The 56,116-nt window shown below is 65.6% G+C and carries 54 protein-coding genes and 1 tRNA gene (1 of these 55 cut by a window edge); 31 read left to right on the forward strand and 24 right to left on the reverse strand.

From position 1 onward, the window contains the following. Positions 1 to 282: 282 nt before the first annotated feature. On the reverse strand, positions 283 to 1,110 hold the full coding sequence (locus J2X57_RS10845; protein ID WP_036110601.1) for an outer membrane protein assembly factor BamD: 828 nt from the start codon (positions 1,108 to 1,110) through the stop codon (positions 283 to 285). Positions 1,111 to 1,179: 69 nt separating this feature from the next. Between J2X57_RS10845 and rluD the strand changes: the two genes are divergently transcribed. Together rluD and pgeF are read left to right on the forward strand one after the other, a co-directional pair. Next, a complete protein-coding gene (gene rluD, locus J2X57_RS10850) occupies positions 1,180 to 2,154 on the forward strand; it encodes a 23S rRNA pseudouridine(1911/1915/1917) synthase RluD (protein ID WP_036110604.1) in 975 nt (324 codons plus the stop codon). A 2-nt stretch (positions 2,155 to 2,156) separates the two neighbouring features. Then, a complete protein-coding gene (gene pgeF, locus J2X57_RS10855; RefSeq protein WP_309866913.1) occupies positions 2,157 to 2,891 on the forward strand; it encodes a peptidoglycan editing factor PgeF in 735 nt (244 codons plus the stop codon). 10 nt (positions 2,892 to 2,901) lie between these two features. Here the strand turns inward: pgeF and otsA are convergent, their stop codons facing one another. Both otsA and otsB read right to left on the reverse strand, forming a co-directional pair. Beyond that, positions 2,902 to 4,317 carry an alpha,alpha-trehalose-phosphate synthase (UDP-forming) gene (gene otsA / locus J2X57_RS10860; protein ID WP_079522658.1) on the reverse strand — a complete coding sequence of 472 codons (1,416 nt, stop codon included), beginning with the start codon at positions 4,315 to 4,317 and terminating at the stop codon, positions 2,902 to 2,904. Beyond that, positions 4,314 to 5,099: a trehalose-phosphatase gene (gene otsB, locus J2X57_RS10865; protein WP_051943327.1), complete on the reverse strand. Its 786-nt coding sequence runs from the start codon at positions 5,097 to 5,099 to the stop codon at positions 4,314 to 4,316. Before otsB ends, otsA begins: the two co-directional genes overlap by 4 nt. Before the next feature lie 165 nt (positions 5,100 to 5,264). Between otsB and clpB the strand changes: the two genes are divergently transcribed. Further along, complete coding sequence (gene clpB, locus J2X57_RS10870) at positions 5,265 to 7,847, forward strand: ATP-dependent chaperone ClpB (protein WP_197056493.1); 2,583 nt, start codon at positions 5,265 to 5,267, stop codon at positions 7,845 to 7,847. A 77-nt stretch (positions 7,848 to 7,924) separates the two neighbouring features. Here the strand turns inward: clpB and J2X57_RS10875 are convergent, their stop codons facing one another. Then, on the reverse strand, positions 7,925 to 10,351 hold the full coding sequence (locus J2X57_RS10875; RefSeq protein ID WP_081907639.1) for a TonB-dependent receptor: 2,427 nt from the start codon (positions 10,349 to 10,351) through the stop codon (positions 7,925 to 7,927). A 380-nt stretch (positions 10,352 to 10,731) separates the two neighbouring features. Here J2X57_RS10875 and J2X57_RS10880 point away from each other — a divergent pair, with 380 nt between their 5' ends. From J2X57_RS10880 to queC, 18 genes are all read left to right on the forward strand, one after another. Then, entirely contained in the window at positions 10,732 to 11,043 is a 312-nt protein-coding gene (locus J2X57_RS10880) for a zinc ribbon domain-containing protein (RefSeq protein WP_309866920.1), read from the forward strand. Positions 11,044 to 11,142: 99 nt separating this feature from the next. Beyond that, positions 11,143 to 11,706 (forward strand): DUF3011 domain-containing protein, encoded by a 564-nt coding sequence (locus J2X57_RS10885; RefSeq protein WP_254857321.1) that lies wholly within the window; start codon positions 11,143 to 11,145, stop codon positions 11,704 to 11,706. A 73-nt stretch (positions 11,707 to 11,779) separates the two neighbouring features. After that, complete coding sequence (aspS, locus tag J2X57_RS10890; protein ID WP_309866923.1) at positions 11,780 to 13,552, forward strand: aspartate--tRNA ligase; 1,773 nt, start codon at positions 11,780 to 11,782, stop codon at positions 13,550 to 13,552. Between the two features lie 20 nt (positions 13,553 to 13,572). Next, entirely contained in the window at positions 13,573 to 14,217 is a 645-nt protein-coding gene (locus J2X57_RS10895) for an alpha/beta fold hydrolase (protein ID WP_036110624.1), read from the forward strand. A gap of 50 nt (positions 14,218 to 14,267) precedes the next feature. Further along, the gene (locus tag J2X57_RS10900; RefSeq protein WP_036110626.1) at positions 14,268 to 15,017 is read left to right on the forward strand and encodes a YebC/PmpR family DNA-binding transcriptional regulator; all 750 of its coding nucleotides are present in this window, start codon (positions 14,268 to 14,270) and stop codon (positions 15,015 to 15,017) included. Between the two features lie 41 nt (positions 15,018 to 15,058). Continuing rightward, a complete protein-coding gene (ruvC, locus tag J2X57_RS10905) occupies positions 15,059 to 15,580 on the forward strand; it encodes a crossover junction endodeoxyribonuclease RuvC (RefSeq protein ID WP_036110629.1) in 522 nt (173 codons plus the stop codon). After that, entirely contained in the window at positions 15,577 to 16,176 is a 600-nt protein-coding gene (gene ruvA, locus J2X57_RS10910) for a Holliday junction branch migration protein RuvA (RefSeq protein ID WP_036110633.1), read from the forward strand. The genes ruvC and ruvA overlap by 4 nt, the downstream gene beginning before the upstream one ends. Positions 16,177 to 16,179: 3 nt before the next feature. After that, complete coding sequence (locus J2X57_RS10915) at positions 16,180 to 18,081, forward strand: potassium transporter Kup (RefSeq protein WP_079522652.1); 1,902 nt, start codon at positions 16,180 to 16,182, stop codon at positions 18,079 to 18,081. 22 nt (positions 18,082 to 18,103) lie between these two features. Next, on the forward strand, positions 18,104 to 19,144 hold the full coding sequence (gene ruvB / locus J2X57_RS10920) for a Holliday junction branch migration DNA helicase RuvB (RefSeq protein WP_036110638.1): 1,041 nt from the start codon (positions 18,104 to 18,106) through the stop codon (positions 19,142 to 19,144). Continuing rightward, entirely contained in the window at positions 19,141 to 19,545 is a 405-nt protein-coding gene (ybgC, locus tag J2X57_RS10925; protein WP_036110640.1) for a tol-pal system-associated acyl-CoA thioesterase, read from the forward strand. The genes ruvB and ybgC overlap by 4 nt, the downstream gene beginning before the upstream one ends. Positions 19,546 to 19,577: 32 nt before the next feature. Further along, positions 19,578 to 20,261, forward strand: a complete 684-nt coding sequence (tolQ, locus tag J2X57_RS10930; protein WP_036110643.1) for a protein TolQ — start codon at positions 19,578 to 19,580, stop codon at positions 20,259 to 20,261. Between the two features lie 12 nt (positions 20,262 to 20,273). Further along, entirely contained in the window at positions 20,274 to 20,726 is a 453-nt protein-coding gene (gene tolR / locus J2X57_RS10935) for a protein TolR (protein ID WP_043695681.1), read from the forward strand. Then, positions 20,713 to 21,654, forward strand: coding sequence for a cell envelope integrity protein TolA (locus tag J2X57_RS10940; protein ID WP_036110649.1), 942 nt, complete (start codon positions 20,713 to 20,715; stop codon positions 21,652 to 21,654). The genes tolR and J2X57_RS10940 overlap by 14 nt, the downstream gene beginning before the upstream one ends. A 110-nt stretch (positions 21,655 to 21,764) precedes the next feature. Next, positions 21,765 to 23,093, forward strand: a complete 1,329-nt coding sequence (gene tolB / locus J2X57_RS10945; protein WP_090352634.1) for a Tol-Pal system beta propeller repeat protein TolB — start codon at positions 21,765 to 21,767, stop codon at positions 23,091 to 23,093. 245 nt (positions 23,094 to 23,338) lie between these two features. Then, positions 23,339 to 23,848 carry a peptidoglycan-associated lipoprotein Pal gene (gene pal / locus J2X57_RS10950; protein WP_036110655.1) on the forward strand — a complete coding sequence of 170 codons (510 nt, stop codon included), beginning with the start codon at positions 23,339 to 23,341 and terminating at the stop codon, positions 23,846 to 23,848. A gap of 3 nt (positions 23,849 to 23,851) precedes the next feature. Then, positions 23,852 to 24,709, forward strand: a complete 858-nt coding sequence (gene ybgF, locus J2X57_RS10955) for a tol-pal system protein YbgF (RefSeq protein ID WP_197062424.1) — start codon at positions 23,852 to 23,854, stop codon at positions 24,707 to 24,709. A 4-nt stretch (positions 24,710 to 24,713) separates the two neighbouring features. After that, complete coding sequence (gene queE / locus J2X57_RS10960; protein ID WP_036110660.1) at positions 24,714 to 25,406, forward strand: 7-carboxy-7-deazaguanine synthase QueE; 693 nt, start codon at positions 24,714 to 24,716, stop codon at positions 25,404 to 25,406. Between the two features lie 23 nt (positions 25,407 to 25,429). After that, positions 25,430 to 26,113 (forward strand): 7-cyano-7-deazaguanine synthase QueC, encoded by a 684-nt coding sequence (gene queC / locus J2X57_RS10965; RefSeq protein WP_309866937.1) that lies wholly within the window; start codon positions 25,430 to 25,432, stop codon positions 26,111 to 26,113. A 21-nt stretch (positions 26,114 to 26,134) separates the two neighbouring features. Here queC and J2X57_RS10970 read toward each other — a convergent pair. From J2X57_RS10970 to J2X57_RS11010, 9 genes are all read right to left on the reverse strand, one after another. Then, positions 26,135 to 26,210: transfer RNA gene (locus tag J2X57_RS10970), tRNA-Lys, on the reverse strand. 66 nt (positions 26,211 to 26,276) lie between these two features. Continuing rightward, positions 26,277 to 27,221 (reverse strand): DedA family protein/thiosulfate sulfurtransferase GlpE, encoded by a 945-nt coding sequence (locus J2X57_RS10975; protein WP_197056491.1) that lies wholly within the window; start codon positions 27,219 to 27,221, stop codon positions 26,277 to 26,279. Between the two features lie 77 nt (positions 27,222 to 27,298). Then, positions 27,299 to 28,687 (reverse strand): HAMP domain-containing sensor histidine kinase, encoded by a 1,389-nt coding sequence (locus J2X57_RS10980; protein WP_309866943.1) that lies wholly within the window; start codon positions 28,685 to 28,687, stop codon positions 27,299 to 27,301. Positions 28,688 to 28,791: 104 nt separating this feature from the next. Further along, a complete protein-coding gene (phnD, locus tag J2X57_RS10985) occupies positions 28,792 to 29,781 on the reverse strand; it encodes a phosphate/phosphite/phosphonate ABC transporter substrate-binding protein (RefSeq protein WP_052191375.1) in 990 nt (329 codons plus the stop codon). 116 nt (positions 29,782 to 29,897) lie between these two features. Continuing rightward, positions 29,898 to 30,662, reverse strand: a complete 765-nt coding sequence (locus J2X57_RS10990) for a response regulator transcription factor (protein ID WP_309866946.1) — start codon at positions 30,660 to 30,662, stop codon at positions 29,898 to 29,900. Positions 30,663 to 30,749: 87 nt separating this feature from the next. After that, positions 30,750 to 32,660, reverse strand: coding sequence for a hybrid sensor histidine kinase/response regulator (locus tag J2X57_RS10995; RefSeq protein WP_036110672.1), 1,911 nt, complete (start codon positions 32,658 to 32,660; stop codon positions 30,750 to 30,752). 63 nt (positions 32,661 to 32,723) lie between these two features. Further along, a complete protein-coding gene (locus J2X57_RS11000; RefSeq protein ID WP_309866951.1) occupies positions 32,724 to 33,416 on the reverse strand; it encodes a VTT domain-containing protein in 693 nt (230 codons plus the stop codon). 16 nt (positions 33,417 to 33,432) lie between these two features. Continuing rightward, positions 33,433 to 33,990 carry a nucleoside deaminase gene (locus tag J2X57_RS11005; RefSeq protein ID WP_036117141.1) on the reverse strand — a complete coding sequence of 186 codons (558 nt, stop codon included), beginning with the start codon at positions 33,988 to 33,990 and terminating at the stop codon, positions 33,433 to 33,435. Next, positions 33,990 to 35,717, reverse strand: a complete 1,728-nt coding sequence (locus tag J2X57_RS11010) for a glutamine--tRNA ligase/YqeY domain fusion protein (protein WP_036110679.1) — start codon at positions 35,715 to 35,717, stop codon at positions 33,990 to 33,992. The genes J2X57_RS11005 and J2X57_RS11010 overlap by 1 nt, the downstream gene beginning before the upstream one ends. Before the next feature lie 100 nt (positions 35,718 to 35,817). Between J2X57_RS11010 and J2X57_RS11015 the strand changes: the two genes are divergently transcribed. Continuing rightward, positions 35,818 to 36,093 carry a DUF2007 domain-containing protein gene (locus tag J2X57_RS11015; protein ID WP_309866954.1) on the forward strand — a complete coding sequence of 92 codons (276 nt, stop codon included), beginning with the start codon at positions 35,818 to 35,820 and terminating at the stop codon, positions 36,091 to 36,093. A gap of 30 nt (positions 36,094 to 36,123) precedes the next feature. Then, positions 36,124 to 36,642, forward strand: a complete 519-nt coding sequence (locus tag J2X57_RS11020; RefSeq protein ID WP_079522641.1) for an adenine phosphoribosyltransferase — start codon at positions 36,124 to 36,126, stop codon at positions 36,640 to 36,642. A 9-nt stretch (positions 36,643 to 36,651) separates the two neighbouring features. Here J2X57_RS11020 and J2X57_RS11025 read toward each other — a convergent pair whose 3' ends face one another. Beyond that, on the reverse strand, positions 36,652 to 37,257 hold the full coding sequence (locus J2X57_RS11025) for a hypothetical protein (RefSeq protein WP_043695652.1): 606 nt from the start codon (positions 37,255 to 37,257) through the stop codon (positions 36,652 to 36,654). Between the two features lie 12 nt (positions 37,258 to 37,269). Continuing rightward, the gene (gene oxyR, locus J2X57_RS11030; protein ID WP_079522640.1) at positions 37,270 to 38,229 is read right to left on the reverse strand and encodes a DNA-binding transcriptional regulator OxyR; all 960 of its coding nucleotides are present in this window, start codon (positions 38,227 to 38,229) and stop codon (positions 37,270 to 37,272) included. 153 nt (positions 38,230 to 38,382) lie between these two features. Between oxyR and J2X57_RS11035 the strand changes: the two genes are divergently transcribed. The 3 genes from J2X57_RS11035 (at position 38,383) to J2X57_RS11045 (ending at position 42,598) form a co-directional block, all read left to right on the forward strand. Then, positions 38,383 to 38,931, forward strand: a complete 549-nt coding sequence (locus tag J2X57_RS11035; protein ID WP_036110690.1) for a peroxiredoxin — start codon at positions 38,383 to 38,385, stop codon at positions 38,929 to 38,931. 260 nt (positions 38,932 to 39,191) lie between these two features. Continuing rightward, a complete protein-coding gene (locus J2X57_RS11040; protein WP_043695646.1) occupies positions 39,192 to 39,734 on the forward strand; it encodes a carboxymuconolactone decarboxylase family protein in 543 nt (180 codons plus the stop codon). Between the two features lie 179 nt (positions 39,735 to 39,913). Next, positions 39,914 to 42,598 (forward strand): M1 family metallopeptidase, encoded by a 2,685-nt coding sequence (locus J2X57_RS11045; protein WP_309866962.1) that lies wholly within the window; start codon positions 39,914 to 39,916, stop codon positions 42,596 to 42,598. A gap of 70 nt (positions 42,599 to 42,668) precedes the next feature. Here J2X57_RS11045 and J2X57_RS11050 read toward each other — a convergent pair whose 3' ends face one another. Next, the gene (locus J2X57_RS11050) at positions 42,669 to 43,094 is read right to left on the reverse strand and encodes a DUF4879 domain-containing protein (protein WP_309866965.1); all 426 of its coding nucleotides are present in this window, start codon (positions 43,092 to 43,094) and stop codon (positions 42,669 to 42,671) included. A gap of 225 nt (positions 43,095 to 43,319) precedes the next feature. Between J2X57_RS11050 and J2X57_RS11055 the strand changes: the two genes are divergently transcribed. Both J2X57_RS11055 and J2X57_RS11060 read left to right on the forward strand, forming a co-directional pair. Beyond that, positions 43,320 to 43,682, forward strand: coding sequence for a hypothetical protein (locus J2X57_RS11055; RefSeq protein ID WP_309866968.1), 363 nt, complete (start codon positions 43,320 to 43,322; stop codon positions 43,680 to 43,682). A gap of 86 nt (positions 43,683 to 43,768) precedes the next feature. Further along, positions 43,769 to 44,800, forward strand: coding sequence for a LacI family DNA-binding transcriptional regulator (locus J2X57_RS11060; RefSeq protein ID WP_309866971.1), 1,032 nt, complete (start codon positions 43,769 to 43,771; stop codon positions 44,798 to 44,800). Between the two features lie 35 nt (positions 44,801 to 44,835). Here the strand turns inward: J2X57_RS11060 and J2X57_RS11065 are convergent, their stop codons facing one another. Beyond that, positions 44,836 to 45,954, reverse strand: coding sequence for a Gfo/Idh/MocA family oxidoreductase (locus J2X57_RS11065; protein ID WP_036110704.1), 1,119 nt, complete (start codon positions 45,952 to 45,954; stop codon positions 44,836 to 44,838). 141 nt (positions 45,955 to 46,095) lie between these two features. Here J2X57_RS11065 and J2X57_RS11070 point away from each other — a divergent pair, with 141 nt between their 5' ends. Then, a complete protein-coding gene (locus J2X57_RS11070) occupies positions 46,096 to 46,998 on the forward strand; it encodes a phytanoyl-CoA dioxygenase family protein (RefSeq protein ID WP_309866974.1) in 903 nt (300 codons plus the stop codon). Between the two features lie 65 nt (positions 46,999 to 47,063). Here J2X57_RS11070 and J2X57_RS11075 read toward each other — a convergent pair whose 3' ends face one another. After that, positions 47,064 to 47,960 (reverse strand): alpha/beta hydrolase, encoded by an 897-nt coding sequence (locus J2X57_RS11075; RefSeq protein ID WP_309866976.1) that lies wholly within the window; start codon positions 47,958 to 47,960, stop codon positions 47,064 to 47,066. A 126-nt stretch (positions 47,961 to 48,086) separates the two neighbouring features. Next, entirely contained in the window at positions 48,087 to 48,944 is an 858-nt protein-coding gene (locus tag J2X57_RS11080) for an alpha/beta hydrolase (RefSeq protein WP_309866979.1), read from the reverse strand. Positions 48,945 to 49,010: 66 nt separating this feature from the next. On the opposite strand from J2X57_RS11080, the gene prmC reads away from it, so the two are divergent. Further along, positions 49,011 to 49,835 carry a peptide chain release factor N(5)-glutamine methyltransferase gene (prmC, locus tag J2X57_RS11085; RefSeq protein ID WP_309866981.1) on the forward strand — a complete coding sequence of 275 codons (825 nt, stop codon included), beginning with the start codon at positions 49,011 to 49,013 and terminating at the stop codon, positions 49,833 to 49,835. Positions 49,836 to 49,847: 12 nt separating this feature from the next. Here the strand turns inward: prmC and dxs are convergent, their stop codons facing one another. Further along, on the reverse strand, positions 49,848 to 51,743 hold the full coding sequence (dxs, locus tag J2X57_RS11090) for a 1-deoxy-D-xylulose-5-phosphate synthase (RefSeq protein WP_036110713.1): 1,896 nt from the start codon (positions 51,741 to 51,743) through the stop codon (positions 49,848 to 49,850). Positions 51,744 to 51,819: 76 nt separating this feature from the next. Then, positions 51,820 to 52,422 (reverse strand): HNH endonuclease, encoded by a 603-nt coding sequence (locus tag J2X57_RS11095; protein WP_139382817.1) that lies wholly within the window; start codon positions 52,420 to 52,422, stop codon positions 51,820 to 51,822. A 268-nt stretch (positions 52,423 to 52,690) separates the two neighbouring features. Between J2X57_RS11095 and J2X57_RS11100 the strand changes: the two genes are divergently transcribed. Continuing rightward, positions 52,691 to 53,449 (forward strand): SapC family protein, encoded by a 759-nt coding sequence (locus J2X57_RS11100; protein WP_036110718.1) that lies wholly within the window; start codon positions 52,691 to 52,693, stop codon positions 53,447 to 53,449. Between the two features lie 63 nt (positions 53,450 to 53,512). Here J2X57_RS11100 and J2X57_RS11105 read toward each other — a convergent pair whose 3' ends face one another. The 3 genes from J2X57_RS11105 to J2X57_RS11115 form a co-directional block, all read right to left on the reverse strand. Next, positions 53,513 to 53,989 (reverse strand): GNAT family N-acetyltransferase, encoded by a 477-nt coding sequence (locus J2X57_RS11105; RefSeq protein ID WP_036110721.1) that lies wholly within the window; start codon positions 53,987 to 53,989, stop codon positions 53,513 to 53,515. A gap of 91 nt (positions 53,990 to 54,080) precedes the next feature. Continuing rightward, on the reverse strand, positions 54,081 to 55,856 hold the full coding sequence (locus J2X57_RS11110; RefSeq protein WP_308847201.1) for an acyl-CoA dehydrogenase C-terminal domain-containing protein: 1,776 nt from the start codon (positions 55,854 to 55,856) through the stop codon (positions 54,081 to 54,083). Positions 55,857 to 55,895: 39 nt separating this feature from the next. Next, positions 55,896 to 56,116: the 3' end of a hypothetical protein gene (locus J2X57_RS11115; protein ID WP_309866991.1), read on the reverse strand. It continues 337 nt past the right edge of the window; only the last 221 of its 558 coding nucleotides appear in the window; the start codon falls outside the window, past its right edge — the gene reads right to left on this strand; the stop codon is at positions 55,896 to 55,898.

Below are 56,116 nucleotides of genomic sequence, written 5' to 3' on the forward strand. Positions count from 1 at the left end.
GGGGCCGGTCAGGGATGACCGGCCGTTTTCGGGGAGGCAGGGACAGCCGACTCGAAAACCCCCAGTCGGAGCCCGACCCGGCCGAAGGCCATTGAGATACGGCCGCGGTAGCGGCCTTTCCCTGAGGGGTCGCCGCAGGCGTGGACGCGAGGGTGGCATCCGCCGGCTCTTACAGGCGACATCCAATGCCCCGGCAAGCTAAACGCGACGGCGAAGCCGAGCCCAGACAAACATGCCCGCAAAAAAAACCGGCTTTCGCCGGTTTTCTTCGTCATCCAGGGATCAATGGTGCCCCGAGAACGGGATCGCCTTGCGCCAGATCGACGGATGGTGCGGCCAGTTCGGGTCCGTGAGGTACGGGTGGTCCGGATAGTTCAGGGCCAGCACCTTGCGGCTCTGGTCCGCCAGCGGCTGACGGTCGAGACCGAGGTAGCTGCGGGTCAGGATGGCCAGGGCGTCGCCCGTTTCCGGCGACTGCTGGTAGTGCTCGATCACGTACTGGGCGCGATCCGCCGAAGCGATATAGGCCTTGGTGCGCAGGTAGTACTCGGCCACGTTGATCTCGAAGCGGGCCAGCTGATTGCGCAGGAAGATCATGCGCTGGCGGGCGTCGGTGGCGTAGGCGCTGTTCGGATAACGACGCGTCAGCTGGCTGAAATCGTCGAATGCGGTCAGGTTGAAACCCTGGTCGCGACGGGTCGAACCCGAGTTGTCACGCTGCAGGTAGCGCTCGATGATGCCGCCCGTGCGATCGAAATTGATCAGACCGCGCAGGTAATAGGCATAATCTGCATGCTTGTGGGTCGGAAACGTCTTGATGAAGCGGTTGATCGTCGAGTAAGCGTCATCCGGCTTGTTGTCTTTGTACTGCGCGTACGCCAGTTCGATTTGCGACTGTTCATTGATGTCACCCGACGGGAAGCGAGCGATCAGTCGCTGGTACGCTTTCTCGGCCGCGGCGTAATCGGAATGCTCCAACGAGTTGTGAGCATTGGCATACAGCCGGTCGACCGGCATCGTGTCGATCGTCTCCTTCTTACTGCGGAACATCGAGCAGGCGCTCATCGACAGGGCGAGGACGAGCAGAATGGTGATCTTGGTTGCACGCATTGAGAGAGTTCGGATGCTTAAGCGAATGGGCATGATAGCCGAAACCGGCCTTCGGCCGGGCGGGTCGGTATGACGACGGTCCGGCATGAAGCCACGGTACCGGTGACGGCCGCTGGACGGCGTTTCGACCAGTCCGTGGCCGAGATGTTCCCCGATTACTCCCGATCCCGCCTGACGGGCTGGATCAAGGACGGGAAACTGTTGCTGGACGGGGCCCGGGTGGCTCCGCGGCATCTCGTCCGGGGTGGGGAGCACGTGGTGCTGGAAGCGGAGCTGGAGGCGGAAGTCCACGCCCTGCCCGAGGATATCGCTCTGGACATCCGCTATGAGGACGACGACCTCCTGGTGCTGGACAAGCCTATGGGGCTGGTCGTCCATCCCGGGGCGGGCAATCCGGCGGGCACCCTGCTGAACGCGTTGCTGCATCACGCGCCGTCGCTCGCCGAGTTGCCACGCGGCGGTATCGTGCATCGCCTCGACAAGGACACGGCGGGTCTCATGGTGGTCGCCAAGTCCCTGGCGGCGCACACGGGCCTGGTCGCCATGCTTTCGCGCCACGACGTCCACCGGCAGTACGAAGCGGTGGTCCTTGGCACCATGGTCGCCGGCGGTACGGTGGATCAGCCGATCGGCCGTCACCAGCACGATCGCCTGAAGCAGGGGGTCCGCGACGTGGTGGACGGCGGCAAGGAAGCGATCACCCATTACCGGGTGCGCGAGCGGTTCCGCTCGCACAGCGTCCTCCAGTGCAACCTGGAGACGGGGCGTACCCATCAGATTCGCGTGCATATGGCGCATATCGGCCATCCGCTGGTCGGCGATCAGCTCTATGGCAACGGGCTGCGCCTGCCGCGCGGCGCCAGCCAGGAGCTGATCGACGCCCTGCGCGGCTTCCGTCGGCAGGCTCTGCATGCCGAGAAGCTGGCCTTCGACCACCCGATCAGCGGTGAGCGTCTCGAGTTCGATTCGCCGCGGCCTGCGGATCAGGACGCCCTGATCGCGACGCTGCGGCTCGACACCGAGCTGCATCCGATCGAGGACTGAGCATGACCGAGGCCTGGATCGTTCCGGACTGGGTGGCGCCCGCGGGCGTCGGCGCCGTCGTTGCCACCCGGAACGGCCCCGGCGTATCGGTTGGTCCGTACGGACGGTTCAATCTGGGCCTGCGCTCGGGCGATGCGCCGGAGGCGGTGGCCGCCAACCGCGCGGCGCTGTTGCCGGCCCTCGGGCTTCCCGAGGCGCCGCTGTGGCTGCGCCAGGTCCACGGTGTCGACGTGGCCGACGCACCGGGCGCCCACGGTGAAGAGCCCGTGGCCGATGCCGCGATCGCACGCGGGCCGGGCCGTGTCCTGGCCATCCTGACGGCGGACTGCCTGCCGGTGCTTTTTTCTTCGACGGATGGCGAGACCATCGGCGCCGCTCACGCCGGCTGGCGCGGACTGGCGGCCGGTGTCCTGGAGCGCACCGTGGCCCGGATGGATGCCGATGGCGTTCAGGCCTGGCTGGGACCCGCGATCGGTGCGGCGTCTTACGAAGTGGGCGAGGAGGTCCGTGCGGCCTTCGTCGACACGGATCCGGGCGCCGAAGCGGCTTTTACGCCGACGCGGCCCGGACACTGGCACTGCGATCTGTATGGGCTGGCGCAGCGCAAGTTGTCCCGTGCGGGAGTGACGAACGTGTCCGGTGGCGGCTTCGACACCTTCCGCGACGACCGGCTCTACTCCTATCGTCGCGACGGTGCGGCCAGCGGCCGCTTCGCCAGCCTCATCTGGACCCGCTGAGGCGACGACCTCAGGGGGCCGTCATGGGCCGCTGCACGTAGATTTCCGGCTTCACCTTGGGCGGTTCCATCAGCGCATGCAGGAACGCGTTACGCCACGTCGTGATGTCGTTCCGCTCGAGCACGTCCATCATCGACTGCCAGCGCATGCGCCGCTCCTTCAGCGGCATCTCGAGGGCTCGCTTGAGCGCTTCCGATACCTCGTCCAGATCGGACGGGTTCACCAGCAGGGCGGCGTCCAGTTCCTGGGCCGCACCGGCAAAGCGCGACAGCACCAGCACGCCCGGATCCTGCGGGTCCTGGCAGGCCACGTATTCCTTGGCGACGAGGTTCATGCCGTCGCGCAGGGGCGTGACCAAGCCAACCTTGGCCACACGGAAGTACCCGGCGAGCACCTTGTGCCCGAAGGATTTGTTGACGTAGCGAATGGGCACCCAGTCGGGCTCGGCGTATTGGCCGTTGATGTGACCGGCGCTGCGCTCGAGTTCGCGGCGCAGCGAGCGATATTCCGGAACGTCCGAGCGCGAAGGCGGGGCGATCTGCAGCAGCGAGACCCGGCCGCGCATGTCCTTGTGGTCGCGCAATAGCCGCGCGAAGCCCTCGAAGCGCTCCGGAAGGCCCTTGGAGTAGTCGAGGCGGTCGACGCCGATGATCAGCTGGCGATCGTCGATGCTGGCCCGGAGCTTGGCGACCGCACCACTGTCTTCGGCGCGATGGGCCAGCTCGACCGCTTCGGCCGTATCGATGCTGATCGGGAAGACACCGGCGCGGAAGATGCGGCCGTTGGCGGCGCGGATCCGGCCACCCGTGCGCATCGCAGCGCCCAGTTCGTGCAGGAAATAGTCTTCCAGCGCACGCAGGTCGCGCTGCGTATGCAGGCCCACCAGATCATAGGACGCCAGCGGCTCGAGCAGTTCGCGGTGGCGGGGCAGTGTGATCAGCAGACCGGCGGCGGGCAGGGGCGTATGCAGGAAGAAGCCGATCCGGTTCTCGACGCCCAGCTCGCGCAGCATGGAAGCCAGCGGAATCAGGTGGTAGTCGTGTACCCAGATGATGTCGTCTTTTTTGAGCAGCTTCGCCACGCGCTTGGCAAACGCGCGGTTCACCCGGAAATAGCCTTCGAGGTGGTCGCGCCGGTAGTCGACCAGATCGCCCCGATAATGGAACAGGGGCCACAGCGCCCGGTTGGCGAAGCCGCTGTAGTAATCGTCATGGTCCGCCTTGGACATGTCGATCGTGGCGTATTCGATGTGTCCGTCGCTGACCTCGTGCAGCTCCTTGCCGGTCTCAGCGGCGATGTTGCCGCTCCAGCCGAACCAGAGGCCGCCCATTTCCTGCAGCGCCGCGTTCATCGCGGAGGCAAGGCCACCGGTCTGCGTCTGCTTAGGCAGCGCCACGCGGTTCGATATGACGACTAGTCGGCTCATTGTGCGCGTACGGCTCCTTGCGTCAACGTGGCTTTCACGGAATCCAGCCAATTCTGAACGTCGCTCGGGCTAGACAATGTGAAAGCGGCTTGCGACGGGGTCCGCGTGCCGATCCGGATGGACGCGCCGCCCCGTTCATTGACGACGGCGAAGGCGTGCTCATCGGTCAGGTCGTCACCCAGATAGACCGGGCGTCTGCCCGCGAAGGGCGCTTCTGCCAGAAAGGCGGCGACCGCCACCCCTTTGTCCATGCCGCGCGGCTTGAACTCGAACACGTAGCTTCCCGGCTGGAGTTCGAAGCCGGGAAACGCCGCCGCGATCTCTGGCGTGCGTCTGGCCAGTTCGGCTTCGTAGCGGGGGTGTTCCCTGCAGTGCAGCGCCACCGACCAGCTCTTGTCTTCCACCCGAACCCCCGGCAGTTCCGCCGCGACGGCGTGCACCGTCGCACGCAGCCGGGCCAGGGCTTCCTCGTCGACCGGCACCGTCACCAGTTGGCCCTTGTCGTCCCGGCGCTCCAGGCCGTGCTGCCCGGCAGCCGCCCAGTCCGGACGATGGAAGATCGCGTCGAGCCCGGCGATGGCCCGTCCGCTGACCAGTGCCACGGCGCCACCGAGTTCCCTGCGCAGGGCATCCAGCGTATCCATCAGGCCGTCCGCGGGCGCGACGGCGGCGGGGTCGTCGGCGAACGCCAGGAGCGTGCCATCGGCGTCGAGGAAGAGAGCGGTCCGGCTGTCGATCAGATCCACAGGTGGACGGGGCAAGGTGTCGCGGTCGGCTGTCACGGCGTTTCCATCGGGCGGCTATCCCCCGAGGATGCCGTCGCTCGCGTGAAAAAAGTGCTCGCTTTTGACCGTTGAAGGACTAATGTTCGAGCCGCATCTCTTGCGCCAGAGGCGGTCGCGGGGAGGTCCCGGGTCGCGCCATCACCTTTTGGGAGACACCTTACGATGCGAATGGACAGACTTACGTCGCGTTTCCAGCAGGCCCTGGCGGACGCACAGTCGCTGGCCGTGGGCCGCGACAACAACATGCTCGAGCCGGCCCACGTCCTGGTCGCGCTGCTCGACCAGCAAGGCGGTTCGACGGGTCCATTGCTCACCCAGGCCGGGGTGAACGTACCCGCGCTGCGCCAGCGTGTGGGCGAGATCCTCGACCGCCTGCCGCGCGTCAGCGGCCAGGAGGGCAACATCAACCTCGGCAACGACCTCAACCGCCTGTTGAACCTCACCGACAAGCTGGCCCAGCAGCGTGGCGACCAGTTCATCGCCAGTGAGCTGTTCCTCCTGGCGACGCTGGAGGATCGTGGCGAAGTGGGTGGTGCGCTCAAGGCCGCGGGCGCGACGAAGGAGCGCCTCGAGGCCGCGATCGAGAAGCTGCGCGGTGGTGAGAAGGTGCAGTCCGAGAACGCCGAAGAGCAGCGGCAGGCGCTCGAGAAGTACACCATCGACCTGACCGAACGGGCCGAGAACGGCAAGCTCGATCCGGTGATCGGCCGTGACGAGGAAATCCGACGCACGATCCAGGTCCTTCAGCGCCGCACGAAGAACAATCCGGTGCTGATCGGTGAGCCCGGCGTGGGCAAAACGGCCATCGTCGAAGGCCTGGCGCAGCGCATCGTCAATGGCGAAGTGCCGGAAGGCCTGCGCGACAAACGCGTCCTTTCGCTCGACATGGGCGCGCTGATCGCGGGCGCGAAATTCCGTGGCGAATTCGAGGAGCGCCTCAAGGCCGTGCTCAACGACCTGTCCAGACAGGAAGGTCGGGTCATCCTGTTCATCGACGAGCTGCATACCATGGTCGGTGCGGGCAAGGCCGACGGCGCGATGGACGCGGGCAACATGCTCAAGCCGGCGCTTGCGCGTGGCGAACTGCATTGCATCGGTGCCACGACCCTCGACGAATACCGCAAGTATGTGGAAAAGGATGCCGCGCTCGAGCGTCGCTTCCAGAAGGTGTACGTGGGTGAGCCGAGCGTGGAAGACACGATCGCCATCCTGCGCGGCCTGAAGGAGCGCTATGCCGTCCATCATGGCGTTGAGATCACCGATCCGGCCATCGTGGCGGCCGCCACGCTTTCGGCGCGCTACATCCCCGATCGTCAGCTGCCTGACAAGGCCATCGACCTGATGGACGAAGCGGCATCGCGTATCCGCATGGAGATCGACTCCAAACCGGAAGAACTCGACCGCCTCGAACGCCGGCTGATCCAGCTGAAAATCCAGCGCGAGATGCTGAAGAAGGAGCCGGACGACGAGTCGAAGCAGCGCCTCGCCAACCTCGAGTCGGATATCGAAACCCTCGATCGCGAATTCTCGGACCTCAACGAGGTATGGAAGTCCGAAAAGGCGATGTTGCAGGGCGCGACGAAGATCAAGGAGCAGATCGAACAGGCTCGCCTCGAACTCGAAGCCGCACAGCGTCGCCAGGATTACGGCGCGATGAGCGAGATCCAGTACGGCCGGTTACCCGCTCTGGAAGCGCAGCTGGCGGCCGCGCAACAGGCCGAGAAGCAGGACTTCACACTGCTGCAGGACCGTGTGACGGCCGAGGAGATCGCGGAGGTCGTCGCTCGCTGGACGGGTATTCCGGTCAACAAGATGCTCGAAGGCGAGCGCGAAAAACTCCTGCACATGGAGAGTGCGCTGCACGCCCGTGTCGTCGGGCAGGAAGAGGCGGTGCGCGCGGTGTCGGATGCGATTCGTCGCGCGCGTGCCGGCTTGTCGGATCCGAACCGTCCTTATGGCTCGTTCCTTTTCCTCGGCCCCACGGGCGTCGGCAAGACGGAACTGTGCAAGGCGCTGGCGGACTTTCTGTTCGATACGCAGGACGCGATGGTCCGCATCGACATGAGCGAGTTCATGGAGAAGCACTCCGTGAGCCGCCTCGTCGGCGCGCCTCCAGGTTACGTCGGTTACGAAGAGGGTGGGTACCTGACCGAAGCGGTGCGTCGTCGTCCGTACAGCGTGATCCTGCTCGATGAGGTCGAGAAGGCGCATCCGGATGTGTTCAACATCCTGCTGCAGGTGCTGGACGACGGTCGCCTCACCGACGGTCAGGGTCGCACGGTCGATTTCCGCAACACCGTGATCGTCATGACATCGAACCTGGGCTCCAACCTGATCCAGGAGCAGGCGGGCGACAGCGAGGCCGACTACATGCAGATGAAGGCATCCGTGCTGGGTGTCGTGCAGGCGCACTTCCGTCCGGAGTTCATCAATCGTCTGGACGACCTGGTGGTGTTCCGTCCGCTCGACAAGAAGCAGATCCGGTCGATCGCCCGCATCCAGCTGGATTACCTGGCAAAGCGTCTGGCCGATCGTCAGCTGTCGCTGGAACTGAGTGACAAGGCGCTCGATCTGCTGGGCAGTGCGGGCTTCGATCCGGTCTACGGTGCGCGCCCGCTCAAGCGGGCTATCCAGCAGCAGCTGGAGAATCCGCTGGCGCAGCGGATCCTGCAGGGTGCGTTTTCGGCCGGGCAGACGATCCGGGTCGATTCGGATGGGAATCACCTGATCTTCGAGGCGGCATAAAAGCCCGTGTAGGAACGCGCCTCGCGCGCGATTCTTCACGATCGCGTGCGAGGCGCGCTCCTACACGTTCCGGTTCTTCAGAACCGGAACCCCACCTTCGCGTAGTAATACCGCCCGTTGAAGCCGAACGGCGACAGCGCGGAGTACTGCAGGCCGCTGAAGTAGTCCTCGCCGCTGTTGGTCGGCTTCACGCGCTGCGGGTACTGGTTGGTAACGTTATCCACGCCGACGCCGAAGTTCCACTGGCCGATGGTGTAACCGCCGGACAGATTGAGCAGCCAGCGCGCCGGAAACTTCTGGTCGGTGCTCGGATCCGTATTCACGCGGATCACCGAGCCGTAGCGAGTCAGGTCCGCATGGGCGTTGAATCCACCGAGTGTCCAGTCGGCACCGAGCAGGAACTTCGTTCGCGGTGTCGCGCTGGTCAGGATGCCCTGGCTGGATCGGCCGAAGAGTTCGATCGGGCCTGACGAATTCTCCTGCAACACGGCTGGCGTCGCCCCGACCGAGAGCACCTTCACCTTGTTGTAGTTACCGCTCGCCAGCAGGTTGAACTGGCCGAAGCTCGTCGTCGGCACGCGATAGTTCAGGACGAGGTCGGCACCGCGCGTGCGTGTGGCGGCCGAGTTGGCGAAGTACTGAATCGCCGTTACCTGCTGGCCGGGTACCACGCTGTTGAAATACGCCGCCAGCAACGGGTCGGTGAGGCTGATGGTGTCGGAGTAGAGAATCTGGTGCCAGATACGGATCTGGTACAGATCGAGCGTGGCGCTGAAATCCGCGGTCGGTTCCCACACCGCGCCGATGCTGTAGTTCGCGGATTTCTCCGGCTTCAGCGGTTTGGCGCCGAGGGCGACGGCCGCGGGATCGGAGGTGCGGTACGTGCCGGTCTGCGCAAGCTGGCCGGTCGTGGGGTCGATGATGGTCACGACCGACTGATAGTTCTGCTGGGCCAGCGACGGTGCGCGGAAGCCGTTCGAGATGGTGCCGCGCAGAGCGAACTCAGGCACGAACTGGTAGCGCGCGGAAAGCTTGCCCGAGCGTGTCGAGCCGGAGTCGCTGTAGTGCTCGTAGCGGCCGGCGACCCCGGCGGAGAACTTGTCGGTGAGGTCGGTCTCGAGATCGACGTACGCCGCCTCGCTGTGTCGCGTGAAGCTTCCGGCAGCGGTCGGGTTGAGACCCGGAAACACCTGCGCACCGCCGGCATACGGCGTGTCCGTGCCCGGAATCAGCGTGTTCTGATTGAAGTAGTACGACTCCGGATCGCCCGCATCGATCTGGTACTTCTCCTTGCGGTACTCGGCACCGAAGGCGAGCGTCAGGGGGTTGGGCAGCCAGCCGACACTGAAGTCCTTGCCGATGTCGATGTTGGCCAGCGCCTGCGAGTTCTTGAAGGTGCCCGCGTTGAAGTACGTCGGCGACGCGCCGGTGGAGTAGTACAGATTGGTGTTGATGCTGTTCTGTACGTCGAACACCAGGCTGTTGATGCCGTAGTTGCCGGAGGCGTCCCAGCGCCATCCGCCGTCGGTCACGCCTTTGACACCGAGTACGCCGGTGGAGTCGTTGGTATGGTTGACGATCTGCGGAAGGAAACCGTCGGGGTAGATGTCGGGTACGTTGCGCGCGTTGGTGGCGCCGCGGTAATAGCCGTTGGAGACGACGTCGCGACGGCTGAGGCTGAGGAAACCATAGACGTCGACGTTGTGCGCGACGGCATACTGAAAGTTGGTCAGTACCTGATAGGTCTTTACCGCCGGGTCGCCGTAACGCTGGTGGGCGACGTTGCCGTCGGCGGCCTCTTCCGGGGTGAACAGGCTCACCGGCGAGGCGCGGTTGGTGTTCATCGAATTCTGGTAGTTGAACGCGATACGCGCCCAGCCCTTCGCATCGGCTCCCTTGCCGCCGAGGTCGATGCCGAGCGACCCGTCGATACCGTTGGTTTCTCCGTCGCCCTTGTCCATGATGCCGTAGTTGGCATTGATCGAGTTCTTGCCTTCGCCGGCGCCGTGTTTGAGCACGACGTTGATCACGCCGGCGATCGCATCCGATCCGTACTGCGCCGCGGCGCCGTCACGCAGCACCTCGATGTGGTCGATCGCGGAGATCGGAATCGAGTTGAGGTCGGCCGGTGCGGCGCCGCGTCCCACCGAGTTGTTGTAATTGACCAGTGCCGACGTGTGATAGCGCTTGCCGTCGACGAGGACCAGCGTGGCGTCGGGGGACAGGCCGCGCAGGCTGGCCGGGCGAATCGCGTCGTTACCATCGTTGATCGCGGGACGCGGAAAGTCCAGGGACGGCAGCAGGCGTCCGAGCGCCGTGGCGAGGTCGGTACTGCCGGTTGAGGTAAGATCCTTGGGCGAAAGTACGTCGATGGGGGAAAGCGAATTCGCTTCCGTCCGTGTCGTGCTGCGTGTACCCGTGACCACCACCTGATCGAGCTGGCGTGCCTCCTTCGTATCGGGGGGCGGTGTGGTGTCCTGTGCATAGCCGGGCGTCACGATCATGAGGCCAAGCGCGGGTAGCCAGAAGCTGGCCGACGGTTTGCGTCGTAGGGTCTTGCCTGTCGTCATTGATGGGTCCCCAGGGCGAGCTACGGTACGCGAGGCGGGACACCCCGCGGACGCGGACGAAAGTGCCGCGTTGGATTCACGCTATGCACGCACCTTGCGGTGCGTCAACACGCTCGTAACAAATGCGCCATAATGGTGAAACGAAGGCATGAAGAGCCCTTTTTTTAAGGGTCTGGCACGAAACTGGCTCGTAAGACCATGTTGGTGCAATGCAAAATCCTGTGCCCGGTTCCGCGTTCGTGCCGCCGGGCGGATCATTGAAAATCCCCGCGCCGGCCAGATAATGCCGGGCTGAATCCCAAGGCTCCCGCGTCATGCCCATCTACGAATTCCAGTGCAAGGCCTGTGGTCATCGTTTCGAGCGGCTACAGAAGATGTCCGACGCCGATCCGTCGGTGTGCCCCAGCTGCGGCGAACCGCAGGTCGGCCGGATGCTGAGCGCGCCGCAGTTCCGCCTTGCCGGCGGTGGCTGGTATGAGACGGATTTCAAGAAGGACGGCGACAAAAAGCGAAATCTTGCGGAAGGCTCGTCCGGCGCGCCCGCGTCGGCCGCTGCGCCGGCTCCGTCCCCGGCGCCCGCTCCAGCTCCCGCTCCCGCAGCGGGCTCGAAGTCCACGGGCGACTGACGGACTGCTCTTCGCGGCAACGTTTTCCTGCGATCCGTTCAAACAGCGTTGCGGATCCTTCCGATAGTTTTTGCGCCACACACATCGGAGGTCAGGGGTATGAAACGCATTCTTGGGTTGGTCGGCATGCTGGCGCTGGGCGCGGGCCTGTTCGCTACGCCGCACGTCGCCCATGCCCAGCGCGGCGGCGACACGGTCAACTGCTTCAGCGACAACGGCCGCCGGTCCTACTGCCGGGTGCCGTGGCGTGACGCCCGCCTGATCCGCCAGGATTCGAAGACCGCCTGCATACGGGGTCGCACCTGGGACATGGACCGCAACGGCCTGTGGGTCGACGACGGTTGCCGCGGCATCTTCCAGGAGGCCGGCGGCTGGGGCGGTGGCGGGCGTCCGGGCTGGGGCGATGGCGGTCGGCCGGGCTGGGGTGACGATGGTCGTCCCGGTGGCGGTCGTCCGGGGTATGGCGGCAACAGCGGCCAGATCGTCTCCTGCGACAGCGAAGACAACAAGCGCGTGTTCTGCCGCTGGCCGCTCGGCCGCGGTGCTCGCCTGGTCGAACAGAACTCCAATGCCTCCTGTCGCGAGGGCTACAGCTACGGCTTCACCCGGGACGGCATCTGGGCCGATCACGGTTGCCGCGCGAAGTTCGATATCGGCCGCTGAGCGGCTCCCGTCGGCGCCTGGGGACCCCGGTCGTGTTACGATCCGGGGTCTTTTCCCACGAAGCTTCAAGCGCATGCGCACTCATTTTTGCGGACTCATCGACGAGTCGCTGATCGGTCAGGAAGTCACCCTGTGCGGCTGGGTCAACACCCTTCGCCTGCAGAGCCACGTGGCCTTCGTCGACCTTCGTGACCACGAGGGCATCGCCCAGGTCGTGATCGAGCGCGAGAATGCCGTCGCCTTCGCCGTCGCCGGCGATCTGGGAAACGAGTTCGTCATCCGCGTCACGGGGCAGATTCGCCAGCGCCTGTCGCCTAACGACAAGCTCAGGACCGGCACCGTCGAGCTGCTGGCGGATTCCGTCGAGATCCTCAACGAAGCCCGCGACCTGCCGTTCGCGCAGCACGAGACGCCGAACGAGGACATGCGGATGACCTACCGCTACCTCGACCTGCGCCGTCCCGAGATGCAGCAGATGATGCGCACGCGTACCGCACTGGTCCGCGAACTGCGTCGTTATCTCGATACCGCCGGTTTCCAGGACATCGAAACCCCGATCCTGACCAAGGCCACGCCGGAAGGCGCGCGCGACTATCTGGTCCCGAGCCGCGTGCACCCGGGCCAGTTCTATGCGCTGCCGCAGTCGCCGCAGCTGTTCAAACAGATCCTGATGATGGCCGGCTTCGATCGCTACTATCAGGTCGCCCGCTGCTTCCGCGACGAAGACCTCCGCGCCGACCGCCAGCCGGAATTCACCCAGCTCGACCTGGAGTTCGCCTTCGTCGAAGAGCGTGACGTCCAGGACTTCGTCGAGAACCTTATCCGCCACGTCTTCCGCGAAGTGCGCAAGGTCGAGCTCGATGCGTCGTTCCCGCGTATGACCTATGCCGAGGCCATGCGCCGCTTCGGGTCCGACAAGCCCGACCTGCGCATCGCGCTCGAGCTGACGGACATCGCCGAGGCCGTGAAGCATGTCGAGTTCAAGGTTTTCTCCGGTCCCGCCAACGACCCGGCCGGTCGCGTGGCGGCCCTGCGCGTGCCTGGCGCGGCGGATCTGTCGCGTAAGGACATCGACGGTCTGACCGAATACGCGGGTCGCTACGGCGCGAAGGGCCTTGCCTGGCTGAAGGTCGACGACCTCGCCAAGGGTCGCGAAGGCATCAACTCGCCGGTGGCCAAGTTCCTCGACGACGCCGCGCTCGAACAGGTGCTGTCGCTCACGGGCGCCGGCAACGGCGACATCGTGTTCTTCGGTGCAGGCGCATGGAAGACGGTTACCGACTTCATGGGCGCCCTGCGCATCCGTGTCGGTCGCGATCGCGGTCTGGTCGAAAACAGCTGGAAACCGCTGTGGGTCACCGACTTCCCGATGTTCGAGTACGACGACGAAGAAAAACGCTTCGTCGCGCTCCATCACCCGTTCACCGCCCCGAAGGTCGACGACATCGCCGATCTTCGCGCCCATGCCGCTGACGCCGTCAGCCGCGGCTACGACATGGTCCTCAACGGCAACGAGATCGGTGGAGGCTCCATCCGTATCCACCGTCCCGAGATGCAGAGCACCGTATTCGACCTGCTCGGCATCGGCGCGGACGAGGCGGAGGCCAAGTTCGGCTTCCTCCTCAAGGCGCTGCGCATGGGCGCGCCGCCCCATGGCGGCCTGGCCTTCGGCATCGACCGCATCGCCGCGCTCATGGCGGGTACGGAATCCATCCGTGACGTCATCGCCTTCCCGAAGACCACCAGCGCCCAGGATCTTATGACCGATGCGCCGTCGCCGGTCTCCGAGCCGCAGCTGAAAGAACTGCACGTCCGCGTCGCCGCCGCGGAGGCGCTGAAAGCCTGACCCCTCGGAGCCCCGCGTCCATGAGTGACTCGCCTGCCGATGTCCTGCTCCTCCATGGCTTGTGGATGCGGGGCTTCGCCATGGCGATGCTCAGCCGGCGGCTGCGCGAGGAAGGTTTCCGGGTTCACCAGTTCGAATACATGAGCGTGGCCGCGCCGCCGGAGCAGGCGATCGCGCGGCTGCGCAAGCGCATCCGCCATCTGGGGCCAGGGCCCGTCCACGTCGTAGGGCACAGCCTGGGCGGCATCCTTGCTTTGCTGGCCTGCCGCGACGAGGACCTGCCCGAGGGTCGCATCGTATGCCTCGGTTCGCCGCTCAATGGCAGTGGCGCGGCCCGTGGGCTGACCCACCGCTGGGGCGGCGACATGCTGCTGGGGCGCGCCCGGGGTCTGCTCGAGCACGGTCTGGACCGCTGGGACGGTTCCCGCGAGGTCGGCATGATCGCCGGCCGCATGCCGGTTGGTCTGGGGGCTTTCGTCGGCGAACTCGGCGCCGAGCACGATGGCTCCGTCGGCGTGGAAGAAACCCGCCTGCCGGGGCTTTGCGCGCACTGCGTTCTGGAGACCAGCCACACCGGCATGCTGGTGTCGGCGGACGTCGCCAGGCAGGTCGGTGTCTTTCTGAGGGAGGGGCGTTTCGATACCCCCCTTAGCCCCCCGACGTGATTGCGGATAGAATCGCGCCCTCGTCCGTCCGGTAAGTCCAGGAATCGAACATGGGTAGAGGCCCTTCCATCGAAGGTCGCAAGAATGCCGAAGACGCCAAGCGCGCCAAGGTGTTCACCAAGCTGATCCGCGAAATCACCATCGCCACCCGTGGCGGCGTGCCCGATCCCAACGGCAATCCGCGCCTGCGCGCGGCTGTCGACAAGGCGCTGGGCGCCAACATGACCAAGGACACCATCGATCGCGCGATCAAGCGCGGTTCGGGTGCCGAGGGCGGGGCGGACATGCACGAGGTTCGCTACGAGGGCTACGGCCCGGCGGGCACCGCGCTGATCATCGACTGCGTCACCGACAACCAGACCCGCACGGTCGCCGACGTCCGCGCGTCGCTGACCAAGCTCGGCGGCAACCTCGGGACGACCAACTCGGTCGCGTTCCAGTTCACCCGTGTGGGTCAGGTGCTGATCCATACCGGCGGCGACGCGGACATCGAGGGCAAGCTCGAAGAGGCCGCGATCGAAAACAACGCGGAAGACATCGTCATCGAAAACGGCGTCGGTACGGTGCTGCTCGCCGCCGACCCGATCGCCGTGGAGGCCATGCGCAAGGCGCTGGTGGCGGCGGGCTTCGAGGTCGAAGGCTCCGACGTGGTCATGCGGCCCAACGGCCCCCTGGTCACGCCGACGGGCGAGGCGCTGGAGCATTTCGAGAAGCTTCTCGACCGGCTCAACGCGCTGGACGATGTCGACGAGGTCTACCACAACGCCGTTCTCCCGACGCAGGATGCGGACGAGGCGTGACGCCTCCGGCCCCTTATCGTCTTGCGTATTAATTCGCTGTCATGACCCGCATCCTCGGTATCGATCCGGGTAGCCAGCGTACGGGCGTCGGTCTCATCGACGTCGCCGACAATGGCGCGCTCACCCATGTCTGGCATGGCGCGCTCGTTGTCGGCGGGGAAGCGACCTTTCCCCTCCGGCTGAAACGCATCTTTGACGAACTCTGCGCCATCATCGGTACGCATGCTCCCGCGGAAGCCGCGATCGAGCGTGTGTTCATGGCGCGCAACGCCGACTCGGCCCTGAAGCTGGGTCAGGCGCGTGGCGCGGCCGTGTGTGCCGTTGTCAGCCAGGGAATCGTCGTGCATGAGTACGCGGCGACCGAGGTCAAACAGGCGGTGGTCGGTACCGGCCGCGCCGACAAGACCCAGGTCCAGCACATGATCGGGATGATCCTCGGTATCAAGGGTCCGCTCCAGGCGGACGCCGCCGACGCGTTGGCGATCGCGATCGCCCACGCGCATACCCGTTCCAGCATTGAACGCGTGGGTATCCCGCGCACGGCATGGAGACGTCGCCGATGATCGGCCGCCTGCGAGGCACTCTTATCAGCAAGCAGCCGCCCTCCCTCCTCATCGAGGTGGGTGGCGTGGGTTACGAGGTCGACGCTCCCATGTCGACCATTTACGACCTTCCGGCAACCGGCAAGGAGGTCATCCTTCTCACGCACTACGCGGTGAAAGAGGATGGCGTGTCGCTTTACGGCTTCATGCACGAAGCGGAGCGGGCGATGTTCCGCAACCTGCTCAAGGTGAGCGGTATCGGCGCGAAGATCGCGCTGGCCGTGCTTTCGGGTGTGTCGACCGATGAGCTGTCGCGCCTGGTTCATGCGGGCGACGTCGTGGCCCTGACCAAGATTCCGGGCATCGGCAAGAAGACCGCCGAGCGGATGGTCGTGGAACTCCGTGACCGCGTCGACGCGGTGGGCGTGCGCCTGCCGGCGGCGATGGGGGCGGGCGTGTCCGCGCCGGTCGATCCCGTAAGTGAAGCCACGGTGGCCCTTCAGCAGCTGGGCTACAAGCCGGTCGAAGCGTCGCGTCTGGTCCAGAAGGCCGCCGCCGACGGCGACACCGCCGAAGCCATCATCCGCAAGGCGCTCCGCGCCGCCCTGGGGGGCTGAGCCATGGGCCATCACAATCCCGCCGAAGAACTTCAGAACGCGCGCGGCAAGAAACTGGCCGCGCTGGCTCTGGGCGCCATCGGTATCGTCTTCGGCGACATCGGCACCAGCCCGCTGTACACGATGAAGGAAACGCTCGGCACGCACGGCATGACGCCGCAGCCTGCCGCGGTGCTCGGCGTGCTCTCGCTGATCTTCTGGTCGTTGCTGATGGTGATCTCGCTCAAATACGTCACCTTCGTGATGCGCGCCGACAACAAGGGCGAGGGCGGCATCATGGCGCTCATGGCGCTCGCGCAGCGCAGCGTCAGCGGTTCGCCAAGGGCGCGCTGGGTTCTGGCCGCGATCGGCATCTTCGGCGCCTCGCTGTTCTATGGCGATGGCGTGATCACGCCGGCGATGTCCGTGCTTTCGGCGGTGGAGGGCCTGGAGGTCGCCGCGCCATCGCTGGACACCTACGTGGTGCCGATCTGCCTGGTCATCCTGGTGGTGCTCTTCGCGATCCAGCGGCACGGCACCGAGATCGTCGGCAAGGCGTTCGCGCCGGTCATGACGCTGTGGTTCCTGGTGTTAGCGTGGCTGGGGCTGCGCCAGCTGATCCAGCATCCGCAGGTGCTCTGGGCCTTGAATCCGTACTACGCCGTGAAGTTCTTCACGGAGCACGGCCGCTCCGCCTTCATCGCGCTTGGTGGTGTCGTGCTGGCACTCACCGGTGGTGAGGCGCTGTATGCCGACATGGGTCACTTCGGCAAGAAGCCGATTCGCCTGGCCTGGTTCTTCTTCGTCCTGCCGGCGCTGCTGATCAACTATTTCGGGCAGGGCGCGCTGCTGCTGCACGATCAGACCGCCATCGAGAACCCGTTCTACAAGATGGTGCCGGAGGACCTCCTGTATCCGATGATCGCGCTGGCGACGGCGTCCGCCGTGATCGCTTCGCAGGCCGTGATCTCCGGCGCGTTCTCGATGACCCGCGAGGCCATGTCGCTGGGCTACTCGCCGCGCATGGCCGTCGTGCACACCTCGCACGAGATGTCCGGCCAGATCTTCGTGCCCTGGGTGAATCGCCTGCTGATGGTGCTGGTGTTCCTCGCCGTCATCGGCTTCCGCTCGTCGAACAATCTGGGCGCGGCCTACGGCATCGCCGTGACCGGTACGATGACGATGACGACGCTGCTCGCCCTGGTGGTCGCGCGCCGTCGCTGGAACTGGCACTGGTCGGCGGTCATCACCGTCGGCGTCATCTTCCTCATCACCGATCTCGCGTTCTTCGGTGCCAACGCGCTCAAGATCGCTCATGGCGGCTGGTTCCCGCTGGTGCTCGGCGTGGTGATCTTCACCATGATGACGACGTGGCGGCGGGGCAGGGAGCTGGTGGTCCGCGAGATCAAGCAGTCCGGCCTGGCCCTCGAACCCTTCGTCGCGAATATCGCCGATCACCCGCCGCTGATCGTGCCGGGGACGGCCGTGTTCCTCACGGCCAACCAGAACGCCGTGCCGCACGCCATGCTGCATAACCTCAAGCACAACAAGGTGCTGCACGAGCGCAACGTGCTCCTTACCGTCGAAATGCTGGAGACGCCGGTGGCCGACTTCGACGAGCGGATGGAAGTCATCGAGTACGGTGGCGGCTTCTTCGGGCTGCAGCTGCGCTATGGCTTCGCTGAGGATCCGAATATTCCGCTGTCGCTGTCCCGCGCCAGCTCGCGGGGGCTCGACTTCGACATGATGGACACGACGTTCTTCCTGTCCCGCGAAACGATCGTCGCGGATGCCCGGCGTCCGGGTATGGCGTTGTGGCGCGACAAGCTGTTCGCCTTCCTGGCGCGTAACGCGATGCCGGCCACGGCGTTCTTTCAGATTCCGGGCAACCGGTTGATCGAGCTGGGCGCGCAGGTCGAGATCTGAGGCGGCATGCCATAATGCGGGCATGTCCGAGCACCGCATTATTTCCGCCACCGCCGCCATGGATGACGACGCCCTGGAGGCGAGCATCCGGCCGAAGCGCCTGGCCGAATACCTCGGCCAGGAGACGGTGCGCGAGCAGATGTCGATCTACATCGAAGCGGCGCGTCGTCGTCAGGGTGCGCTCGATCACGTCCTGATCTTCGGGCCTCCGGGTCTGGGCAAGACCACGCTGTCCCACGTCATCGCCAACGAGCTGGGCGTCAATGTACGCTCCACCTCGGGCCCCGTTCTCGAGCGCGCTGGCGATCTCGCCGCGCTGCTGACCAACCTCGAAGCCAATGACGTCCTCTTCGTGGACGAGATCCACCGGCTTTCGCCGGTGGTCGAGGAGGTCCTCTATCCGGCGATGGAAGACTTCCAGATCGACATCATGATCGGCGAGGGTCCTGCCGCCCGGTCGATCAAGCTGGACCTGCCGCCCTTCACCCTGATCGGCGCCACCACGCGCGCGGGCCTGCTCACCGGCCCACTGCGCGATCGCTTCGGCATCATCCAGCGGCTGGAGTTTTACAGCGTGGACGAGCTGACCGCGATCGTCCGGCGTGCCGCGAAAATTTTCGGCATCGACTGCGATATGGATGGCGCGATCGAGATCGCCCGGCGCTCGCGCGGTACCCCGCGTATCGCCAACCGGCTGCTGCGCCGGGTGCGCGATTACGCCGAAGTGCGCGGCGACGGCAAGATCACCCATGCCCTGGCCCGGGCCGCGACGGATATGCTCAAGGTCGACGCGGAAGGTTTCGACGACCTCGATCGCCGCCTGCTGCGTACCATTATCGAGAACTTCGAGGGCGGCCCGGTCGGTGTCGAGTCGCTCGCGGCGGCCCTGAGTGAAGATCGCGGCACTTTGGAGGACGTGGTCGAGCCCTACCTGATCCAGCAGGGTTACCTGATCCGCAGCGCGCGCGGCCGCATGGCGTCGGCCAAGGCCTGGCGCCACCTCGGGCTCAATCCGCCCCCGCGTCAGACGGCCATGCCCGACCTTTTTTCGGACGACGCATGAGCGATTTCAGCTTTCCTGTCCGCATCTACTGGGAAGACACCGACGCCGGTGGTGTCGTGTATCACGCCAACTACGTGCGCTTCATGGAGCGGGCCCGTACCGAATGGCTGCGCGCCCAGGGCATCGACCAGCTGGCCCTGAGGGAATCCACCTCGCTCGGCTTCGTCGTCCGCGAGATGCACCTGGACTTCCTGCGTCCGGCCCGTCTGGATGATGAACTCCAGGTCACGGTCGCCGTCAAAGAGAGGCGTTCAGCCAGTATGCTGTTCGGTCAGGAGATCGTGTGTGGGGGCACGACGTTGTTGCGAGCCACGGTGCGAGCAGCCTGCGTCAACCTCGACACGATGCGTCCGGCCCAGATTCCGGCCGGGCTGTTCCCCCAGACCTTCCCTATTACCTAAGCCCCAGATACCCGGCGGAGAGCCTTCAAGCGATGAACGGTGGACTGAACATTTTCAAGCTGGTCGCGGAAGCGAGCCTGCCGGTGCAGCTGGTGATGCTGCTTCTGCTCGTCTTCTCGTTCCTGTCGTGGGTCATCATCATCCGCAAGTACAGCCAGCTGAAGACCGCCCACGACAACGCCGAGACCTTCGAGGACCGTTTCTGGTCCGGCGCCGACCTGGCCGCCCTGTTCCGCGAGGTGGGCAACCGCGAGGGGCAGCACGGCATCGAGAACGTCTTCGAGGCGGGTTTCCGCGAATTCGCTCGCCAGCGCCAGCGCCGCGTGACCGATGCCGACCGCATCATGGAAGGCTCCGAGCGCGCCATGCGCGTGGCCGGCACCCGCGAGATCGGCAAGCTCGAACAGAACCTCGAATTCCTCGCCAACGTCGGTTCGATCAGCCCCTACATCGGCCTGTTCGGTACCGTCTGGGGCATCATGGGTGCCTTCCAGGGTCTGGGTGAGATGAAGGACGTGACCATCTCGGTCGTCGCCCCGCACATCTCCGAGGCCCTGATCGCCACGGCCATGGGCCTGTTCGCCGCCATCCCGGCGGTCTGGGCCTACAACCGCTTCGCCACCAAGGTGGAGCGCGTCGCGTCGCGTTACGAGGTCTTCCAGGAAGAATTCTCCTCGGTGCTGCAGCGCCAGATCCACGCCGACGACGTCGCCTGAGCCCGCCGCCCCATGGCCACGCGTAACGTACATCGCCGTCACAAGCGCAAGCTGAAGTCCGAGATCAACGTCGTGCCGTACATCGACGTCATGCTCGTGCTGCTGATCATCTTCATGGTCACCACACCGATGATGAACCTCGGCGTCGACATCCAGTTGCCGCAGACCAACGCCAAGTCCCTGCAGGACAAGAAAGACCCGATCGTCGTTTCGGTGGACGAGGGTGGGCAGATCTACCTCACCGCGAACGGCACCAAGCGCGAGCCGGTCAGCGCCGATGAGTTCAAGAGCAAGATCACGGCGTTCCACGATGCCAATCCCGAGCTTCAGGTGCTCGTCGCCGGCGATCAGCGCGTGGGCTACGGCAAGGTTTACCAGATCCTCCCGATCCTCCAGGAAGCGGGCGTCTCCAAGATCGGCCTGATGAGCCAGCCGGAGTCGGGCGCGCAGAATGGAAAACCGTAACGGTACGCCGCGCGCGGTCGTCCTCGCCGCGCTCCTGCACATCGGTATCGTGGCCTTCCTGGGTCTCGCGATCATCCCGTGCTCGGACTACGAAAAGTGGGCCGACGCCATCGGCTTGCCCGCCGACTGGAATCCGCTGAAGTGTCCGGCGCCCATCCAGTTGCCGGGTCAGATCATCGAAGCGACCCTGATCGGTCCGACGGGCGCGCCGCCTCCCAAGCACACGCAGAAGCCGGTGCCCAACACCGTGCCGCCACCGCCCGCGCAGCCCACGCCGACGCCGCCGCAGCCGGAGAAGCCCAAGGTCGAGACGTTGCCGCCGCCGCCCAAGACGCCGGCCCTGAAGGACCAGGAGAAGGTGGTCGACGACGCCGTGCAGAAGGCCGAGGACGCGAAGCGCCTGCAGGAAGAGCAACAGCGTCAGCGTCAGGCCGAGCTGGATGCGCAGCAGGAAGAGAAGAAGAAAGAAAAACAGAAGCAGATCGACGAGATCTTCAAGCAGCTCGATGCCGCCAAGTCGCAGACCAAGCAGGCCGACAGCAAGAAGAAGCAAGCCGAGCAGCAGCTGAAGGATCTGGCCAACGCCAAGGACGACGGCCGGGAGAATCTTCCCCCTGCCGACAAGGTTCAGACTGGCCAGAACGGCAAGGACAACAGCAAGCAGGCTCTGTACATCGCCGCCATCCAGAACGCGGTGACGCCGAACTGGCTGCGCCCGGACAATATGCCGGACGCGCCTTGCGCGGTGCATATCACCCAGATTCCGGGTGGGCAGGTGCTCAGTGCGAAGGCCGATGCCAGCTGTCCTTACGACGCGGCGGGCAAGGCCTCGATCGAGAACGCGGTGCTGCGCGCCCAGCCGTTGCCCTATCAGGGCTTCGAGGACGTCTTCCAGCGCAACCTCACCTTCACGTTCAGGCCGCAATGATGTGTCGCGCCCCGACCCGGCTGCGCCGGGCGGGGCGGTTCATAATCGGGTCACGCTGGCCGCTTCCAGCGCGCTAACATGCCGTCGCCGTCCCCCAACCCCAGGTCGCAATGAATCCGCCCATGCGCAGAATGCTTTCCCGCCTCGCCATCCTCCTGGTTGCCCTGACCGCCTTCGTGGCCGGTCCGGCCGCTGCCCAGTCCCTCAATGTGGACATCGTCGGCGGCCTGAAGACGGCTACCCCGATTGCCGTGGTGCCGTTCGCCCAGGCTGGCGGCGCGCCGCTTCCGACCGACGTCGCCGACGTCATTCGCGCGGATTTCAACCGCTCCGGCAAGTTCCGCTCGCTGGACAAGGCCGACATCGTCGAGACGCCGTCTCAGGGCTCGGACATCAAGTTCGCCACCTGGCGTCTGCTCAAGCAGGATTTCCTCACGATCGGCCGCATCAGCGACGCCGGCGGCGGCAACCTGAAGATCGATTACGAGCTGTGGGACGTGAACAAGCAGCAGAGCCTGCTGGCCCAGTCGTTCACCGCGCCTGCGGGTGACCTGCGTGGCGTCGCCCACCAGATCGCCGACCAGATCTATGAAAAGATCACCGGCGTCCGCGGCGCCTTCTGGACTCGCATCGCCTACATCACCGCCGTGGGCGTGGGTAACAACGCGACCTACTCGCTGATCGTGGCCGACTCGGACGGTTTCAATCCGCAGGTGGTCGCCCGTTCGCGTGAGTCGCTGCTCTCGCCGGCCTGGTCGCCGGACGGCAGCAAGATCGCCTATGTCTCCTTCGAGAGTGGCAACTCGGCGGTCTACATCCAGAACATCAATACGGGCTCGCGCAGCCTGATCGCCTCGCACCCGCGCGGCATCAACAGCGCTCCCGCCTGGTCACCCGATGGCAGCAAGCTGGCGGTGAGCCTGTCCTACGTGGGTAACCCCGAGATCTTCGTCATCGACGTGGCCAGCCGCACCGAAACGCGGGTGACCAACAACTTCGCGATCGACACCGAGCCGACCTTCACCCCGGACGGCCAGAGCATCCTCTTCACCTCGGATCGCTCGGGTAAGCCCCAGATCTACCAGATGTCCGCCGCCGGCGGCGCGGCCACCCGCGTGACCTTCCAGGGTGGCTTCAACGCCAGCGCTTCCGTCAGCTATGACGGTAAGCAGATTGCGATGGTGCAGGGCAACGGGAACGTGTATCGTATCGCCATCATGGACCGCAGTCTGGGCGGGCAGGTGCGCTTCGTATCCCCGGGTAACGTGGACGATTCGCCCAGCTTCGCGCCCAACGCCAGCATGCTGCTTTACGCCGCATCGCAGGGTACGCGCGGCGTCCTGTATGCGGTTTCGGCAGATGGTGCCGTGCGTCAGCGCCTCGTCCTCTCGGACGGCGACGTGCGCGAACCGTCGTGGGGACCCTATCGACAGCGCTGATGCGGCGACCCTTCGGGGGCGCGGCGTCGGCAACGTCCAGGGAGGGGCGCGGATATTCCGCGCCTTTTCTGCGGACGACAATTAACCGGTAGCCGCTTCGCGGCGGTTATCGGAACGAAGACGCAGGGTGCGGGACAGCGCCCCGTCGGCGTAGATGTAAGTAGAAAAACAGCCGGACAACCGGCGGTGCCTGTCCCGAAACCGAAAACCGACTGTCGGAACTCAACTGTTTGAAGGAACGTCCCATGAATAAGACTGTTACCGTCACCCTGGCTGCCCTGCTCTGCGTGGGCGCGGCCGCTTGCTCCAAGAAGCAGGTCAAGCCGGTCGCTCCGACCGAATCGCAGCCGGTCACGCAGACCCAGGCTCCGACCAACGACGGCAAGTACCAGCCGTCCGACCTCGACACCGACGCTTGCCTGCGTCAGCGCGTTGTGTACTTCGACTTCGACAAGAACGACGTCAAGCCGGAGTTCCAGCAGATCATCGCTTGCCACGCCAAGTACCTGCAGGATCGTCCGCAGTCGGCCATGACCCTCGAGGGTAATACCGACGAGCGCGGCACCCGCGAGTACAACCTCGGCCTCGGCGAGCGTCGCGGCAATGCCGTCTCCAGCGCTCTCCAGGCGGCTGGTGGTTCGGCTGGTCAGGTCAACGTCACGAGCTACGGCAAAGAGAAGCCGACCTGCCGTGAGCACAACGATGACTGCTGGGCCAAGAACCGTCGCGTTGAGATCGTCTACACCGCGAAGTAAGTAATGAAGAAGACTCTGGCTACCAGCTTTACGGCCAGGCTTGGCATGGCGGGCGCTCTTGCGTCCGCCATGCTTTTTGGTCTGCCCGCCACCGCGCAGGACACGCGCCTCAGTCTCGCCGATCGCGTCGCGCGGCTCGAGCAGCAGTCGCAGGCCCAGGCCGGTTCGACCACACTGGTCAATCAGGTCAACGATCTCCAGCAGCAGGTGGCTCAGCTGCAGGGTCAGATCGAAGAACTGCAGCACCAGAACCAGCAACTCCAGGATTCCCAGAAGGCGCAGTACGCGGATGTCGATTCGCGTCTGGGCCGTATCGAAAAGGGTGGCGCCGCGCCTCAGGGCCAGCAGCCCGCCGCACCCGCCGCACCGCAGGCCTCCGCCGCGCCGCCTGCCGCCTCGCAGCAGGGTCCGGCCGCCCAGGCCGCTGCCGCGGCCCCGACGGCAGCAGGCGCCGCTTCCGCTCCCGCCAGCGGCGACCAGCAAGCCGCGTACGACGCGGCGTTCAAGTCGCTTCGTGGCGGCGATTACGTCACCGCATCGCGTGGTTTTCGCGACTTCCTGATCAAGTATCCGGACAGCCCGCTCGCGCCCAACGCTTACTACTGGCTGGGTGAGTCGTACTACGTCACGATGAACTACCCGGTGGCGATCGAGGCGTTCCAGCGGCTGGTCAAGCAGTACCCGCAGAGCGACAAGGTCTCCGACGGCCTGCTCAAGGTCGGCTATTGCCAGATCGAGCTGAAGCAGCAGGACGCCGCCATTGCCACGCTCAAGCAGGTCACGGCGAAGTATCCCGGTTCCAAGGCTGCCGGCCTCGCACAGGAACGCCTGCGTCGTCTGCAGCGCCAGACGGCCAACTGATCCCATGAACGGCAGCACCGCAATCCCGGCGGACGTCTCGCCGGTCGCGCCCGTCGCGGAGCGGCTGCGGATCACTGAGATCTTCCACTCCGTCCAGGGCGAAGCCGATGCGATTGGCTGGCCCACGGTATTCGTGCGCCTGACCGGCTGCCCCTTGCGCTGCGTCTGGTGCGATACCGAGTATTCGTTCCACGGCGGCCAGTGGCACGACATCGATGCCATCGTCGCCGAAGTCGCCAGCTACGGGACCCGCCACGTCTGCGTGACCGGGGGCGAGCCGCTGGCGCAGAAGCGCTGCCAAATCCTGTTGCGCAAGCTCTGCGACGCCGGGCACGACGTGTCGCTTGAGACCTCCGGTGCGCTCGATGTCTCCGCGGTCGATCCGCGCGTCCGTAAAGTCATGGACCTGAAGGCCCCTGACTCAGGCGAGAGCGCACGCAATCTCTGGTCCAACCTCGATCACCTGTTGCCGCATGACCAGGTCAAGTTCGTGATCGCCAGCCGCGGCGACTTCGAGTGGTCGCGTGACGCGGTCCGGGAACACCGCCTCGATAGCCGGGCGATGTGCCTGTTTTCGCCGGTGTGGGGCAAGGTCGAGCCACGCGAGCTGGCCGAGTGGATCATCGCCGAACGCCTGCCGGTGCGTTTCCAGCTGCAGTTGCACAAGCTGCTATGGAACGATGCGGCCGGCCACTGAAACGTCTTTAGAAAGGTACCGCCATGAATACGCCGAACCCCTCCCGCAAAGCCGTGATCCTCGTCTCCGGCGGCATGGACTCCGCGGTGACCATCGCGATGGCCCGCGAGCAGGGATTCGACGTGTATGCGCTCAGCGTCGCCTATGGTCAGCGTCATAGCTCCGAGCTGGAGGCGTCGGAGCGGGTCTCGAAGATGCTCGGCGCGGTTACGCACAAGACGGTCCACGTGGACTTGCGCAGCATCGGCGGGTCGGCGCTGACCGCCGATATCGACGTGCCCGAAGATGGCGGTGAAGGTATCCCGGTCACCTATGTGCCCGCCCGCAACACCATCATGCTGTCGATCGCGCTGGGCTGGGCCGAAGTACTCGGCTCGACCGACATTTTCTGCGGCGTCAACGCCGTCGACTATTCCGGTTATCCGGACTGCCGCCCGGCGTTCATCGAGTCGTTCGAGGCTCTGGCGAATGTCGCGACCAAGGCTGGCGTCGAAGGGGCGGGCATCCGCATCCATGCGCCGCTGATGCAGATGGGCAAGGGTGACATCGTCCGCGAAGGCATGCGTCTGGGTGTGGATTTCTCGGCCACGGTCAGCTGCTATCAGGCCGACGCCGAGGGCAGGGCGTGTGGTCACTGCGATGCATGCCGGCTGCGTGCCGAGGGCTTCGCCAAGGCTGGCGTGCCGGATCCTACGCACTACGTCTGAGTGCGGGGTTTTCGCCGCGAATGGTGGGTCGTGCCGGATTCGAACCGGCGACCTACGGATTAAAAGTCCGCTGCTCTACCAACTGAGCTAACGACCCATACGCGCGAAGCCGCCTAGTTTAGTCGGCGGGCAGGGCAGCGCACAACCCGCCTCGTGGGCTGATTCAGGTCGTGGCGACGATCGCTTCCACGTCGCGGCCCGCGTCACGCCATGCGCCCAGGCCGCCGGTCAGTGGCCGGACGTTGCGGAAGCCGAGCTTGCTGAGCCGTTCGGCCACCTTCGCGGCGGAGACCTCGTTGGGGCACGAGCAGTAAATCACGACCGCACTGTGCCGCGGCAGGGTGGCGATATCCGCGTCCGCGGTCGCGAAATCGAACAGGCGGGAGCCCGGGATCACGAACGGGTCGTCGCGTCGGCTGATGGCCGAGCGCACGTCGACGATCAGGGCGCCGGGTTCGCTGGCCAGCAGCAGCGACAGTTCGTCGACCGAAATCCGGGACTTGCGCAGCTGTTGCAGCAACAGGGAGCGTCGCGCGTAGCGAAAGCCGATCCACAAGACGATACCGATCGCGGCAACGGCCGCCATGCCCAGTCCGAACTCGCGGAGGAGTGCCAGAACGGCGTCGATCTGCCGGTAGAAAAGCATGCCTGCCGAGAGGCCGACGGCGATCCACAGGGAGGCGCCGAGCAGGTCGTAGAGCGTGAAGCGCACGAACCGGGTATCGCCCGCACCCGCGATAGGAATCGCCACGAGCGACAGCCCCGGGATGAACCGGGCGACCAGCAGCAGCTTGACGCCCCGCTTTTCGAAGAATCCGCTAGCGCGCCGCACGCAGGTGTCGGGCGAGAGAGAAATGCGGCAGAGGCCATCGAGCACGCGGTAGCCGAACCGGCGTCCGGTCAGAAACCACGCCGCGTCACCCAGGAAGGCACCGGCCAGCGCGGCGGCGAACGTCGCCATGATGAGCAGCGGATCGCGCGAGGCCACGAGGGTGCTGCCGACGACGATGAGCGTCGGCATCGCTGGTACGGGCAGCCCGATGGCGCCCGCGAATACGCCGAGAAAAGCGACCGTTGGCGCTGTGTCCGACCAGTTGATGCTCGCCACGCCCGCCACCCTCGAAAAAGGTCCTGATGCTCACGCAACGATACGCCGGTCGGGCGTCCGCGGACAGGTAGCGTGTCTCAGGACGCGGCGTGACGGATCAGGGCGGACACGACACCGCGAGGTGCGGGTCCGATGGCTGCGCGGTCCAGCTGCACCCAGAACAAGGTGCCGCGTCCCGGGCTGGATCGCACGCCGATGTGGCCGCCGAGGGTATCGGCGATGCGGCGCGCCACGGCGAGGGCGAGTCCATAGCCAGGCTGGCCGGGGAGGCGCGTGAACTCCTCGAACAGGCGCGCCTGTTCCGCCGGCTCGACGCCCATGCCGTTATCCCGTACCTCCAGACGAATGGCGTCACCACGACGTCGTATCGCCACCAGTACGCGACCATGCGGTGTGCTGAGTACCGCGCACGACACCAGGCGGTTGAGCAGCTCGACCAGCAGGGCGCCGTCGGCATGGAAAGGCAGCCGTCCGCCACGCCAGCGCACGTCGACGCCAAGTCGCATGGCGTCCGCTTCGACATGGGAGCGGACCCGGACGAAGAGGTCGGCTGCCAGCACCACCGTCGGCGTCGGCTCGACGGCGCCGGCGTCGAAGCGCGCCATCTCGAGCAGCCCGTCGAGCAGTTCGGTGAGGCGCGTCAGGCTGGTGCGCATCTGGCCGAGCACCGCACGCTGGCGCAGGTCCTCCCCCGGTTGCATGCCCGCGACAAACAGGGAAAGTGCCTGTAGCGGCTGCCGGAAGTGGTCACCGACCTGCTCAACGAAACGGGTGTGCCGGGCTATGTCCTGCAACCGCTGGCGAAGCGCGTCCGCCATGGCGGCATCGTGCCGCGCGCGAAGTTCGACAAGCTCGTCCAGCAAGGCATCAATGGCCCGCAAGGGGGCGTCCGGTGTGCCGGCGTGGGTGCCGCGCGGATGAAGCGCGTGTTCCAGGCGTGCGCGCAGCCGCTCGATCGGCTGCGCGACATCGCGTTCCACAGCGCGTTGCGTCAGGAAGAACACGCCGCAGACACCTGCGCCGAGCAGGAGACACATCAGGGTCGCGGCGGTGCGCCTTTCGCGTAGTGCGGACGCATCGGACACCGTTTCCAGCTCCCCTGCGGCGGTGCTGAGGCGAACGTGGAGCCCATGACGATCCGGCGCATCGCGCCCGCTGGTGACGATCAGGTCGGGTGCATCATCGCGATAAAGGGTCGCGCGCTGCGTCGGCGCGCTGCGCGACAGCGCTCGGGTAAGCGCGTCGCGAAGGGCGTCGTCGCCCGTGACGCCGTTGACGGCGCCGGCGAGCCTGACCGCCTGGATACGCGCTACGGCGTGCGCCTCCGATCCCAGCGCGCGAAGTTGCATCACCGCGAGGGTGGCCGTCATGGCCAGGGCGACGACCGTCATCGGCAGCAGCCCTTTGAGGACGAGCTGGCGGCGCAACGACACGATCCTTCCTGGCAGGTGCAGCGACGCGTTCATGGGTTGCCTTGTGGCACCGGACTCCATGACGAATCTATGAAACGCGTGTTCGTGACGCGATAGACAAGGGGGCTTAGTCCTTGCGGCTTAGGTCTTACGGTCTATCACTTGCCGCGCAGCCGGGCGACGAGCGCGTGGTGATCGGATTCGATCTTATGAAAGCGCGTCTCGCGCGCGCCCTCGCTTACCCACTGCGCGCTGGTGGCCCGGCGTTTCTCCAGCGCGTATTCGATGTCGGCGAAAGCTACGAGGTCAGCGTTGCTCGCCGGTGCGAAGCCGCTGATGTCGTGGATCAGCTTCAGGTTGGCTTCCTCACGGGTGCCGTCTTTCCCCTTTCCGTAACCCGTAATGAAACTCGCCACACGGTCGCGCAGCGATGCCGGTAGATCGTTGCGAATGACGATCACGGCATGCGGTATCAGCGAGGATTTCCAGATGACGCGCAGCCGGGCGTACTGATCGGGAAAATGTTGCTGGAAACGTTCGAGATCGGCCGTGTTGTTGGTCGCGACGTCGGCTTCGCCGTTGGCCACGGCCAGCGCGTTGTTCTGATGGTTGTCGATATGCACGCTGGCGAAGAACGTATCGGAATCGACGCCCCGGGCGGCGAAGAGCTGGGTTTCCGGGACGAGGTAACCCGACGTCGACAGCGCCTCACCGCGCGCGAACCGCCACTTGCCCGGTCGCGAGAACAGCTGCTCCAGATTGCCGATGCGCGAATCGGATGCCACGATCAGTTCGGCGTAATAGCCCTTCGATCCGTCACCGCGGGTGAGTCGGCCGATCACCTGCATGTTCTGTTGGGTCACCGCGTCCAGGGCCAGCCGCCCCGACAGGAAGGCGATGTCCACGCGCTGCTCGCTGATGGCCTGGGCGATGCCTTCGTAGGTCGTTACGGAGACGGCGCGAATAGGCCGTGCCAGAGCTTTATGAAGATCGTCGAGCAGAGGCCGCCAGGCTTCCAGCGACTCGACGGGGCCGCCGATGGGCAGGATGCCGAAGGTCAGCGGCGCATCGGGGTCGATGTCGTTCCTGTCGCGGGGTGACGCTGGTGAAGGGGCGATCCACAGGGCGCACAGAAACCACGCGGTCAACCACCCGCGCGCCCAACGTCCTGCCGCGTTCCTCACGCCTGCCTGCATCGCGCCCGCCCCGCGTCACACCCTGGACCCGAGCTTACGCCGGATCCCGGTCGAGAATGTGCCGGCCGTCAGTCGCCCAGATGCTGGGCGGCCACGAGGGCCTCCAGCCGGTTGCGCACGTGCAATGCACGGAAGATAGCGGCCAGATGGATTTTTACCGTGCCCTCGCTGATGCCCAGTTCGCGTGCGATCAGCTTGTTCGGCCGTCCCTTCGCGAGCAGCTTGAGGACGTCGATCTGGCGGTCCGTGAGGACCGCAGCCAGGCGCTCCTTGGTGGTCAGCCCGTCGCTGCCGTTGCCCTGAAACGCGAAGGCGGGCACAGGCGTCGAAGCGGCCGCCTTCATCGCCTCCGGCGGTATGTAGATTCCCCCTCCCACGACGAGCCGGACCGCGCTGAGGATGACGTCGGGCGGTGAGGATTTCAGGATGTAACCCTGGACGCCCAGATCGAGCACGTGACGGATCGCGGCGGAATCTTCCGTGCCGGACAGCACGATCACGGCGCGCTTCTGCGCGGTGTGGGCGCCGATCAGGTCCGCGGCATGCCGTCGTTCGTCTTCCGTGAGGTCGCTGCTCGCCCTGTCGCCGACGGTGACCCGGTCCTCCGCATCGGCAAGCGTGTCGAGCGCCTCCTTGATGTGCTCGACGCCATTGGCGCCGGGCATGGCCATATCGATCAAGGCGAGGTCGGGCAGCGGTTCGCGAGCGAGTTGCGCCCGGAGCTGCGCCACGCTTTCGGCCTCGACGAATTCGACGTGGTCACCCAGCTCGCGAAGCTTCAGCTTCACCCCTTCAATGATCAGACGATGATCATCCGCGATCAAGACACGCATGCCACTCCTCCGCCCGCACTGCCACAGGCATCCCCGTTCCCCGGACCATAGCCCTCCTGCCGGTCGTCGGCAAGCAGGCCATCCGGCTCAGACGGGTGCATGATGGACAGCCCACGCGGAAACCATTACTTCGTGGAGGCGTTCGGGCGAAACCGGTTTGAACAGTACCTGCGTGGTGCTCGCATCGACGTTGCGCAGAAAGTCGCCGCGTGTCTCGCCAGTGATCAGCACGCGCGCGAAGGGAGGCGCGTCGCCGGGGCGTCGTCGGTAATAACGGTCGAGCAGGGCGATGACGTCCAGCCCGGTACCCTCGCGCAGCCGCAGATCCGAGATGACGATGTCCGGCGGCTGTATCCACTGGTGCACCGCTTCCATGGCCTGCTGAGCGTCCTCCGCCGTCATGACCTCGCAGCCCCAGCTGCCGAGCAGATAGCTGATGCCGGCGAGGATGCTGGGCTCGTCGTCGATCACGAGGACCCGCATGCCGGCGACGTCACGCGTGGCGGCGGGCGCCTGCGAGGGCGTCTGGCGCGGCTCCAGGGTGCCGGCCTGGGTCTCGGGCAAGGTGATCGAGAACACGCTGCCCTTGCCTGGCCGGGAACGCACGGACGCTTCACTGCCAAGCAGGCCGGCCAGGCGCTGCACGGTCGAGAGGCCCAGCCCGAGGCCTCGTCGCGTTCCTTCCGGCCGGCCGGTTTCGGGGCCGCTTTCCACACGATAGAACTCGTCGAAGATGTGCCGCAGATGTTCGTCGCCGATGCCGAGTCCCGTATCCCAGACGTCGATCCTCACCCGGCCGTCGAGCCGCTTGCGGGCGCCGACCAGCACTCCGCCACAGCGGGTATAGCGCAAGGCGTTACTGACGAGGTTGTTGAGGATGCGCGCCAGCATCGTGCGGTCGCATCGCACCCACAGGCCCGTCGTGCGGACGACCAGTCGCAGATCGTGCTGCTCGGCGACCATGCGGAAATTCACGCTGACCTCTTCGAACACGTCATCGAGCGCGACGTCGCGGATCACCGCCGGCATGGCGCCGGTCTCGAGGCGGGACAGGTCCAGCAGTTCGCTGAACAGATGATCCAGCGCATCCACGCACTCCTGGATGTGCGCGATACGGTTGAGTCTCAGCGGATCGTATTCATCCACCGCAAGGCCCGAGGAGAACAGGGTGAGGGCATACAGGGGCTGGCGAAGGTCGTGGGAGGCGGCGGCCAGAAACCGGGCCTTGGCCACGCTGGCAGCTTCCAGTGCCGCATTTTTCCGGGCCAGCTCTTCGGTGGCGGCGGCGATTTCCCGTTCCATACCGATCTGGGCATGCAATAGCTTCGACGCGGCGCCATTGAAGCCGCGCTGGAGATCGCCGATTTCGGTGTCGTCGGTGACCGGGACAACGACGGTACGGTCGCCCAGGCCGAGCTGTCGCACGGCGATCGCCAGATTGCGCAGCGGCGCGCTCAGCCAGCGCGCGGTCGACCAGCCGATCATGACGGCGATGAACAGGCTGAGCGCCAGCCAGAGCAACGCGTTGTGCATGCTGGCGCGCTGCGCGGCGATGGCGTCCTCGACGCTGACGTCTACCGTTACCGACCCGACCACCCGGTGGGTCAGGGGATCGAGCACCTCGCGCGCCACGGTCAGGCTGTCGTCATCGCCGATCGTGCCGTTGACGCGGTCGGCGAGGATTTCGCCGTCACGGTCGCTGATCCTTACGCGCGATACCTGAGGGAGCTGAACGATGGACTGGGCGATACGGGCGATTTCGCGGCGCTCACCGGTGCGCAGGGCATCTCCTGATACCGTGGCGGACTGCTGTGCGATGGCGTCCGCCGTCGAGCGGCCCATCTCGTGCAGAGTATCCATCTGATGCCGGGTCAGCAGCGTCACCAGCAGCAAGGCGCTGATCGCCGTGGGCACGAGCGCGACGCACGTGAGGCGCTGCACGAGCGACGTGCGACGCCACACCTTTTCCAGCCATGACGAAGTCGACACGTCGCGCATGAACTCCCCCGGCGGGCCTCTCCCAGGCGCCGCGAGGCTACAGCCTAGCGCAGTTCCGCCGGCTCAGTCGCGGCGAAGGCGTGCCCGGACGGAGCGAGCCGCCAGCGGCAGCAGGCTGACGATCAGAAAGGCGCACAGCGGCAGCAGGATGCGGGGGTCGATCAGACTGAAAGGCGCATCCCCGCCCAGCGTGGAGGCCAGGCCGGCACCGATCGCGCTCTCGATCACGAGCGACACGGTGCCGCCCAGCCAGGTGGCGGCGGTGAACAGCCACAGGGGGCAGCGGAGCCAGGCCAGCACGACGGTCATGGCGCCCAGTGGCACGACGGGAACGAAGCGCAAGGCGAACGTGTAACTGACCGGTCGCCGGGCATAGCCCTCGCGAACGCGCCGTGCCAGATCGGGCGGCTGGCGCCCTCCGTGACCGAAGGCATGCCGGCTGGCGGCATAGAGAAGCAGGGAGCCGGCCACCAGGGCCAGCGAAGACAGGGCACTGCCCTCGGCGATGCCGAAGAGCAGTCCGCCGGCCAGAACGATGACGATCGTACCGGGCACACCGGTCGCGATGGCCAGCGTCAGCAGCACGGCATACGACACACGGGAGAGCACGGGATGGGCGGCGATGCTCGCGCGTAGCATGCCTTCCTCCGCCAGCAGGTGACTGGGGTGAAGGCGGTCCAGTGCGCCACTGGCGAGCGCGATGACGCCCGCCAGCACCATCAGGGCGAGAGGCAGGGCGGCGCGCCAGCGTTTCACCGGGTGAGCATCCGGATCAGTAGGCGACGCCGGATTCGCCGTAACGGCGCAGGACGTCGCGAGCATCGTCGCGGCGGATGTCCCGGCGCACGGCGATGCCGCGACGCTCGAGTTCACCGATCCAGTCGGCGGGCAGGGGACCTTCGTCGAACGGCGTGAGCTCCTCGACGTCCGCCGATCGGGCACCGATCAGCAACTCGTCGACGCCCGCCCACACGGTGGCGCCGTAGCACTGGCAGCAGGGCTGCGAACTGGTGGCGAGCACGAAGCGTGAGCCGTCCTCGTTGAGGCGGAAACGCTGCATGCGCTGCTGGGCCGTCATGTACGCCATCATTTCCGCGTGCGCGACGGAGCAGCTATGCGGCACGACCCGGTTGACGCCGACGGAGACGATCCGGTCGTTGGCATCGAACACCGCGGCACCGAACGGGCCGCCCGTGGCGAGATCGACGTTACGCGACGACAGCTCGATGGCGAGGCCGACCTTGGCCTCGTCACCGGCGTACGTCACCGACGTGTCGACCGCTTCGTGGACCCAGGCGGGCAGCGTGAGATGGACCTGTGCGTACAGCATCAGGCCTGCTTCGCCCACGAATCGCGCAGGGTGACGATCCGGTTGAATACCGGCGCGTCGTGCGTGTGGTCGTGCATATCGGCCACGAAGAAACCCAGCCGTTCGAACTGCACGCGGTCCTCCCGCGCGGCAGCGGCGGCCGCGGGTTCGACGTAGGCATGCACGATCCGACGCGAGTTCGGGTTGATGTGGTCCTTGTACGTCTTGCCGTCGCTGTCGTCGTCCGGATCGGTGACATCGAACAGGCGGTCGTACAGGCGCACGACGGCCGGGACGGCATCGCGCGCGCTCACCCAGTGGATCGTGCCCTTGACCTTGCGATCCGCACCCGGCATGCCGGTGCGCGACTCGAGATCGAGCGTGCAGCGCAGTTCGGTGATGGTGCCGTCCGCGTCCTTGATCATTTCGTCGCAACGGACGATACCGACGCCACGCAGGCGCACCTCGCCGTCGGGCTTCAGACGATGGAATCCCTTGGGCGGGACTTCAGCGAAATCCTCGCGCTCGATCCACAGCTCGCGCGAAAACGGCACGCTGCGGCTGCCGAACGATTCGTCCTTCGGATGATTCGGGAAGGTGAGCGATTCCGCATGCGCGGCATCGAGGTTGGTGATGACGAGCTTGACCGGATCGATCACGGCCAGGCGACGCGCCGCGGTCACGTCGAGGTCTTCACGCACGGCGCCTTCGAGCACGCTCATGTCGATCGTGCTGTTCTGCTTGCTCACGCCGATGCGTTCCCAGAACAGGCGGATGCCGGCGGGCGTAAAGCCGCGGCGACGCACGCCCGCGATGGTCGGCAGGCGTGGATCGTCCCAGCCGTCCACCAGATTTTCGGTCACCAGCGTGATCAGCTTACGCTTGCTCATCACCGTGTAATTCAGATTGCCACGGGAGAACTCGATCTGGCGCGGCTTGCTCGGGCTCGTCGGCAGACCGGCGTCGACCAGCGGCTGCCAGAGCGCCGCATCGTTGGCCAGATCGACGTGGTCGACGCACCAGTCGTACAGCGGACGATGGTCTTCGAATTCCAGCGTGCACAGCGAATGCGTGATGCCTTCGAGCGCGTCCGACAACGAATGCGCGAAGTCGTACATCGGGTAGATCGGCCACGCGTCACCGGTATTCTGGTGGTGCACCTTGCGCACGCGGTAGAGCGCCGGGTCGCGCAGGTTGATGTTGCCCGAGGCCATGTCGATCTTCGCGCGCAGCGTCTTGCTGCCGTCGGCGAATTCACCGGCGCGCATGCGCTGGAACAGATCGAGGTTTTCCTCGATGGAGCGGTCGCGGAACGGCGAGTTGCGCCCGGGCTCGGTGAGGGTGCCGCGGTATTCGCGCACTTCGTCCGCGGAAAGGTCATCGACGTAGGCGACTCCCTTGCGAATCAGCTTCAGCGCCGAACGGTAGAACACCTCGAAGTAGTCCGAGGCGTGACGCAGTTCGGCCCACTCGAAGCCGAGCCACCTGACGTCGCGCTGGATGGCCTCGACGTACTCGACGTCCTCCTTGGAGGGGTTGGTGTCGTCGAAGCGCAGGTTGCAGACGCCCGTGTAGTCGGTGGCGAGACCGAAGTTCAGGCAGATCGACTTCGCGTGACCCAGGTGCAGATAGCCATTGGGCTCCGGCGGGAAGCGCGTGCGGATAGCCGCGTGCTTGCCGGATGCCAGGTCGTCGCGGACGATCTGGCGGATGAAGTTCTGCTGCAGGACGGGCGTTTCGGTCGACATCGCTTAGGCTCGGAAAGAAGGGCGCGGCAAACGTCCGAGTTTACCTTTGTTGGGCCCGCGACGCTTGCCGTCGAGGCACGGCGCGGGGTAGCTTGGGCCCATGCGCATCGCTTACCACGCCGAGACCCTGATCGACGCCCACCTCGTGAAGGACGCGCTCGAGCACGCGGGTATACCGGCGTTCATCGCGGGCGAGTTCCTCACCGGGGCGGTGGGTCAGCTCCCGGCGCGCGATTTCGTCGCCGTCATGGTGCCCGACGCGGCGACCGAGGCCGCCGGGAGCATCGTTCGCGCGATCGACAGGCAGCTCGTGGAAGCTCGCGCCAGCGTGGCCGACGACGACGATCTCGACGACAGCGTTATCCTGCCGGCCTGAGCCGCCGCCCCCCTTCTTCAGGAAAGCTCCATGTCGTTCATTTCCCACCTCGTCCGGGACGTCCCGGATTTTCCGCGTCCCGGCATCATGTTCAAGGACATCACGCCGCTGCTGGCCGACGCCACCGCCTTCGCCGCGTGCATCGACGCGCTCTGTGAACCCTGGCGTGGCCAGGGCATCGGCGCTGTCTGCGGCATCGAATCGCGCGGCTTCATTTTCGGCGCCGCCATGGCCCGCGCACTGGATGCCGGCTTCGTCCCCATCCGCAAGGCCGGCAAGCTGCCGCCGCCGGTGGTGGGTCTCGACTACGGCCTCGAATACGGACTGGATCGCCTGGAAATCGGTACGCAGGCCTTATCGCCGGGCGAGAGAGTCATCGTGGTGGACGACGTCCTGGCGACGGGTGGCACCCTGGAGGCCGCGCGTCGGCTGGTCGAGCGGCTTGGCGCCGAAGTGCGGGGCGCCAGCGTCGTCATCGAACTGGCAGGCCTGAACGGTCGGGCCAGATGGGTAAGCGACGCCCCTTTGCATGCCCTGATCGGGTCCTGACGGCCGCGATCAGCGGCTCGCCGGCTTCTCTTCGCGCAGGTCTTCGACGAGCACGATTTCGCAACCACCCGCGCCGGTGTCCTCGCGGGTCAGTGAAGTATTCCAGTGCCACCCGTCGTCGCGATCGACGTCGACGAGGAAGCCTTCGAAGTGGACCACCTCGCCGGGGCGTACATCGCGCAGTTCCCGGGCGGCATTGTCGTTAGCCGGGATCATGTGCATGTTGGCGCTGGAATCCTCGATCTCGCGGCGCGGGATCGGGAAGTGGTCGGTGTACCAGAAGTAGAACCGGTTGGACTGCGAGATGCGGATCTTGTCCAGTACGGCATTGTCCGACATGCGCCCCCAGCCCAGGGCGAGGTCCGTCGGCGCGATGGGCGCGAGATCGTCCAGCTGATAATCCTCGCGCGACAGGACACGCCCGCTCATCGAGAATTTCGCGCGCGGCGTGAGCGTGAAGCGTCCGCGCTTGAGCAGGGTGCCCGAGCCCAGCGCTTCCTGATCGGGTATGTCGCCCGCGACGATGCCAGGGGCGTCATGCACGGGACGATGCCGCCACCAGGCATAGCCGCCCCAGCCACAGATGATCAGCAGAAGGACGAGCCAGACACGCATGCGACGAAACCGTCAGAGGGATGGAGAGGCAACGGCCGGGCGGCCGTCCGGTTGACGCGCCCCCGTCCCTCGCGGATGGAAGAGGTCGGCGGGCAGGTCGCGGACGATCCCCGCCAGCGCTTCGAAGAACGGCGTCATGGCCGAACTCTTGCGCCACAGCATGGCGATCCGGCGGCTCGGCGCGGGCGCCTCGAAGGCGATCAGGTCGACGTTCGGCGACTGGGCGACCGGCGCCTGCACGGCAAGCGCCGGGAGCAACGTGATGCCGACGTTGGCGGACACCATCTGGCGAAGCGTTTCCAGACTGGTCGCGCGGAAGCCGGTTTTCTCGCCCGCGCCCGCGAGGTGGCATACCTCCAGCGCCTGATCGCGCAGGCAATGCCCGTCCTCCAGCAGCAGCAGGTTCTGATCGGAGAGATCGTCCATGCGCAGGGCGCCGCGCCCGGCCAGCGCATGCCCGCTGGGCACGGCAAGCACGAAGGGTTCCTCGAAGAGGAACTCGACGTGCAGGGAGTCGTCGTGAACGGGCAGGGCGAGGATCCCGGCGTCGAGGGTACCCTCGCGCAGCATGTGCAGCACCTGCTCGGTCTTTTCCTCACGCAGGAGAAGTTCGAGTCGCGGGAAACGTGCCCGTAGCTGCGGAATCACGTGCGGAAGCAGATAAGGGCCGAGAGTCGGGAAGATGCCCAGGCGAATCGTGCCTGACTCGGGGTCCCGGGTTCGCTGCGCGATCGACTTGATCTCATCGATCTGCGACAGCACGCCGCGCGCGCGACGGGCGATTTCACCGCCGGTCTCCGTAAGCAGCACTTTCCGCGGGGTACGCTCCACCAGCGCTACGCCCAGCTCGTCTTCCAGCTTGCGGATCTGGGTGGACAGCGTGGGCTGGCTGACGAAGCTAGCCTCCGCCGCCCGGCCAAAATGGCGGTACTCGGCGAGGGCGACGAGATATTGAAGGTCTCGCAGGTTCATGGCGACGGGCTCTGGACGTTCGCAATAGTCACAGCCTATCACATTGATGCCTACAATCGATTTGAGATATCTGTCCGGCCCCGCTAACCTTAGCTTTCAGTCGCGTCACCAAGCGCGCAATGAGTTCAACACCCCTCAACGGAGAGTCGTAACATGCTGACCATTGGCGATAAGTTCCCCGAGTTCAACCTGCTGGCTGTCGACGGCGGCCCGCTTGCCAACAAGATCGAAGACGCGTTCACGACCATCTCGGACAAGTCGTACGAGGGCAAGTGGAAGCTCGTGTTCTTCTACCCGAAGGACTTCACCTTCGTCTGCCCGACCGAAATCAAGGGTTTCAGCGACCTCAACGAGAAGTTCGCCGACCGTGACTGCCAGATCCTGGCCGTGTCGACCGACTCCGAGTTCGTCCACCGCGCCTGGCGCATGGACCACGCCGATCTTAAGGACCTGACGTTCCCGATGCTGGCGGACATCAAGAAGGACCTGACCTCGGCCCTCGGCATCCTGACCTCGGACGGCGTCGCCCAGCGCGCCACGTTCCTCGTCGATCCGAACAACGAGATCCAGTTCGCCTACGTCACCGCCGGCTCGGTCGGTCGTAACCCGGACGAAGTGCTGCGCGTCCTCGACGCCCTGCAGACCGACGAACTGTGCGCCTGCAACTGGAAGTCCGGCGACGAGACCCTCAAGGTCGCCTGAAGTACCAAGCGTTGAAAGTCCCGCGCCGCTTCCCTCCCTCCCCCGCGCGGCGCGGGCACCCTGTGTAGGAGCGCACCTTGCGCGATGCGTGCTCGCGATGACCTCGGGTCGCGCGCAGGGCGCGCTCCTACACGCTCTTTTCGTTACTTCCCGAATTCTTTGCGGCGTGCCTTCGGCGCGCCCCGCGTGAACCGGTGCCCGCGCTCCGAGCCATTCCGCGACCTATCCGCACGTCTTTCATTACGATCAGGAGCACACCGATGAGTATTGCCGATCTTCGCAGCCAGCTTCCCGAGTACGCCAAGGACCTCAAGCTCAATCTCGACTCCGTGTTGAGCGAAGCGGGCGCCCCGGGCCTCAACCTCGCCCAGATCTCCATGGTCGCCCTCGGCGCCGCGTTTTCGACGCGCTACAAGCCGCTGACCGAAGCCGTCGCGTCGTTCGCCGCCGAGCACGCCTCGGCCGAGCAGCTGACCGCCGCCAAGGGTTCGGCCGCGATCATGGGCATGAACAACATCTATTACCGCTTCCAGCATCTGGTCAGCCACCCGGAATACGCGACCATCCCGGCGAAGCTGCGCATGAACGTCATCGGTGCGTACAAGGGCGATGCGAAGAACGACTTCGAGCTCGTCTCGCTGGCGGTGTCGGCCGTCAACGGCTGCGGCATGTGCATCGATTCTCACGACAAGGTGCTGCGCGACGGTGGCGTTTCCGTTCAGGCGATTCAGAGCGCCGTGCGCATCGCGTCGGTGATTCACGCCGTGGGTGTGGTGCTCGAGCAGGCGGAAGCCGCCGGCTGATCCGAGGCGGACGACTGTGACCCCGAAAGGCCGCTTAACGCGGCCTTTTCTTTTCGCCACGACGGCCCGGCGCCGGTTTCTGACGCGCCGCAGCGAGCGGGGGGTGCCTTCTGGCACTGTGTCGAAGGTCACCCCTGTTCCCAGGATGGGGGATTACCCACAGGGGAGTCCCACCCACCATGCGTCGTCTCGTCCGTCCTCTCGTTCTCACCGCGCTCGCCGCCTGCTGTGGCGCCGCGCTCGCCGCCGGCACGGACGCCGCGCCGCCCACCGGCCATCTTCCCACCTGGGCCAAGCCTGAAAGCTACAAGCTCTCCTTCAAGGTCGACCCCAGGCAGGAAGACTATGCCGGTTCGTCGACCATCAGGATCAAGCTGACGCAGTCGTCGGACTTCGTCTGGCTGCACGGCAAGGAGCTGAAGGTCTCCAGGGTCACCGTCACCGACGCCGCCGGCAAGAAGCACACGGGCAAATACACCGTGGCCGCGGAGAAGGAAGGTGTCGCCCGTGTGGATCTCGGTGCGAAGCTCGAAGGCGAGATCACCCTCGCCATCGAATTCACCGCGCCGCTCAACAAGCAGCTGCAGGGCCTGTACAAGGTCTCGCACGAAGGTGTGCCGTACGCGATGACGCAGATGGAGCCGGTCTCCGCGCGCTACGCCTTCCCCGGTTTCGACGAGCCCTCGTTCAAGGTGCCGTTCGACATCAGCCTGACCATCCCCTCCGACGAACAGGGCGTCGCCAATACCGCCCAGATCAAGGAAGAAAAAGCCGGCGCCGGCTGGAAGACGCTGACCTTCTCCACCACCAAGCCGCTGCCGACGTACCTCGTCGCGTTCGCCGTCGGTCCGTGGGATGTGGTCAAGGGCCCGGACATCTCGCCGACCCAGTACCGCACCACCGCCACCCCGCTGCGCGGCATCGCCGCCAAGGGCGAGGGCCACCGCATGGAGCACGTGCTGGGCGAGACCAGCTCGATCATTCACACGCTCGAGGACTACTACGGTTTCGGCTACCCGTACGACAAGCTCGACCTGCTGGCCGCACCGGACTTCAGTGCGGGCGCGATGGAGAACGCCGGGCTGGTCACGTTCCGCGACTGGCTGCTGCTGATCGATCCGGATTCCGCCGCTCAGTACGTACGCGGTTCGTTCAATGTCAACGCGCACGAGCTGGCCCATCAGTGGACCGGCGACACCGTGACCATGGCCTGGTGGGACGACCTCTGGCTCAACGAGGCCTTCGCCACGTGGATGCAGCAGAAGGTCACGACCAAGGTGCACCCGGAATATCGCGCCGATCTCGATCGCGTGCGCGGTGCCGAGGGCGCGATGAACAACGACAGCCTGGTCAGCGCGCGAAAGATCCGTCAGCCGATCACCGGCAATGGCGACATCGAGACCGCGTTCGACGGTATCACCTACCAGAAGGGTGCGGCCGTACTCGGCATGTTCGAGGGTTATGTCACCGACCCGGTCTTCCAGAAGGGCATGCGTGCCTATATCCAGAAGCACAAGTTCGCCAACGCCACGGCCGACGATCTGATCGATGCCATCGCCGAGGCGGCCGGTCAGGGCGATGCGTTCAAGAAGGCCTTCCGTAGCTTCCTCGACCAGTCCGGCGTGCCGTATGTCACGACGGAAGTGAAGGTCGAAGGCGGCAAGACCGTGTTGCATCTGGCGCAGAGCCGTTACCTGCCGCTCGGCAGCACCGGCGACGCGAGCCGCGTCTGGGGCGTGCCGATGTGCGTCCGTTACGGCACCACGGGTGGTGCGAACAAGGTCAAGTGCGAACTGCTCGACCAGGCCACCGGCACGATGGTGCTCGATGGCGCGACGAAGAACACGTGGGTGCTGCCCAATGCCGACGGTCGCGGCTATTACCGCTTTGCCCAGAGCAAGGCCGATCTCGCCGCGCTGACCAAGGTAGTCGGTACGCTGAGCGACGCCGAGCAGCTGGCCTATGCGGATGCCGTCCGTGCGGCGTTCCAGCACGGCGATCTCGATGCCGGCGACGTCCTTGCCGCCATGAAGCCGCTGACCGCGTCGAAGACCCGCGAGGTGTTCACCGCACCGCTGATGACGTTCAGCTGGATATTCAACAACGAAGCGTCGACGGACGCGCAGCGTGCGCATCTGCGCAAGTGGGCGATCGACGCCTACCTGCCCAAGGTGCAGAGCCTCGGCTTCCGCAAGAAGCCCGGCGAGCCCGACAACGACACGCTCACCCGTTCCGCGTTGGTCGGCTTCCTGGGCGACGACGACATCGCCGAGAAGTCGGTGCGTGCCGAACTGCTCAAGCAGGGCGATGCGGCTCTGAAGAGCAAGGACGGTCATCTCGATCTCGAAGCGGCCGACCCCGACCTGCTGGCCGATGCCCTCGGCGTGGCGGTGCAGGAGCGTGGCGCTCCCGCGATCGACGCGCTGATCGCCGAGATCCCGAAGACGTCGGACCCGGCCAAGCGAAATGCGATGCTGTCCGCGCTCGCGTCGACCAAGGATCCCGTGCTGGCCAACAAGGCACGTGACTTCTCGCTCGGCAAGGACGTCAAGGTCGGTGAGATGGCGTCCATCCTTCGCGGCGGTCGCGCCACGGAAGCGACCCGTAACGATCTGTGGAAGTGGTTCACCGCGAACTACGACAAGATCGTCGCCCGCACGGGCAGCTTCGCCGGCGGCAGGCTGCCGGAGATGGCAGCCGGTGGCAGCTGCTCGAAGGAGGAAGCCGACCGTCTGGACGCGTTCTTCAAGCCGCGTCTGGGTCAGGTCAGCGGCGCGGAGCGTGGTCTGGCGCAGACCAGCGAGCAGACGCTGCTCTGCGCGGCGTTGAAGGCCAAGCAGGACCCGAAGACGATCACGCGCTGATCGATCTTTGTGGGTGATGTACGAAAGCCGGGCGAGCGATCGCCCGGCTTTTTTTGTTGTCCGGGATGCCTCAGCGAATCTGGAAGCTCACGCGCGCAGGTGCGCCGACGCCGTTCGGTATCACCATGTACTCGAAGTTCCCACCTTCCCGGCCACTTGCCTCCCAGGTACGACGGTAGCCAATGACGGTGCCACGGCCGTTGCAGGGGTTCGGCCGCCCGCCGACGTGGCAGAGCGCCTCTGTGCGGATCTCGCGAAGCGGGCTGCCGAGCAGTCGAGCCTGTGCATTTCGGCCGTAGCCGATGTCGTCGGTGGCGATACGCATCCAGGCGCCGCCGTGATCGCGAGCGGTCGACGATCGACCTTCGACGAGTTCGGCACCCGCCCTTGCTGAGTGCACCCAGGAAACGTAGGCGCGTGTCAGGTTGTTGCTGTGCGGCGCTGCGGAGATGGGACAGGCCGCGAGAAAAGTCGCGGCGATCACGCATGCTTTCATGACGAATCCTTCTTCGTAGACCCAGTCGGTCGCGGGAGATATTGGGAGTGCGTCGTCTTCTCGTCAGTCATCCTGAGTGGTTCAAGGCTGTCGGTTTAACGTGGCAGGATCTTGTTGCCTTCTGAATGCCTTGTTGTTGCGTAGGTGCGCGCCACCTGATGCGTCCCACGGGTATTGGTGGAGGCGCAATTCTGCTGTCGTTGTCTCTCCGAACGGAGCGACCCCATGCAAATATCGACATCATTGCCAATTCACCAGTACTCGGCAGCAGCCTCCGCAGCCGCCCCGTCAGGCCAGACCGCCACGCTTGCTCGTCGCGATCCCGTGGAGCACGCATCGCGACCGATCAATTTCTCGCACATCACACCGCGGCAGTTGCTCGCCTATGTGAATGACATGATCTCGAAGGACCAGATTGACCCCGACGACGCGACGTCCATGGTCGGTTCGATCCCCGGTGCGTGGTACACGGAGCGGCCGGATACGCCGCTCGATTTCGCATCGAATATCAAAGCGATCGCCAACTTCGATCGCAATAATGGCACGCGCCACTTGCCGCCTGGTACGACGGGCTGTCGGATCGCATGAAACTCATGGAGGCTCGTTCGTCGCCTGTTTCGGTGAGAGCGTGAGACGCGACTCGCGCCGTGTCTCCCATGCGCTAACCTTGCAACATGTCATCTCGCCAACCGACCACCGTCCGCCCCGCCACGGCCACTGCTCGTGATGTCGCCGAAGCGGCTGGCGTGTCGATTTCCGCGGTATCGCGCACCTTCACCCCGGGTGCCAGTGTGTCGGAGAAAACGCGTGAACGCGTGACCGAGGCGGCGACGCGCCTGGGCTATCGACCCAATCATTTAGCGCGCAGCCTTATGACCGGCCGCACCGAGCTGATCGGGCTGGTCTCGAATCATTTCGCCAACCCGACCTTCATGGAGGTCTTCGACCTGTTCACCCGCGAGCTGCAGGCGAGGGGCCTTCGCCCGCTGCTGGCGAACCTCGGTGAGGACGAAGATGGCAGGGCAGCCATCGACATGGTGCGCCAGTACAACGTGGATGCCGTGCTGATTGCGACCTCCGCACCGCCAGCGGGCTTCGCGGCCTCATGTCGCGAGGCGGGGCTGCCCGTGCTGCATGTCTTCGGCCGGCCAGGGCGTTCGTCGCCCGTTCCGGTGGTGACGGTGGACAACCAGGCGGGCGGGCGGATGGTAGCGGAGACGATGCGCGAACGCGGCCTGGTCCGGCTGGCGTTTATCGGCGGCTCCGCGCACGATGCGTCGACGCTGGATCGCGGTAACGGTTTCGCGTCCGCGGCGGGAGGTCTTCTGCTCGAGACCATCCATGCGGGCGACTACACCCACGAGCACGGCCGCAAAGCGATGCATGCGTTGCTCGATGGAGGTGCGGCCATCGATGGGGTTTTCTGTGCGGACGACGTGCTGGCGCTTGGTGCCATCGACGCGTGTCGTGAGCGTGGCTTGAGCGTGCCGGAGGACATCAGCGTCGTCGGGTTCGACGACATGCCGCTGGCGGCGTGGGCGTCCTATTCGTTGACCACGGTTCGTCAGCCCATTCGCGACATGGTGCTGCACGCCATCGAACGCATCGTCGCCTGGATGGAAAACCCCGAGACGATCCCGCGCAGCAAACTATTCACTTGCGAGCTCGTCCAACGGAACAGCCTCCGCAAGGCCGCCAAGCTGTAGGAGCGCGCCTGCGCGCGACCCCGGCAGCCGAGAACTCACCCCACATCGACCCACCGCCTCTCACGGTTCGACACCAGCGCCGCCGCGATCACCTTATCGACCTCATACCCATCGCGAAACGTCGGCCACACGGCATCGCCCGTCGCCACCGCCCGCAGAAAATCCCGCGCCTCGATCACGATCTGTTCGTTGTATCCGGTGCCGTGGCCGACGCCCTGATTGAAAGCCAGGTAATCCGGGTGCGCCGGTCCCATCAGCAGCTTCTGAAAGCCTCGGCGAGCCGGGTCACGCGAGGCGTCATACAGCCACAACGCGTTCTGGTCTTCCTGATCGAAGGCGATCGCACCGCGGGTACCGGTGATGCGATACGTGTAGCCCATCTTTCGTCCCGCGGCCATGCGACTGAAGCTGATGCTGCCGGTGGCTCCGTTGGCGAAGCGCAACAGCATCTGGCCAAGGTCATCGTTCTCCACGGCTTCGGGACCATGTGCTCCGGCCCGGGTCGGCTGGACGATGCGTGTGTCCGCCACCAGGCTGGCGATCGGACCGACGAGGCGCAGGCAGGCGTTGACGATATGCGTGGCGACATCGCCCAGGGCGCCGGCTTCGGTTCCCGTGGCGATGCGCGTGCGCCATGAGGCGGGCAGCGAGGGATCGTGCAGATAGTCCTCGACATGCTCGGCACTGATCTGAATGACATCGCCGATCTCGCCCGAAGCGACGATCTGCCGGGCGAGCTGACTGGCCGGCGTGCGGATGTAGTTGAAACCGACCATGTTCGCCAGGCCGGCCTTCTCGACCGCTTCGGTCATGGCGAGGGATTCCTCCGCACTGGCACCGAGTGGTTTCTCGCAGAAGATCGGTTTTCCCGCCGCGACACAGGCCATCACCATGTCGAGATGGGTGCGCGGTGGCGTGGCGATCACCACGGCATCCACCGCCGGATCGTCGACGAGTTCCCGCCAGTCGCCGGTGGATCGCCTCCACCCCCAGCGGGCGGCGTGTTCGGCAGCCCCCGCGGCGGTCGAGGTCGCCAGCATCTCGCAGATCGGTCGCAGCGTCGGTTCGAAAGTCGCCGCCACGCTGTGGAACGCCAGGGTGTGCGCTTTACCCATGTAACCGGCGCCGATCAATCCGATCCTCAGCTCGCTCATGGCATGGTATTCCGGGGTTGGGAGAGACCGACTCTACGGATGCTGCAATGCAGTTTGCAAGCGCTTGCAAATCGGCCTAGCGTAGTGACCGAGCCGGTACCTCGCCGGTCCTCCCACAACGCGCACCGCGCAGGAGTCCGCATGAATGCCTCCTTCCAGACCGATCGCCGACCGTCCATCGTTCCGCGCGTCTTCACCGAAGACACGCTGGATACGGGCCTCATCGTCAACGAACTGCTCGACGGCATCGGCGCGGTGACCTTGCGGGGGCTGTTCAGCGCTGACGAGATCGCCGAGGCCCGCGCTATCGTCATGCGCGAATCGAACGCGGATGACCGTCGCGGAAAGGTCACGCATTTTCAGGGCGATGCCGAGCGGGCGGGGCGGATCAATCTGCAGCGTCGCGTATGGAATCTGCTCGCGAAGGGCGAGATCTTCTCGCGGATGGCGGCGCATCCGGCGATCATGAAGGTCATGCGCGCCTTCATCGGCAGCGAGTTCATCATGGGCTCGATCGCGGCCAATCGCATTCTTCCCGGCGGCCCCGGGCAGGAGCCCCATATCGATTATCCGTACTGGGATTACCACTCGCCGCAGACGCATCCCGTGCGTCTCAACTCGACGTTCCCGCTGAACGCGCAGGCGACGATCATGCTCGATCCGTTCACCGAGGAGACGGGAGCGACAGCCTATGTACCGGGTTCGCAGCGTCAGCTGCATTACCCGGATGAGAGCGATCGTTTCTTCGACCGGTGCGAACGCATGCTCGGCGAGCCGGGCGATACGGTGATCTTCTTCGGCGCGGTGTGGCATTGCGCGATGCCCAACCGGAGCACTATCGACCGTACGGCGATCATCACACAGTACCTGCCGAAGTTCATCAAGCCGATGGAGAACATGCCCGCAGCCCTGCCGGCCGAGTTCGTGAAGAACGCGAGCGCGGACATCAGGCAGCTACTGGGACTGAATTATCCGTACCCGGAAGTGCTCGACGCGGCGCGCGGTGGAAATGCCGAAGGGCGGGACGTGATGAAGGCGCGCTGATAGCGGCGTCGTTGCAGCCTGTATCGCCGCCGGGGTGGTTCCCATCCGAGCCACTCCGATCGACGTTACTTCGCGTCCCGCGGCGTCCGCACGTTGGCGGCAATCGGCGTCGCTGGCGACGGGCTCCCGACGAAATGCACGACATCGTCCAGCACCGGCGGGGCTTTCTTCCCGCCGCGCAGCGCGAACAGAATGCCCATGTGCCCCATGTCGGGGTAGAGCTTCACCACTACCGATTCACCCTGGGCCTCGTAACGCCGCTGCAGGGAAAGCGCATTTGAAGGCCGCACGGTCGAATCGTCCTGACCTTGCAGAAGCAAGGCGGGGGGCTCGTCGCCATCGACGAAATTCACCGGTTGCGAGCGCGCCTGTTCGGCCGGTGTATGGCCGAACATGTCGATGAAGTCGTCGTCTTTCAGCGGCAGGAAGTCGTACGGCCCGGCCAGCCCGATAACGCCGGACAGATCCCGCGGCTTCATGCCGACCACGCCAAGCCAGCGCGCATCCGTGGCCAGCAGCGCGGCGATGTGCCCGCCTGCGGAATGGCCCATCACGAAGACGCGCCCGGTGTCGCCGCCATAGGTGCCGACGCGATCGTGCGTCCAGCGGACGGCCTTTGCCGCATCGCCGACGAACCCGTCCAGTTTTACCTTCGGCCACAGGCGATAGTCGGGTACCACGGTGACGATGCCCCGCGACGCCAGCGCCTCGCCCACCCAGCGGTACCACTGCCGCTTGCCGCTCTTCCAGCTGCCGCCGTAGAGGAACACAACCACGGGCGCGTTCTTCGCATCGACGGGGCCGTACACATCCAGCGCCAGCCCGTCCGACGGGTCGTAGACGATGTCGTGGTGCGCAACGACGCCGGTGGACGACTGGCGTGCATTGATCACACCGAACAGAGCGGACTGGCAGCCGGAAAGGAGCAGGGCGCCGAGAGAAACGAGGAAGAGTCGGGTCATGTAAGCACTCTACGGACCGCCCGTGAAAACGGATGCAGCGCCACGTCCGCCGTGCTTCCACACCGCTGTGATTGCGAACCTCGGTGATTCCATACCCGGTGGGAGCCAACCCTGTTGGCGACGCTCTCAGCGAGCCGCCGGATGCCGCCGGATAAAGTCCACGGTGTCATTCAGCACCGGAGCCGACCGCTGCCGGGGCCCGAGTGCCAGCAAAAGCCCCTCATGGCCCACGGCGGGATAGAGCTTCAGTTCGACGGGCTCCCCCTGCTGCCGGTAACGCCCCTCGAACGCGACGGCCTCCGCCGGCGAGACGATCGTGTCCTTCTCCCCCTGCAGCAAAAGCGCAGGCGGCTCGTCGCCATCCACGAAGTTGATCGGCTGCGAACGCGCCTGCTCGGCAGGCGTGTGTCCGAAGATGTCCGCGAACTCGGGTTCGTCGAAAGGAATGAAGTCGTAAGTTCCGGCCACGCCGATGAACCCGGCCAGATCGCGCGGACGCATGTCGACGGCGGCAAGCCACTGCTTGTCGACGGCAAGCATGGCGGCTATCTGGCCACCCGACGAGTGGCCCATGACGAACTCATCGCGCGGATCGCCGCCGAATTCTCCCGCGTGGTCATGCGCCCAGCGTACGGCTTCCGCGCCGTCATGGAGGAAACCGTCCTGACGTGCGTCGGGCCAGAGTCGGACGTCGGCAACGATCGTCACGATGCCGCGAGCGGCCAGTGCCTCGCCCACCCAGCGGAACCACTGGCGCTTCCCGCTCATCCAGCTGCCGCCGTAGAAGTAAACGACGACGGGCGCGTGGGTCGCCTGCGCCGGAGCGTAGACGTCCAGTGCGATATTCAGTGCGCGGTCGTAAACGAGATCGCGATGTGCCACGACGCCATCGGTGGACTGGCGAGCATTCATCGCGCCGAAGAACGCCGACTTGCAGCCGCCGAGGAGCACAACGAACAGAAGGATGAAGGCGCGAAGGGACATGAGCGGGATTGTAGCCGTGGGCGCCTTGCATAGGCCTTCCTGCGGTCCAGCGGCTAGAATCCAGCCATGACCGATGTCCGCACGATCCTGCGCCAGGCCGCCGAGGCCCTTGACGACCGTCTCGAAGCCGAATTGCTGCTGGCGCACGTGCTGGGGGTGAATCGTGCGTGGTTCTTTGCGCATGCCGATGACGAACTCGGCGCCGACGCCACTGCTGCGTTCGGAGAGCTCGTGCGTCGCCGTGCGGAAGGCGAGCCGGTTGCTTACATCACGGGCACGCGGGACTTCTGGTCGATGACCCTGGAGGTGGGACCCGCCACGTTGATACCGAGGCCGGAAACCGAGCTTCTGGTGGAGCTCGTTCTGAATCGGCTGCCTGCGGGAGGGCGCGTGCTCGACCTCGGAACGGGTAGCGGGGCGATTGCGCTCGCCGTGGCGAAGGAGCGGCGCGATGCCTCGGTCACGGCCGTCGACTTCAGCGAGCCGGCGCTGCTTGTCGCCCGGCGAAATGCGGAGCGCCACGGTCTGCAGCGCGTACGCTTCGCTGCCAGCGACTGGTATGCCGCCGTGGGTGACGAGCGTTTCGATGTCATCGTCAGCAATCCTCCGTATATCGAGTCAAGCGACGCGCATCTCGGGCTGGGCGACCTGCGTTTCGAGCCGGCAAGCGCGCTCGCCTCCGGGGAGGACGGTCTCGACGACATCCGGCGCATCGCCTCCGGCGCATCCGCGCATCTCGTCGACGGTGGCTGGCTGCTCATGGAGCACGGCTGGAACCAGGGCGACGCCGCGCGCGCATTGCTTGAACGCGAGGGCCTGACGGACGTCTTCACCGCCCAGGATCTGGAGGCGCGGGACCGTGTGAGCGGGGCGAAGTCGGTCGCCCGATAAGTCCGGCCAGCCTCAGCCCGCGCTGGCCACTTCCGTCGCCACGAACTGCGGAAACCGCGCAACGATCGCGCTGCGGATCTGCGGCAGGTCGAGTCCGGCCATCGTGAGGACTTCCTCGCGGCTACCGTGTTCGAGATAAGCGTCCGGCAGCCCCAGATGCAGGATCGGCAACGTCACGCCATTGGCGGCCAGCAATTCGGCCACGCCCGCACCGGCACCACCGGCGATGGCATTGTCCTCGATGGTGACGAATGCTTTGTGCGTCCGCGCCATCTCGAGGATGAGTTCCTCATCCAGTGGTTTCACGAAGCGCATGTTCACCAACGTGGCATCAGTCTCCGCGGCGATAACAGCGGCAGGTGCCAGCATCGTGCCGAAGGAAAGAATCGCCAGACCGTGGTGCCCGCGACGGCGCACTTCAGCCTTGCCGATCGGATACGTCTCCAGCGCCTCGACCATCTTCGCGCCCGGGCCGGTACCGCGCGGATAGCGAATGGCGGCTGGGCCGTGGTACTGATAGCCCGTGCTCAGCATGATGCGGCATTCGTTCTCGTCGGCCGGCGCCATGATCACCATGTTCGGCAGGCAGCGCATGAAAGACAGATCGAAACTGCCCGCGTGCGTGGCGCCGTCCGGACCGACCACACCCGCGCGGTCGACCGCGAAGGTGACATCGAGGTTCTGCAGGGCGACGTCGTGGATGGCCTGGTCGTAGGCGCGCTGCAGGAACGAGGAATAGATCGCCACGACGGGCTTCGCACCCTCGACCGCCATGCCCGCAGCAAGCGTGACCGCATGCTGCTCGGCGATGGCCACGTCGAAATAACGCTGCGGGTATTCCTTCGAGAAACGCACCAGGCCGGAGCCTTCGCGCATCGCCGGGGTGATGCCGAGCAAGCGCTCGTCGGCGGCCGCCATGTCGCACAGCCAGTCGCCGAAGATATCGGTATAAGTCGGCTTGGCCGGCGCGCTCTTCTTCACGAGACCGGCCACCGGGTCGAACGGACCTACGGCGTGGTATTCGATCGGACCTTTTTCGGCAGGCTCGTAGCCCTTGCCCTTGGTCGTCATGACGTGGACGAGCTGCGGGCCGGGGAGGTCCTTGGCGGTTTCCAGGGCCTGGACCAGCTGCGCCATGTTGTGCCCGTCGATGGGACCCGTGTAGTGGAAGCCCAGTTCCTCGAACAGCGTCGACGGCACGAACATGCCCTTGGCGTGTTCTTCCCAGCGCTTGAAGAAACGGCCGAAGAACGACTCCCTCGGCATGGCCTTCTTGGCCCGCTCCCGCCAGGCGTTGAGCGTGCGGCTGGACATGGCGCGGGCCATCATCTTGGTCATCGCGCCGACGTTTTCGCTGATCGACATGCCGTTGTCGTTGAGGATCACCAGCATGTTCGGCTCGACGTCGCCGCCGTGGTTGAGGGCCTCGAAGGCCATGCCGGCGGTCATCGCGCCGTCGCCGATGACGGCGACGACCTTGCGGTGGTCGCCACGGCGCTGCAGAGCGATGGCCATACCCAGTGCGGCCGAAATGGACGTGGACGAATGCCCGACGCCGAAGGTGTCGTACTCGCTTTCCTCGCGGCGGGGGAAGGGAGCCAGGCCGTCCTTCTTCTTGATCGTGGTGATGCGGTCGCGGCGGCCGGTCAGGATCTTGTGCGGGTAGCACTGGTGACCCACATCCCAGACGAGGCGGTCTCGCGGGGTATCGAGCACGTGGTGCAGGGCGACCGTGAGCTCGACGACGCCCAGTCCCGCGCCGAAGTGACCGCCCGACGAGGCGACGGCCTCGATCAGGTACCGGCGCAGTTCGTCGGCGATCGCCGGAAGTTCGTCTTCCGGGAAACGCCGGAGATCCTCCGGCGAGTCGATCTGCGCCAGATAAGGGTAGCGGGAGAGGTCGTTCATCCGCCTATTGTTCGCCTACGGAGGGGCGGGGGCAAGGGACGACGTGTGAAACCTTGCGGGCAAAGGCGGGCGGGATTCAGGCGGGGCGCCGATCCCGTGGCAGATGGCTGACCAGAAATTCCATCTGATCGGCCAGGATATTGCGGTTGGAAAGGATCAGGTGCTCCACCCAGCTGGGCCGGTAGGGCACGGCCAGAAGCGGCATGCGGGCCTGCTGCGGGGTACGGTTGCTCTTGCGCAGATTGCAGGCCAGGCAGGCGCTGACCACGTTCTCCCACTCGTCCGCGCCCTTCTTGGACAAGGGCAGCACGTGGTCGCGGGTGAGTTCGTGGCGGGTGTAGTGGTGACCGCAGTAGAGACAGATGTGCCGGTCGCGGGCGAAGAGGGCCGTGTTGGTCAGCGCCGGCGCCGGATCGACGGCGTGTTCTCGGCAGTGGCCGGTGCTGGCCACGATGGGGTGAAGCTCGAGGCTGCTCTGCATGCCGAGCGCCCGGTTCATCCCGCCGTGGACGGTCAGGCAGGCGTCGCCCAGTGTCCAGGCCACCACGCCGCGGACATACAGGCAGACGGCGTCCTGCCAGCTGATCCAGTCCAGGATGCGGCCCGCCGCGTCGAGCGACAGCACGCGCGTCGTATGCAGCGCGCTTACCCTCGGCAGGTCCTCTTGGAGCACTTCCATCGTCATCGGGTCTCGTCCTTCACTAAAGCGAAAGAGCGTTCCAGCAAGCCGAACTCCGTGCGGATCGGGGGGCCGATCCCGCCTCCTGGGAGGCGTTCGCCCGAGCATAGCCCATTATTGCGACGGAATCGCGCACGCCCGGTACGGTTCTTGCGGGCTGTAGCGGTCATGAAGCGCTGATATAGTGGGGGTTCGTTAACGCCTGCGCGGGTTTGGAAGGGGGGCCGGGGTGGCTTCCCAGGTCCGGCGGGTCCATGAGGGTTTCTCAGTGGCAGAAGTGCTTTTCTACGAGCGTCCGGTTCCCCTGAATCGCACGGCGCATCGCGATCTCCGTCTCAAGGCGGTGAACAACATCCGTTTCGCGGCCACGGCGCACTCCGTGCCCCTGACCGGCGTCGAGTTCGCGCCCGCCGCGCGTGACTTCCCGATCCTCTTCGCTGGCAACAGCATGGAAGAGGCCGGCCCGATGGCCCTCCTCGGCCTGCGTCAGGGCGAGAACCTGCTGGTCGGTGAGAACGGCTTCTGGGAACAGGGCATGTACATCCCGGCGTTCGTCCGCCGCTATCCGTTCGTGCTGGCTGAGAAGCCGGCCGGTGCCGAAGGCGACGACTTCACCGTTTTCCTCGACGAGGCCTACGAAGGCTTCAACGAAACCGAAGGTGAGCGTCTGTTCAACGAAGACGGCACCGACGCGCCGGCCCTGACCAACGCCGTGAATTTCCTCGGTGAGTTCCAGGACCACGTCGCCCGTACGCAGTGGTTCATGGGCAAGCTCCGCGAGCACGACCTGCTCGAGCCGCGCACCATCACCCTGCAGAAGGAAGGCAAGGGCATCAACCTCAACGGCCTGTTCGTCATCAACGAAGAGAAGCTGCGCGCTCTCGACGAGAAGGTCGCCGGTGAATTCCTCCGCGAAGGCGCCTTCGGCTGGATCTACGCGCACCTGGTGTCGCTGGCCAACATCGACCGCATGGCCGCGCGTCTCGACACGCGCGAGCAGAAAGAAGTCACGACCCCCACGGTCTGATTGTCTGGCTCCATCAAAAAAAGGCCACCCGCGAGGGTGGCCTTTTTCGTTCCACCGCCTCGATCAGCGAACCGGCTTCGCCAGCCGTATCAGGTCCGTATCGAAGCCATGCTTCACATACATGTCGCGGGCCCGCTCGTTGCCGGGGAACACGGCCAGCGTTACGAACTGGCAGCGATGGTCCTTGGCCCAGGCGTAGGCGTGGTCGAGCAGGAAGGTACCGACGCCTTCGCCCTCGTGTTCTTTCGCCACCGCGATATCGGAGATATGGCAGTTGTCGCGATGCGTGAAGAAGTCCTTGGTTTTCTGAAGATGCACGAAGCCCACCGGGTCACCGTCTTCGTTCTCGGCGACGAAGATGTAGCTGTTGGACGGTTGCTCGTCGAGGTGTCTGACCAGGTCCGACTCGATGCCCTTGAGGCAATCGGTCTTGCTGCGCCCGTTGGGCAGTGGGAAGTCGACGAAACGGTGGAGCAGGCCAAGGATGAACTCGTCATCGTCGCTCTCGGCGAGACGGATCAGAAACGGAGAGTCGCTCATCGGGTCGGGCACCGTCGCGGTGGGAAGGCTGGCCAGAGCCTTTTCTACACCTTCGGGGGTGGCGGGGAAACCCCCGCCACCCTCCGGCGGGTTACAGCAGTTCCGGCAACGTCGCCACGCCTGCCTCGATCGCCGCCTTGTGCACGTGGATACGCGGCAGGATGCGGCTGAAATAGAACGTGGCCGTGTCGCGCTTGGCCTGCTTCGCATCCGCGGAGAGGTGTGAGCCCTCGGCGGCGAGTACGCTGCGTGCCCAGCAGTAAGCCAGGGTCACATAGCCCGACAGGTAGAGATAATCCACCGCGGCCGCGCCCAGCTCCTCCGGATTGGCCTGTGCGCTCTGGGCGATCGCCTGGGTCAGATCGCCCCAGGTCTTGGTCGCCACGGCGAGAGGCCCGATGAAAGCCTTGACGCTTTCCGTGGTCTGGTGCGCCTGGCAGAACGCCGAGATCTCACCGAGGAAATGCTTCAGACCGGCGCCCTGCAGCTGCATGATCTTGCGGCCGAGCAGGTCCAGCGCCTGGATCTGCGTGGTGCCTTCGTACAAGGTGATGATGCGCGCATCGCGGACGAACTGTTCCATGCCGTGCTCGGCGATGTAGCCGTGACCGCCGAAGATCTGCAGGGCTTCCTTGGTGCACTCCTGCGCGGCTTCGGTGAGCAGGCCCTTGGCGATCGGAATCAGGAAGGACAGCAGTTCACCGGCTTCCTTGCGCGCTTGCGGATCGGCATCGCGCGACTCGATGTCGCTCTGCAGCGCGGCGTAGGCGGCGAGCACGCGGCCACCTTCGACGAAGGCACGCTGGGTCAGCAGCATGCGGCGCACGTCGGGATGCACGGTGAGCGGATCGGCCGGCTTGTCGGGCAGTTTCGCACCGGACAGCGCACGCATCTGCAGGCGCTCACGGGCGTAGTTGAGGCTGTTCTGCAGGGCGCGCTCGGACACGGCGAGACCCTGGATGCCGACGGCGAGCCGCGCGGCATTCATCATGGTGAACATCGCCACCAGACCCTTGTGGGCGGGACCGATCAGCCAGCCTTCGGCCTCGTCGAAGTTCATCACGCAGGTGGCCGAACCCCTGATGCCCATCTTGTGTTCGATGGCGCCGGCGGCGACGGCGTTGCGCTCGCCGAGGCTGCCGTCTTTGCCTACCTTGAACTTCGGCACGACCAGCATCGAGATGCCCCGGCTGCCGGCCGGCGCGTCGGGAAGCCGCGCGAGCACGAGGTGGATGATGTTCTCGGCGAAATCGTGTTCGCCCGCGCTGATGAAGATCTTGGTGCCGGTAACGCGGTAGCTGCCGTCCTCGTTCGGCTCGGCGCGGGTCTTCAGCAGGCCCAGATCCGACCCGGCCTGCGGCTCGGTGAGACACATGGTGCCGGTCCAGCGACCTTCGACCAGCGGCTTCAGGAAGGTTTCCTGCTGCCATGCGTCGCCGTGGTGCTCGAGGGCGTCGGTGGCGCCGTGCGAGAGCAGGGGGTAGATGCCCCAGGCCAGGTTGGCCGAGTCGATCATTTCCTTGGTCATTGCGCCCAGCACGGCGGGCAGGCCCTGGCCGCCGAACTTCTCGTGCGCGGTGAGACCGGCCCAGCCGCCTTCCGCGTACTGGCGGTAGGCTTCCTTGAAGCCTTTGGGCGTGGTGACTGACGCGGTGGCCTTGTCGTAATGGCAGCCTTCCTGGTCGCCGCTCGCGTTCAGGGGTGCGAGCACCTGCTCGTTGAAGCGGGCGGCCTCATCGAGCACGGCATCGAGCAAGTCGCGCGTGTGGCCCTCGCCGCCTTCCAGCCGGGCGAGCACGGCTTCGGCGCCGAGTACGTCGTAAAGCGCGAAGCGCATGTCGTCGAGGGGGGCTTTGTAGATCGTCATGGCGAATCCTGGCGTCGCGGCGGGCGCGGCTGGGTGAGGTCAGGGAGAGCGATAGGTATCGGGGATGCCGGGTACCGGCGACAGCCAGTTGCGTCCGTGCACCTCGAAGGTGCGGGGCTTCTTTTCCTGCTCCGGGAGGGCGGTGATCGTTCCTTCGATGGCATAGGGCAACGAGCCGGAGCTGCCTTTGGCGGCCAGTTCGGCCAGCGCTTTCGACATGTCCGGTGTCGGCAAAAGATCGATTTTCGCCACGTCGGCGG

This window comes from Luteibacter sp. 1214 (assembly GCF_031455395.1).
GTDB lineage: Bacteria > Pseudomonadota > Gammaproteobacteria > Xanthomonadales > Rhodanobacteraceae > Luteibacter > Luteibacter mycovicinus.

Excerpts from the sequence above, each read along its gene's own strand:
- J2X57_RS10845 (WP_036110601.1), bottom strand. The coding sequence starts at position 1,110 with ATGCGTGCAACCAAGATCACCATTCTGCTCGTCCTCGCCCTGTCGATG.
- rluD (WP_036110604.1), top strand. The coding sequence starts at position 1,180 with ATGACGACGGTCCGGCATGAAGCCACGGTACCGGTGACGGCCGCTGGA.
- pgeF (WP_309866913.1), top strand. The coding sequence starts at position 2,157 with ATGACCGAGGCCTGGATCGTTCCGGACTGGGTGGCGCCCGCGGGCGTC.
- otsA (WP_079522658.1), bottom strand. The coding sequence starts at position 4,317 with ATGAGCCGACTAGTCGTCATATCGAACCGCGTGGCGCTGCCTAAGCAG.
- clpB (WP_197056493.1), top strand. The coding sequence starts at position 5,265 with ATGCGAATGGACAGACTTACGTCGCGTTTCCAGCAGGCCCTGGCGGAC.
- J2X57_RS10875 (WP_081907639.1), bottom strand. The coding sequence starts at position 10,351 with ATGATCGTGACGCCCGGCTATGCACAGGACACCACACCGCCCCCCGAT.
- J2X57_RS10880 (WP_309866920.1), top strand. The coding sequence starts at position 10,732 with ATGCCCATCTACGAATTCCAGTGCAAGGCCTGTGGTCATCGTTTCGAG.
- J2X57_RS10885 (WP_254857321.1), top strand. The coding sequence starts at position 11,143 with ATGAAACGCATTCTTGGGTTGGTCGGCATGCTGGCGCTGGGCGCGGGC.
- aspS (WP_309866923.1), top strand. The coding sequence starts at position 11,780 with ATGCGCACTCATTTTTGCGGACTCATCGACGAGTCGCTGATCGGTCAG.
- J2X57_RS10895 (WP_036110624.1), top strand. The coding sequence starts at position 13,573 with ATGAGTGACTCGCCTGCCGATGTCCTGCTCCTCCATGGCTTGTGGATG.
- J2X57_RS10900 (WP_036110626.1), top strand. The coding sequence starts at position 14,268 with ATGGGTAGAGGCCCTTCCATCGAAGGTCGCAAGAATGCCGAAGACGCC.
- ruvC (WP_036110629.1), top strand. The coding sequence starts at position 15,059 with ATGACCCGCATCCTCGGTATCGATCCGGGTAGCCAGCGTACGGGCGTC.
- ruvA (WP_036110633.1), top strand. The coding sequence starts at position 15,577 with ATGATCGGCCGCCTGCGAGGCACTCTTATCAGCAAGCAGCCGCCCTCC.
- J2X57_RS10915 (WP_079522652.1), top strand. The coding sequence starts at position 16,180 with ATGGGCCATCACAATCCCGCCGAAGAACTTCAGAACGCGCGCGGCAAG.
- ruvB (WP_036110638.1), top strand. The coding sequence starts at position 18,104 with ATGTCCGAGCACCGCATTATTTCCGCCACCGCCGCCATGGATGACGAC.
- ybgC (WP_036110640.1), top strand. The coding sequence starts at position 19,141 with ATGAGCGATTTCAGCTTTCCTGTCCGCATCTACTGGGAAGACACCGAC.
- tolQ (WP_036110643.1), top strand. The coding sequence starts at position 19,578 with ATGAACGGTGGACTGAACATTTTCAAGCTGGTCGCGGAAGCGAGCCTG.
- tolR (WP_043695681.1), top strand. The coding sequence starts at position 20,274 with ATGGCCACGCGTAACGTACATCGCCGTCACAAGCGCAAGCTGAAGTCC.
- J2X57_RS10940 (WP_036110649.1), top strand. The coding sequence starts at position 20,713 with ATGGAAAACCGTAACGGTACGCCGCGCGCGGTCGTCCTCGCCGCGCTC.
- tolB (WP_090352634.1), top strand. The coding sequence starts at position 21,765 with ATGAATCCGCCCATGCGCAGAATGCTTTCCCGCCTCGCCATCCTCCTG.
- pal (WP_036110655.1), top strand. The coding sequence starts at position 23,339 with ATGAATAAGACTGTTACCGTCACCCTGGCTGCCCTGCTCTGCGTGGGC.
- ybgF (WP_197062424.1), top strand. The coding sequence starts at position 23,852 with ATGAAGAAGACTCTGGCTACCAGCTTTACGGCCAGGCTTGGCATGGCG.
- queE (WP_036110660.1), top strand. The coding sequence starts at position 24,714 with ATGAACGGCAGCACCGCAATCCCGGCGGACGTCTCGCCGGTCGCGCCC.
- queC (WP_309866937.1), top strand. The coding sequence starts at position 25,430 with ATGAATACGCCGAACCCCTCCCGCAAAGCCGTGATCCTCGTCTCCGGC.
- J2X57_RS10980 (WP_309866943.1), bottom strand. The coding sequence starts at position 28,687 with ATGAACGCGTCGCTGCACCTGCCAGGAAGGATCGTGTCGTTGCGCCGC.
- J2X57_RS10990 (WP_309866946.1), bottom strand. The coding sequence starts at position 30,662 with ATGCGTGTCTTGATCGCGGATGATCATCGTCTGATCATTGAAGGGGTG.
- J2X57_RS10995 (WP_036110672.1), bottom strand. The coding sequence starts at position 32,660 with ATGCGCGACGTGTCGACTTCGTCATGGCTGGAAAAGGTGTGGCGTCGC.
- J2X57_RS11005 (WP_036117141.1), bottom strand. The coding sequence starts at position 33,990 with ATGCTGTACGCACAGGTCCATCTCACGCTGCCCGCCTGGGTCCACGAA.
- J2X57_RS11010 (WP_036110679.1), bottom strand. The coding sequence starts at position 35,717 with ATGTCGACCGAAACGCCCGTCCTGCAGCAGAACTTCATCCGCCAGATC.
- J2X57_RS11015 (WP_309866954.1), top strand. The coding sequence starts at position 35,818 with ATGCGCATCGCTTACCACGCCGAGACCCTGATCGACGCCCACCTCGTG.
- J2X57_RS11020 (WP_079522641.1), top strand. The coding sequence starts at position 36,124 with ATGTCGTTCATTTCCCACCTCGTCCGGGACGTCCCGGATTTTCCGCGT.
- J2X57_RS11025 (WP_043695652.1), bottom strand. The coding sequence starts at position 37,257 with ATGCGTGTCTGGCTCGTCCTTCTGCTGATCATCTGTGGCTGGGGCGGC.
- oxyR (WP_079522640.1), bottom strand. The coding sequence starts at position 38,229 with ATGAACCTGCGAGACCTTCAATATCTCGTCGCCCTCGCCGAGTACCGC.
- J2X57_RS11035 (WP_036110690.1), top strand. The coding sequence starts at position 38,383 with ATGCTGACCATTGGCGATAAGTTCCCCGAGTTCAACCTGCTGGCTGTC.
- J2X57_RS11040 (WP_043695646.1), top strand. The coding sequence starts at position 39,192 with ATGAGTATTGCCGATCTTCGCAGCCAGCTTCCCGAGTACGCCAAGGAC.
- J2X57_RS11045 (WP_309866962.1), top strand. The coding sequence starts at position 39,914 with ATGCGTCGTCTCGTCCGTCCTCTCGTTCTCACCGCGCTCGCCGCCTGC.
- J2X57_RS11050 (WP_309866965.1), bottom strand. The coding sequence starts at position 43,094 with ATGAAAGCATGCGTGATCGCCGCGACTTTTCTCGCGGCCTGTCCCATC.
- J2X57_RS11055 (WP_309866968.1), top strand. The coding sequence starts at position 43,320 with ATGCAAATATCGACATCATTGCCAATTCACCAGTACTCGGCAGCAGCC.
- J2X57_RS11060 (WP_309866971.1), top strand. The coding sequence starts at position 43,769 with ATGTCATCTCGCCAACCGACCACCGTCCGCCCCGCCACGGCCACTGCT.
- J2X57_RS11065 (WP_036110704.1), bottom strand. The coding sequence starts at position 45,954 with ATGAGCGAGCTGAGGATCGGATTGATCGGCGCCGGTTACATGGGTAAA.
- J2X57_RS11070 (WP_309866974.1), top strand. The coding sequence starts at position 46,096 with ATGAATGCCTCCTTCCAGACCGATCGCCGACCGTCCATCGTTCCGCGC.
- J2X57_RS11075 (WP_309866976.1), bottom strand. The coding sequence starts at position 47,960 with ATGACCCGACTCTTCCTCGTTTCTCTCGGCGCCCTGCTCCTTTCCGGC.
- J2X57_RS11080 (WP_309866979.1), bottom strand. The coding sequence starts at position 48,944 with ATGTCCCTTCGCGCCTTCATCCTTCTGTTCGTTGTGCTCCTCGGCGGC.
- prmC (WP_309866981.1), top strand. The coding sequence starts at position 49,011 with ATGACCGATGTCCGCACGATCCTGCGCCAGGCCGCCGAGGCCCTTGAC.
- dxs (WP_036110713.1), bottom strand. The coding sequence starts at position 51,743 with ATGAACGACCTCTCCCGCTACCCTTATCTGGCGCAGATCGACTCGCCG.
- J2X57_RS11095 (WP_139382817.1), bottom strand. The coding sequence starts at position 52,422 with ATGGAAGTGCTCCAAGAGGACCTGCCGAGGGTAAGCGCGCTGCATACG.
- J2X57_RS11105 (WP_036110721.1), bottom strand. The coding sequence starts at position 53,989 with ATGAGCGACTCTCCGTTTCTGATCCGTCTCGCCGAGAGCGACGATGAC.
- J2X57_RS11110 (WP_308847201.1), bottom strand. The coding sequence starts at position 55,856 with ATGACGATCTACAAAGCCCCCCTCGACGACATGCGCTTCGCGCTTTAC.